At 43.0% G+C, this 57,671-nt stretch carries 50 protein-coding genes (1 of these 50 running past the window's edge); 25 read left to right on the forward strand and 25 right to left on the reverse strand.

Translation table 11 applies throughout. The annotated features are described in order from the left end of the window. Positions 1–107 precede the first annotated feature (107 nt). The 4 genes from H6F44_RS23945 to argJ all read left to right on the forward strand — a co-directional run bounded on the left by H6F44_RS23945 (position 108) and on the right by argJ (position 2,193). Complete coding sequence (locus tag H6F44_RS23945) at positions 108–218, forward strand: WD40 repeat domain-containing protein (RefSeq protein ID WP_407681863.1); 111 nt, start codon at positions 108–110, stop codon at positions 216–218. Positions 219–234: 16 nt separating this feature from the next. Continuing rightward, on the forward strand, positions 235–546 hold the full coding sequence (locus tag H6F44_RS06015; RefSeq protein WP_190350053.1) for a DUF433 domain-containing protein: 312 nt from the start codon (positions 235–237) through the stop codon (positions 544–546). Next, entirely contained in the window at positions 547–897 is a 351-nt protein-coding gene (locus H6F44_RS06020) for a DUF5615 family PIN-like protein (protein ID WP_190350054.1), read from the forward strand. 84 nt (positions 898–981) lie between these two features. After that, positions 982–2,193: a bifunctional ornithine acetyltransferase/N-acetylglutamate synthase gene (gene argJ, locus H6F44_RS06025; protein ID WP_190350055.1), complete on the forward strand. Its 1,212-nt coding sequence runs from the start codon at positions 982–984 to the stop codon at positions 2,191–2,193. A 51-nt stretch (positions 2,194–2,244) separates the two neighbouring features. Here argJ and speA read toward each other — a convergent pair whose 3' ends face one another. Continuing rightward, positions 2,245–4,170: a biosynthetic arginine decarboxylase gene (gene speA, locus H6F44_RS06030; RefSeq protein ID WP_190350056.1), complete on the reverse strand. Its 1,926-nt coding sequence runs from the start codon at positions 4,168–4,170 to the stop codon at positions 2,245–2,247. A 325-nt stretch (positions 4,171–4,495) separates the two neighbouring features. On the opposite strand from speA, the gene H6F44_RS06035 reads away from it, so the two are divergent. After that, positions 4,496–5,035, forward strand: a complete 540-nt coding sequence (locus tag H6F44_RS06035; protein WP_190350057.1) for a hypothetical protein — start codon at positions 4,496–4,498, stop codon at positions 5,033–5,035. A gap of 217 nt (positions 5,036–5,252) precedes the next feature. Here the strand turns inward: H6F44_RS06035 and gnd are convergent, their stop codons facing one another. Then, positions 5,253–6,677: a decarboxylating NADP(+)-dependent phosphogluconate dehydrogenase gene (gnd, locus tag H6F44_RS06040; protein ID WP_190350058.1), complete on the reverse strand. Its 1,425-nt coding sequence runs from the start codon at positions 6,675–6,677 to the stop codon at positions 5,253–5,255. 537 nt (positions 6,678–7,214) lie between these two features. On the opposite strand from gnd, the gene H6F44_RS06045 reads away from it, so the two are divergent. Next, a complete protein-coding gene (locus H6F44_RS06045; protein ID WP_190350059.1) occupies positions 7,215–8,459 on the forward strand; it encodes a hypothetical protein in 1,245 nt (414 codons plus the stop codon). A gap of 77 nt (positions 8,460–8,536) precedes the next feature. Here the strand turns inward: H6F44_RS06045 and H6F44_RS06050 are convergent, their stop codons facing one another. Continuing rightward, positions 8,537–9,043 (reverse strand): hypothetical protein, encoded by a 507-nt coding sequence (locus H6F44_RS06050; protein ID WP_190350060.1) that lies wholly within the window; start codon positions 9,041–9,043, stop codon positions 8,537–8,539. A gap of 31 nt (positions 9,044–9,074) precedes the next feature. Continuing rightward, positions 9,075–9,728, reverse strand: coding sequence for a deoxyribose-phosphate aldolase (gene deoC / locus H6F44_RS06055; protein WP_190350115.1), 654 nt, complete (start codon positions 9,726–9,728; stop codon positions 9,075–9,077). A gap of 198 nt (positions 9,729–9,926) precedes the next feature. Here deoC and H6F44_RS06060 point away from each other — a divergent pair, with 198 nt between their 5' ends. Both H6F44_RS06060 and larB read left to right on the forward strand, forming a co-directional pair. Beyond that, the gene (locus tag H6F44_RS06060) at positions 9,927–10,952 is read left to right on the forward strand and encodes a DUF2325 domain-containing protein (protein ID WP_190350061.1); all 1,026 of its coding nucleotides are present in this window, start codon (positions 9,927–9,929) and stop codon (positions 10,950–10,952) included. Positions 10,953–11,161: 209 nt separating this feature from the next. After that, positions 11,162–11,911 carry a nickel pincer cofactor biosynthesis protein LarB gene (gene larB / locus H6F44_RS06065; RefSeq protein ID WP_190350062.1) on the forward strand — a complete coding sequence of 250 codons (750 nt, stop codon included), beginning with the start codon at positions 11,162–11,164 and terminating at the stop codon, positions 11,909–11,911. 90 nt (positions 11,912–12,001) lie between these two features. Here larB and H6F44_RS06070 read toward each other — a convergent pair whose 3' ends face one another. Next, positions 12,002–12,571 (reverse strand): LexA family protein, encoded by a 570-nt coding sequence (locus H6F44_RS06070; protein WP_190350063.1) that lies wholly within the window; start codon positions 12,569–12,571, stop codon positions 12,002–12,004. Positions 12,572–12,799: 228 nt separating this feature from the next. On the opposite strand from H6F44_RS06070, the gene lipA reads away from it, so the two are divergent. After that, positions 12,800–13,678, forward strand: a complete 879-nt coding sequence (gene lipA / locus H6F44_RS06075; RefSeq protein WP_190350064.1) for a lipoyl synthase — start codon at positions 12,800–12,802, stop codon at positions 13,676–13,678. Between the two features lie 243 nt (positions 13,679–13,921). Here lipA and H6F44_RS06080 read toward each other — a convergent pair whose 3' ends face one another. After that, entirely contained in the window at positions 13,922–14,725 is an 804-nt protein-coding gene (locus H6F44_RS06080) for a lipase family protein (RefSeq protein ID WP_190350065.1), read from the reverse strand. Between the two features lie 159 nt (positions 14,726–14,884). Then, the gene (locus tag H6F44_RS06085; RefSeq protein WP_199302016.1) at positions 14,885–16,882 is read right to left on the reverse strand and encodes a lipoxygenase family protein; all 1,998 of its coding nucleotides are present in this window, start codon (positions 16,880–16,882) and stop codon (positions 14,885–14,887) included. 588 nt (positions 16,883–17,470) lie between these two features. Here H6F44_RS06085 and H6F44_RS06090 point away from each other — a divergent pair. From H6F44_RS06090 to H6F44_RS06120, 7 genes are all read left to right on the forward strand, one after another. Next, positions 17,471–18,484, forward strand: coding sequence for an acetylserotonin O-methyltransferase (locus tag H6F44_RS06090; RefSeq protein WP_242016461.1), 1,014 nt, complete (start codon positions 17,471–17,473; stop codon positions 18,482–18,484). A 153-nt stretch (positions 18,485–18,637) separates the two neighbouring features. Then, complete coding sequence (locus tag H6F44_RS06095; RefSeq protein WP_190350066.1) at positions 18,638–22,072, forward strand: helicase-related protein; 3,435 nt, start codon at positions 18,638–18,640, stop codon at positions 22,070–22,072. A 278-nt stretch (positions 22,073–22,350) separates the two neighbouring features. Continuing rightward, a complete protein-coding gene (locus H6F44_RS06100; RefSeq protein ID WP_190350067.1) occupies positions 22,351–22,551 on the forward strand; it encodes a DUF2283 domain-containing protein in 201 nt (66 codons plus the stop codon). A 33-nt stretch (positions 22,552–22,584) separates the two neighbouring features. Beyond that, entirely contained in the window at positions 22,585–23,193 is a 609-nt protein-coding gene (locus H6F44_RS06105) for a type I restriction enzyme HsdR N-terminal domain-containing protein (RefSeq protein WP_190350068.1), read from the forward strand. 90 nt (positions 23,194–23,283) lie between these two features. Continuing rightward, a complete protein-coding gene (locus H6F44_RS06110) occupies positions 23,284–23,487 on the forward strand; it encodes a DUF2283 domain-containing protein (protein WP_190350069.1) in 204 nt (67 codons plus the stop codon). Between the two features lie 154 nt (positions 23,488–23,641). Then, positions 23,642–27,568 (forward strand): Eco57I restriction-modification methylase domain-containing protein, encoded by a 3,927-nt coding sequence (locus tag H6F44_RS06115; RefSeq protein WP_199302017.1) that lies wholly within the window; start codon positions 23,642–23,644, stop codon positions 27,566–27,568. Continuing rightward, positions 27,565–29,004 (forward strand): AAA family ATPase, encoded by a 1,440-nt coding sequence (locus tag H6F44_RS06120; RefSeq protein WP_190350070.1) that lies wholly within the window; start codon positions 27,565–27,567, stop codon positions 29,002–29,004. The genes H6F44_RS06115 and H6F44_RS06120 overlap by 4 nt, the downstream gene beginning before the upstream one ends. A gap of 221 nt (positions 29,005–29,225) precedes the next feature. On the opposite strand, the gene H6F44_RS06125 is transcribed toward H6F44_RS06120, so the two are convergent. Beyond that, positions 29,226–29,570, reverse strand: coding sequence for a DUF5615 family PIN-like protein (locus H6F44_RS06125; RefSeq protein WP_190350071.1), 345 nt, complete (start codon positions 29,568–29,570; stop codon positions 29,226–29,228). After that, entirely contained in the window at positions 29,567–29,869 is a 303-nt protein-coding gene (locus tag H6F44_RS06130) for a DUF433 domain-containing protein (RefSeq protein ID WP_190350072.1), read from the reverse strand. The genes H6F44_RS06125 and H6F44_RS06130 overlap by 4 nt, the downstream gene beginning before the upstream one ends. A 61-nt stretch (positions 29,870–29,930) precedes the next feature. Here H6F44_RS06130 and H6F44_RS06135 point away from each other — a divergent pair, with 61 nt between their 5' ends. Together H6F44_RS06135 and H6F44_RS06140 are read left to right on the forward strand one after the other, a co-directional pair. Further along, the gene (locus H6F44_RS06135) at positions 29,931–30,338 is read left to right on the forward strand and encodes an EVE domain-containing protein (protein ID WP_190350073.1); all 408 of its coding nucleotides are present in this window, start codon (positions 29,931–29,933) and stop codon (positions 30,336–30,338) included. Positions 30,339–30,417: 79 nt separating this feature from the next. Continuing rightward, positions 30,418–31,185 (forward strand): DUF1828 domain-containing protein, encoded by a 768-nt coding sequence (locus H6F44_RS06140; protein ID WP_190350074.1) that lies wholly within the window; start codon positions 30,418–30,420, stop codon positions 31,183–31,185. Between the two features lie 186 nt (positions 31,186–31,371). Here the strand turns inward: H6F44_RS06140 and atpA are convergent, their stop codons facing one another. The 7 genes from atpA to H6F44_RS06175 all read right to left on the reverse strand — a co-directional run bounded on the left by atpA (position 31,372) and on the right by H6F44_RS06175 (position 36,381). After that, on the reverse strand, positions 31,372–32,889 hold the full coding sequence (gene atpA / locus H6F44_RS06145) for a F0F1 ATP synthase subunit alpha (RefSeq protein WP_190350075.1): 1,518 nt from the start codon (positions 32,887–32,889) through the stop codon (positions 31,372–31,374). Between the two features lie 159 nt (positions 32,890–33,048). Beyond that, complete coding sequence (atpH, locus tag H6F44_RS06150; RefSeq protein ID WP_190350076.1) at positions 33,049–33,606, reverse strand: ATP synthase F1 subunit delta; 558 nt, start codon at positions 33,604–33,606, stop codon at positions 33,049–33,051. Positions 33,607–33,614: 8 nt separating this feature from the next. Next, on the reverse strand, positions 33,615–34,148 hold the full coding sequence (locus H6F44_RS06155) for a F0F1 ATP synthase subunit B (protein WP_190350077.1): 534 nt from the start codon (positions 34,146–34,148) through the stop codon (positions 33,615–33,617). A gap of 66 nt (positions 34,149–34,214) precedes the next feature. Next, positions 34,215–34,712, reverse strand: coding sequence for a F0F1 ATP synthase subunit B' (locus tag H6F44_RS06160; RefSeq protein ID WP_190350078.1), 498 nt, complete (start codon positions 34,710–34,712; stop codon positions 34,215–34,217). An 84-nt stretch (positions 34,713–34,796) separates the two neighbouring features. Further along, positions 34,797–35,042, reverse strand: a complete 246-nt coding sequence (atpE, locus tag H6F44_RS06165) for an ATP synthase F0 subunit C (RefSeq protein WP_190350119.1) — start codon at positions 35,040–35,042, stop codon at positions 34,797–34,799. Between the two features lie 86 nt (positions 35,043–35,128). Next, positions 35,129–35,902, reverse strand: a complete 774-nt coding sequence (gene atpB, locus H6F44_RS06170) for a F0F1 ATP synthase subunit A (protein WP_190350079.1) — start codon at positions 35,900–35,902, stop codon at positions 35,129–35,131. Between the two features lie 32 nt (positions 35,903–35,934). After that, positions 35,935–36,381, reverse strand: a complete 447-nt coding sequence (locus H6F44_RS06175) for an ATP synthase subunit I (protein WP_190350080.1) — start codon at positions 36,379–36,381, stop codon at positions 35,935–35,937. Between the two features lie 556 nt (positions 36,382–36,937). Between H6F44_RS06175 and H6F44_RS06180 the strand changes: the two genes are divergently transcribed. Together H6F44_RS06180 and H6F44_RS06185 are read left to right on the forward strand one after the other, a co-directional pair. Further along, positions 36,938–37,549 carry a hypothetical protein gene (locus H6F44_RS06180; protein ID WP_190350081.1) on the forward strand — a complete coding sequence of 204 codons (612 nt, stop codon included), beginning with the start codon at positions 36,938–36,940 and terminating at the stop codon, positions 37,547–37,549. 28 nt (positions 37,550–37,577) lie between these two features. Beyond that, positions 37,578–38,033: a DUF1036 domain-containing protein gene (locus tag H6F44_RS06185; protein ID WP_190350082.1), complete on the forward strand. Its 456-nt coding sequence runs from the start codon at positions 37,578–37,580 to the stop codon at positions 38,031–38,033. Between the two features lie 131 nt (positions 38,034–38,164). On the opposite strand, the gene H6F44_RS06190 is transcribed toward H6F44_RS06185, so the two are convergent. The 4 genes from H6F44_RS06190 to H6F44_RS06205 form a co-directional block, all read right to left on the reverse strand. Continuing rightward, on the reverse strand, positions 38,165–39,853 hold the full coding sequence (locus tag H6F44_RS06190) for a S8 family serine peptidase (RefSeq protein ID WP_190350083.1): 1,689 nt from the start codon (positions 39,851–39,853) through the stop codon (positions 38,165–38,167). A gap of 107 nt (positions 39,854–39,960) precedes the next feature. Beyond that, a complete protein-coding gene (locus H6F44_RS06195; protein WP_190350084.1) occupies positions 39,961–41,391 on the reverse strand; it encodes an aminotransferase class I/II-fold pyridoxal phosphate-dependent enzyme in 1,431 nt (476 codons plus the stop codon). A 63-nt stretch (positions 41,392–41,454) separates the two neighbouring features. Continuing rightward, positions 41,455–43,383 (reverse strand): sulfite reductase, ferredoxin dependent, encoded by a 1,929-nt coding sequence (sir, locus tag H6F44_RS06200; protein WP_190350085.1) that lies wholly within the window; start codon positions 43,381–43,383, stop codon positions 41,455–41,457. A 360-nt stretch (positions 43,384–43,743) separates the two neighbouring features. Continuing rightward, positions 43,744–45,270 (reverse strand): ammonium transporter, encoded by a 1,527-nt coding sequence (locus H6F44_RS06205; RefSeq protein WP_190350086.1) that lies wholly within the window; start codon positions 45,268–45,270, stop codon positions 43,744–43,746. Positions 45,271–45,737: 467 nt separating this feature from the next. Between H6F44_RS06205 and ctpC the strand changes: the two genes are divergently transcribed. Both ctpC and H6F44_RS06215 read left to right on the forward strand, forming a co-directional pair. Beyond that, a complete protein-coding gene (gene ctpC, locus H6F44_RS06210; protein WP_190350087.1) occupies positions 45,738–47,003 on the forward strand; it encodes a carboxyl-terminal processing protease CtpC in 1,266 nt (421 codons plus the stop codon). Positions 47,004–47,258: 255 nt separating this feature from the next. Further along, positions 47,259–48,302 carry a sterol desaturase family protein gene (locus H6F44_RS06215; RefSeq protein ID WP_242016462.1) on the forward strand — a complete coding sequence of 348 codons (1,044 nt, stop codon included), beginning with the start codon at positions 47,259–47,261 and terminating at the stop codon, positions 48,300–48,302. Between the two features lie 221 nt (positions 48,303–48,523). Here H6F44_RS06215 and H6F44_RS06220 read toward each other — a convergent pair whose 3' ends face one another. From H6F44_RS06220 to H6F44_RS06230, 3 genes are all read right to left on the reverse strand, one after another. Further along, positions 48,524–50,023 carry an MFS transporter gene (locus H6F44_RS06220; RefSeq protein WP_190350088.1) on the reverse strand — a complete coding sequence of 500 codons (1,500 nt, stop codon included), beginning with the start codon at positions 50,021–50,023 and terminating at the stop codon, positions 48,524–48,526. A gap of 177 nt (positions 50,024–50,200) precedes the next feature. Continuing rightward, on the reverse strand, positions 50,201–51,406 hold the full coding sequence (locus tag H6F44_RS06225; protein WP_190350089.1) for a LeuA family protein: 1,206 nt from the start codon (positions 51,404–51,406) through the stop codon (positions 50,201–50,203). 555 nt (positions 51,407–51,961) lie between these two features. Further along, positions 51,962–52,411: a hypothetical protein gene (locus H6F44_RS06230; RefSeq protein ID WP_190350090.1), complete on the reverse strand. Its 450-nt coding sequence runs from the start codon at positions 52,409–52,411 to the stop codon at positions 51,962–51,964. A 224-nt stretch (positions 52,412–52,635) separates the two neighbouring features. Between H6F44_RS06230 and H6F44_RS06235 the strand changes: the two genes are divergently transcribed. After that, positions 52,636–53,097, forward strand: coding sequence for a pentapeptide repeat-containing protein (locus H6F44_RS06235; RefSeq protein WP_190350121.1), 462 nt, complete (start codon positions 52,636–52,638; stop codon positions 53,095–53,097). A gap of 30 nt (positions 53,098–53,127) precedes the next feature. Here H6F44_RS06235 and mraY read toward each other — a convergent pair whose 3' ends face one another. Next, on the reverse strand, positions 53,128–54,228 hold the full coding sequence (gene mraY, locus H6F44_RS06240; RefSeq protein ID WP_190350091.1) for a phospho-N-acetylmuramoyl-pentapeptide-transferase: 1,101 nt from the start codon (positions 54,226–54,228) through the stop codon (positions 53,128–53,130). Positions 54,229–54,429: 201 nt separating this feature from the next. Between mraY and H6F44_RS06245 the strand changes: the two genes are divergently transcribed. Beyond that, positions 54,430–55,791, forward strand: coding sequence for a 16S rRNA (cytosine(967)-C(5))-methyltransferase (locus H6F44_RS06245; RefSeq protein WP_190350092.1), 1,362 nt, complete (start codon positions 54,430–54,432; stop codon positions 55,789–55,791). A 138-nt stretch (positions 55,792–55,929) separates the two neighbouring features. On the opposite strand, the gene H6F44_RS06250 is transcribed toward H6F44_RS06245, so the two are convergent. Further along, complete coding sequence (locus H6F44_RS06250) at positions 55,930–57,156, reverse strand: S-layer homology domain-containing protein (RefSeq protein ID WP_190350093.1); 1,227 nt, start codon at positions 57,154–57,156, stop codon at positions 55,930–55,932. A gap of 295 nt (positions 57,157–57,451) precedes the next feature. Here H6F44_RS06250 and H6F44_RS06255 point away from each other — a divergent pair, with 295 nt between their 5' ends. Next, positions 57,452–57,671: the 5' portion of an MgPME-cyclase complex family protein gene (locus H6F44_RS06255; protein WP_190350094.1), read on the forward strand. The gene runs 119 nt beyond the window's last position; the window shows 220 of its 339 coding nt (coding positions 1–220); it begins with the start codon at positions 57,452–57,454; the stop codon falls past the right edge of the window.

Consider the following 57,671-nt stretch of genomic DNA (forward strand, 5'->3'; position numbering starts at 1 on the left):
GTTGGATAACATCATAGATATTATTTTTTTAATTTATGGCTTCTAGTTTAACAAATTAGGAGCGCTTTTTTCTGATTATTTTCTATCGTTCAACACTTCTGAGTGAAATACTCTCTGGACATAATAAGCCTGTAATGTCTATCAGTTTTAGCCCTAACAGAAAACTACTGGCTAGTGGCAGCAGAGATAAGACTGTTAGAATATGGCAACTTAGCTAGGTGAAAACAAAATATTATGTTAACCCTCAGTTATCCGCATATCGAAAAAAGCGAGCTTCAGCCCGCACGTTTGCAACGCTTGCCGCGCATTAGGATTGCCCAAATTGTCATGGACTATATTGCTTATGGTTGGTCGGTAGAAGAGATCTGTCGTCAACACCTTTACTTAACCCTATCCGAAGCCCATGCTGCAATGGGTTATTACTTTGATCATCAAGAAGAAATCGATCAAGAAATCAGGCTGGAATGGCAGCAAGTACAAGAAAATATTACTCAAAGTGCTAAGTCACCTTTCTACATTCGTATGAAAGCGAAAGGACTGCTTTAAATGGCTATTGCGTTATACATGGATGTCCATGTTCCTCAAGCGATTACCGAGCAGTTACGTCGCCGAGGCATAGACGTATTAACCGCATTTGAGGATGGAGCTAAAGAACTGCCTGATGATCAGCTTTTAGAAAGAGTGACTGAGCTTAGACGTGTTCTTTTTACCCAAGATATTCGCTTTAGAGTTTTAGCCGAAACTTGGTGCAGAGAAAACAAAAAGTTTTCGGGCTTAATTTTTGGGCATCAACTTGGAGGCACGATTGGTCAGTTTGTTAAAGATCTAGAATTAATTGCTAAGGCTTCTGAGCCTGACGAATGGATCAATACAACTGAGTATATTCCCTTCAAGTGACTCACAAAGCACATAACATTGAGGCAGATACTGATACAAAAATAGCAATATATCCAAAAATATTCAGAGGAAATTTTAAAAATCATGGCTGATTGGCAAATAATCGCAGGTGGTGTCACGGCTGCCAAAGGATATCAAGCGGCGGGGATGACCGCAGGGCTGAAGCCATCGGGCGCTCCTGACTTGACCTTAATTGTTTCCGATGTACCAGCGATCGCCGCAGGGGTATTCACCAAATCCTGTGTCAGAGCCGCCTGTGTGGATTTCAATCGGGAAGTATTGGCAAAGGGTGGTCAGGTTAAGGCGATCCTTTGTAATGCGGGACAGGCGAATGCTAGTACGGGCGCTGAGGGTTGGCAGAATGCGGTGGAATGTGCGGCATTGGTGCAGCAGGCACTCAATACTGAGGATGGGGTACTAGTTGCCTCCACAGGCGTAATCGGTAAACAATTATTGATGGACAAAATGCGATCGGGCATTGCCAAAATCGCCACGATTTTAGCTCCCGATGCGGGGGAGGATGCCGCTAGATCCATCATGACCACAGACACCGTACCCAAGAGCATTGCCCTAGAAACGGCGATCGATGGTCAGACGGTGCGGGTGGGTGGTATTTGCAAGGGTTCGGGCATGATCCATCCCAACATGGCAACGATGCTAGGTTTCATCACCTGTGATGCAGGTGTGGAGCCGCAGCTATGGCAACAGATGTTGTCGAGTTCCATTGATGCTAGTTTCAATCAGGTGACAGTGGATGGCGATACCAGTACCAATGACATGGTATTGGCGCTATGCAATGGTCAATCGGGGTTATTGATTAGCGATCGCAATTCGGCGGCGGCGCAAAAGCTTCAGGCGATGTTGCAGGAAGTCTGTATGAGCTTGGCTAAGGCGATCGCCCGTGATGGCGAGGGAGCCACCTGCATGATCGAGGTGAATGTATCAGGGGCAAGCAGTGTAGAAGGGGCGCGGCAAATTGCCAAAACCATCGTTGGCTCTTCCTTGGTCAAATCCGCAGTTTTCGGCAATGATCCCAACTGGGGACGCATTGCGGCGGCGGCGGGGCGATCGGGCGTTGATTTCGATCAAAATGTCTTGAATATTCAATTGGGCGATTTTGTAATGATGCAGGATGGCACGCCGCAGGAATACGATCGCCAAGCTGCCAGTGATTATCTCAAAACCGATACCGTGATCATCAATGTGGGCGTGGGTAATGGCAATGGTTGCGGCACGGCTTGGGGTTGCGATCTCAGTTACGATTATGTCAAGATCAATGCCGAATATACAACTTAGGGATTAATAAAAAATAAAGAAATGGCTACGCCATTTCTTTATTTGAAAACCCTAACTCAGATAGGTGTAACCATTGAGGCAATGCTCATATTTCTGCAAAAATAATCTAGCTTCTTCAAGGGTGATTTGCTTCTCAAGGAGCGCACGTTCCGTTTCTTGTCGAATATTCTCTAGCATGGCATCACGGTTGTACTGCACATAGGCGAGAACTTCGGTCATCGAGTCGCCCTTGATTACGTGTTCCACTTTATAGCCAGAAGATGCAGCATGGATATGTACAGCATCTGTATCGCCAAAGAGATTATGCAAGTCTCCCAAAATCTCTTGGTATGCACCACCTAGAAATAGCGCCAGATAATAAGGCTCATTGTGGACAAATGGATGTAGTTCTAAAGTGGATTTCACATCGCGCAGATCGATAAAGCGATCAATTTTGCCATCACTATCACAGGTGAGATCGGCGATCGTGCCACGACAGACTGGCTCCTCATGGAGACGATGGATCGGCATGATCGGAAATAGTTGATCGATCGCCCAGCTATCGGGTGCGGATTGAAATACAGAAAAGTTGCAATAGTAAGTAAGCGCCATCATCCGTTCCAGATCTTCGAGATCGTCAGGCACATAGTTGAGTTTGCGCGTAACTTTGAGAATGCGATCGCAACATTCCCAAAATAAACGCTCAATTCTGGCTCTCTCCTTCAATGAGAGATAACCAAAGGAGAAGAGACTAATTGCCTCTTGATTGAACTGCACCGCATCGTGATAGATCTCTTGATAATTATTTTCATTGATATTTTCTAAAGCCTCAAAGAAATTCCGCACAAGTTGATGCTCATGCCCTTGCAGTGGCTCGATTGTATTAGTGGGTGTGCCACTGATACCCACAACATCAAAGATCAGAACCGATTGATGGGAAGCGATCGCCCTACCACTTTCGCTCGTGAGGGTGGGAACGGGAATATTTTTGTTAGCACAGGCTTCTTTAATAGCGGCAACAATATCGTAGGCGTAGTTTTGCATACTATAGTTTTTGGAAGCATAGAAATTGGTTTTGGAACCGTCATAATCCACGCCTAAGCCACCACCAACATCCAAATGCCCCATCGGTGCGCCTAGCCCCACAAGCTGCACATAGATTTGTCCCGCTTCGCGCAGGGCATCTTTGATCGTGCTGATATTACTAATTTGGGAACCGACATGGAAATGCAGCAGTTTTAGGCAATGGAGCATATTTGCCGCCGCCAACTGTTCAGATGCTTCGATGATTTCCCACATACTTAGCCCAAATTTAGCGCGATCGCCTGTGGAATCTTCCCAATGTCCAATGCCTTTGGTATTGAGCTTGGCACGGACTCCCACCACAGGGCTAATCCCCAATTTTGTGGCAGCGCGGATGATCATTTCCACCTCTTCCAACTGCTCAATGACGATGATCGTGTTCTGCCCCAACTTCCGCGCTAAGATCGCCGTCTCGATATATTCGGCATCTTTGTAGCCATTGCAAATTAACAAGGCTTCAGGAGTCCGCAGGGTGGCAAGGGCAATCAATAGTTCAGGTTTAGAACCTGCCTCTAGTCCAAACTGAAAGGGCTTGCCATACTTGGCAATCTCTTCTACTAGCTGCCGTTGCTGATTCACCTTGACTGGAAATACGCCACGATAGGAGCCATTGTAGTTATAACGAGCGATCGCCTTGGCAAAGGTGGCATTCAAACGTTCGATGCGATCAGCCAAAATGTCAGAGAAGCGCACCAAGATCGGCGATCGCAATCCCCTCTGCTTCAGATCATTTACCAAATCAAATAGATCAATACAACCACCGCGATCGCCTTTGGGCGAAACCGTCACATGACCCGCTTCGTTGATACTAAAGTATGGCTCTCCCCATCCTTCGATGCGATATAGTGTCTCGCTATCTTGAATCGTCCACTTCTTAGTATCGCTAATCACAGGCAACTGAATCTCTTGCAACATTTGATAAACCCTACAGATCTTGCTCTTCGTAACAATATTGGGACGAACTGAAGAAAATATGCCTTTAGTCGCCAACTATTCAAACTTTAACACCACTGAACAATCTAGGCATTAACCGAGGCAACAGTCTAGATCTTTTTGAACATCTAACGCTTCTAGCGCTTTGCCAGTCTTGTTACAACGCTTTGCGCTCAAACCCAAAGCCGAGATCTCAATCAATGTCAATATTTTGAGCAAAAGCTTCCCTAAGTGGCTAGAATGAAAGCATAGTATAAAGTTTTGTAAATAAAATCAAATAATAATAATAAGAAATAATTGAAAACCTATGACCAGTAACCAATGGCGATCGCTGTTAAAAATTCTGTTTGTTTGCCTAATCTGTATTGGCATTACCTTTGCTAATACTTTAATCCCTAGCTTTGCCGCTAATGTTGCCGCCGATGAGCCTGAATCTAGCCAGATTATCAGCCGCTTTGAGGCAATTAAAGACAAAATGGCGAAACTCAGGTTTTGTTACAACGAAAGCTGTTTTTATCGCAATGTCACCAGCAAAGTCATTCCCCCCAGTGATCGCAATCCCCATTACACTGCCGAAATCTCTGCCGCCGTGGAGCGTCCCTCTTCGAGTCCCGACTTGGCAGATTACCATTTTGTCTATGTCAACGATCGCTGGCAGTTGATCAAGGGTGAAGAGTTTACCGATGTTGCTGACTATGTATTTATCGGCGATCGCTATGAGATTTACAGCGTTCATAATAGCCACACCCTGCGCGGCAACCTCGAAAAAGCCCGACAGGATGGCGGCATTAAATCAGGCTATTTATCCTTGTATTTTGATGTCCTCGATCAAGGCGTTGAAAAATAGGGTAGCAACTAGGGTCGCAGCTAAGGGCGCAACTTAAAGGGAAAAAAAATTAGGTAAGTGCAGCATCAAAACCAAACCCAGTCAAGCCATGTATCGTGGTCATCCTATCTGCTTTTGGGCAGATCTATTCAGTCAATTAGCTATCACAGAGAAACTTTTGAAAGCATTGCTGAGCAATCCTTCCAAAAATTTCCCTAGTTTCATATTAGGGTTGAGATTACTTCATCCACTCAGTATGGAAGAACTCACCCCTAGGCTTATCGGTGCGCTCGTAAGTGTGAGCACCAAAATAATCGCGTTGCGCTTGGGTCAAGTTTTGGGGCAGGCGATCGCGTCTGTAACTGTCGAAATAGTCGAGGGACGCGCTAAAGGCTGGCACAGGAATACCCAACTGGGCGGCAGCGATTACCACCTTGCGCCAAGCCAACTCTTTGGTGAGAATGGTTTGTTTGAAGTCGGGATCAACTAGCAGGTTAGGCAAGTTGGGATTGCGTTGAAAAGCAGACTTGATCTTGTCAAGGAATACGGCACGAATAATGCAGCCGCCTTTCCAGATGCGGGCGATTTCACCGAGATTTAGCTCATAGCCAAACTCATTGGAAGCTGCCCCCAAAAGCGCCATCCCTTGAGCATAGGAGCAGATTTTAGAGCAGTACAGTGCATCCCGCACCGCATCAATAAATTCTTGGCGATCGCCTTCATACTTGCCAGATATGGCAGTGGTCAAGACCTTTGCTGCTTCCACGCGCTCAGACTTGAACGAAGACATCACCCTTGCTGTCACCGCCGCGATCATCGTAGGAATCGGCACACCAAGATCAAAGGCACTTTGGACAGTCCATTTGCCAGTTCCCTTTTGTCCCGCCGCGTCCATGATCTTGTTGACAAGGGCATCGCCAGTTTCATCATCGATCTTCGAGAAAATATCGGCGGTGATATCGATCAAATAGGAATCAAGCTCTGAACTTTGCCATGCGGTAAAGACTTCATGGAGTTCGGCGGCGGTCAAGCCCAAGCCATTGCTTAGCAAATCATAGGCTTCAGCGATCAACTGCATATCGCCATACTCAATGCCGTTATGCACCATCTTCACATAATGCCCCGCACCGCCCTTGCCGATATAAGTCACGCAAGCGCCATCATCCACTTGAGCCGCGATCTTGGTGACGATTGGCTCAATTTCGGCATAGGCAGACTTTTGACCGCCAGGCATCATACTTGGACCATTGAGAGCGCCCTCTTCGCCGCCACTCACACCCATACCGATAAACTTGAGTCCGATCGCTTCAAGTGCCACGGTACGGCGTTCAGTGTCGCCATATAGCGAGTTACCACCATCGATGACGATATCCCCTTCTTCTAAGTAAGGCTTCAGTTCTTCGATCACCGCATCCACGGGGCCGCCAGCTTTAACCATGATCAAAATTTTACGGGGACGCTCTAGGGAAGCCACAAAATCAGCGATCGTAAATGCGCCCTTAAAGTTTTTACCAGCCGCACGGGTCGCCAAAAATTTATCAGTCTTATCGCGACTGCGGTTATACACACTCATTGAAAAACCATTGCGCTCAATATTCAGAGCGAGGTTTTCACCCATTACCGCTAAGCCGATCAGTCCAAAATTTTGCTTATCAGATGTCATACAATCCTCTATCTCCGTTTAAACACCAGCAAAGGTCATGCTGCGATACAAGCAATGCTTGTACTTGGGAACAATGCTTGGGAACAAAGGTATGGTAAGGGCTGATTTAGTGGGGATCGGTAATCCTTTGTAAATCCTTAACGAATTACCTATAAATTGCTAGGTTTGCTGATTTACTGCAAGTCAATACCTTGTAAAGTTATATATAGGTTATATTTGCTGTAGGTACAAAAATGCCGCAGCAATAAAAATAGCCATTTAGGGGATTAGTTAGGCTACCTAATGTTTCATAATTTTTTGCGGAATTTATTTTAGGTAGGTTATTCAATAGTTCCAAGAAACTATGGTGAATTCACATCATGTTTTTTTACTGTATCCTTACTGATTTTCTATTGAATTTGCATAGCAACAAAAGCTATGTAAATCAGTAAAAATCCTTATGTAGGAATGGAATTGTTGGTAATAGAAATATTTCTCTTGACATTTCCCCCATAAGGTCTACTCCGCATTAGACACCTTAATTTTCTGGAGATCTATATGAGTAAAGCCAAAAAGACTGATTCATCCGACGACTCTAAGAGTAAATCCTCATCAAAGTCAGCATCCTCTAAGTTATCAGCCAAGGAGTCATCTAAAGAGTCACCGAAATTAGAGGTACTCAAGGTGATTGCCCCTAAATCTCCAGAAGTTTTAGAGGAGCATTCGACAATGCCCCATCAAGACAAAACTGAGAATTTAGCCAGCTTCAATGCTCCAAAATCTGATGCTATCCCAGCCAAAGAGATTTTGCCTAGGTCAGATATAGCGCCTCTAAAATCTGCTCCTAAAAGCGAGTCAGCTTTAACTAGTCAATCCTTGAGTGGTTTATCAGCGAGCGCCCCTATGGGCATTCCGATCAAAAAGTTGGATCGGTCTTTTGAGCGAGGTGCTGTTAAGCGGGTGGGGAAAGATATAGATTATAGCGATCGCCACGAAGTCAATATTGATGAACAAAAAACTCAAGAGCCGAAGGTTTGTCTACAACCGATTCCTGTGGCAACGGAGCCATTTCAATATCGGGCGATCGGGGTGATTAGTGGTCGTTATGTTGGTAACGAAGACAACTTTGCTAAGGGACATATTTTGACGAGCGATGGCGCTGAAGTTGATGCGGTATTGCTTGGGAAGGTGATTTCAGTCGCTAAAAAGCGCTTACAAAACGATCGCGATTATTTATGGGTGGTCTATCCCCGCACCAACGATAAAAGCGGCAAGCTTCATGTGCAGATTGCGGGAGTCTGGGCTCCCGAAGACTTGGGCAAGGCAGACATTCAAAATGACCCTGGTGTGGCTGATGGTTATTTCTCGATTAGGGGTGAAGTGTCTAGTCAATCTATAGAAGATAACCTAGTAATTGTCAAGATTCGGCGAATTGAGCAGAAATTTGACAAGCAGAAGGGTAAGCCCACCAAAACCTACAGCAAGTTTAAGGTGAGGCTTACAGGACTATTGCCCACCGATGCTGTGGGGCAGTTTTGGTCGGTCAATGTGCAGCGCCAAGGCAATGTGCTTTCGGTGATTGATGGTGAGTTTGTGGGGATTGTGCCTGTTAAGGGCAAACGTAACCAGTATAAAGGTCGCCCTAGTGGTGGTAAGTTTGCTCCTCGCAAATTTGGCGATCGCCCCTATAAGCCCTTGGGCGGTGCTGGTGATGATTTTAGCTATCCCCCGCGCTCCCGCTCTACCGAAGATCGCCCTCCTGTGCCGCGTCCAATTATCAAGCGCCGCGAACCAACGGAATAACCTAAAAGCATCAAAGCCCCATTGCAATTTTGATGTTCATGATTTACAGCAGGTTGCAATGCAACCTGTTTTTGGTTTTATGGCTGTAAGACCATGCTCCATTCTTTATTTTTGCTATCCCAAAAAGGGGCATCGGTTTCGCCGACAATATTGGGTCCCCAGTAAGAACGCGAACCATCGGTGGCGAAGGCAAAAATCACATCCCCTTTACCGATCGCAATTTTATAATTGGGCAATGACAAAATTAGTCCCTCCTTACCACCTTCAAAGGGCGCAAAGTCCCAGTTGAGTGGCTCGATCGCTTGCCAGACATTTTGAGAAGTAACTCGTGAAAACAGCACTACCCGCACCGATCGCTCGGTACGATTGCCAACACGAAGACTGCCAATATTTTCGCCATCATTGAGATTAGGGCGAGCAAGTGTCGAGGGAAAAGGAGAGACAATAATTTTGGGCGTGGGGTCTTCGGTGATGGCTTCTCGTTGTGGGGGATAAAACTTTTGCCAGACAGAAACCCCTGTCAGGGCGATGATCATGCCCAGACCGATGGAATATGCGTATTTGAGGTCGAGAGTGGGTATCACGAGCTAGGCAACGGTACTTGTTATGTTTATTTTATCGCGATTTCGCGATCGTTGCCCCCTGCGATGTGCCGATGCGGGTTGCCCCTGCATTGATCAAAGCGATCGCCTGTTCCCTTGTTTTAATGCCCCCTGAAGCCTTTACGCCCACCCTGCCCCGAGAAAATTCCTTGAGAAATTTCACCATCTCCACAGTCGCGCCACCAGCCCAACCCGTCCCTGTTTTTAAAAAACTTACCCCTGCATCCATACAGATCTCAGCCGCCAATGCTTGCTCTTCGGGGCTAAGTTTACTGAGTTCCAAAATCGCTTTTACGGGAACCCCTGATTCTTGGCAAATCTGAGCAATATCTTGGTGCAGTAAGTTAGTTTGCCCACTTTTGAGCCAACCAAAATTAATCACCACATCTAACTCCATTGCACCATTTTCTACCGCCTCCATCGCTTCATAAAGCTTAACATTGCTAGTGGATGCACCACTAGGAAACCCAATCACAGTGCCAACCGCCACCTGTGATTTCAATAAATAATCTCTGGCGAGTTGCACATGACAGGGATAGACACAGACGCTAGCAAAACCAAAGCGATCAGCCTCTGCACATAGGCGCTCAACCTCTTGAGGGTGGGCTTGAGGATCTAACAGAGCGTGGTCAATGTAAGGGCATGGATCGAGATCTTGTTCAGGCATGGGGCTTGGCAAATTAGAGTAACGGCAATCAGTCATCATAGTCCCATACAGATGATTCAAAATCTTGCCCCCTTAACTTTTATCGCCCCTAATGTCCTAATAAGACTAGCGACAGCTATATAATTACTTATTCATAGACATTAAGCCTGTCTTATTCTTGGCTTATCCAAAATATAGGCAAATATTAAGCAAACATATATGCATATTTCTGAATTAGATGAACTAGAGGCTTCGGTTAGCGATCTGTTGACCATGGCAAAGGTGGAATTAGAGCAGAATCGGCTACAACAACAACGCGATCGCCAAATTCAAGAAGCTGTGTCACAAATTGAGGGTCGGTTAAAACCGTTACTTGCCAAGGTGGAACAGATGCTGGAGGAGTACACTCGCGAAGGTGGTAGTCCAGACAGTGAGACGAAACTAAAACTAGAAAAGAAAGCGGCGGACATTCGCCAAGAGATAGCTGAAGCGCCAGCCCTAGCATCCCAACTTGCCGATCGCCAGTTGATTCTCAGCGAAGAAAGATTGCTAGATGAAAGAATAACTGAACAAACAACACAATGGCGCTATGAACTCAAAGCTGACCTATTGGAGATGATTGAAGAACAAAGTGATTTCTTTAGCGCCACCGATGCCGCGATCGCTGTGCGTGGTTACAGCAATGATCTCAAAGCGATCGGCGCTCTGGAGGAAGTGGTGGAGGCATTGATCAATCAAATAAACTCCCACAGTGAAGAGGGACCCGTTGCTAGGCTGCGTGGCAGTCATGAGCAAACTCTCACTTTCATTTATAACAAGGCTCTCGAAAATCGTTCTCGCGTCGATCGCGCCCCTGATGTCCAACCCAATACTCGCCACCGCAAGTCCGAAAAACGCCCCGCTTTATACACCGATCTCAGTGGCAAGGTATTGGTATTTGGCGGTCATGATCGCTTACAAACAGCCGTCAAAAATCGTCTGCGTGACTCGATCATCAATTTAATTTGGTACACAGAGCAGGACGGCTTGCAGTTGGCGGCGCAGGGGGAAACCCAAATTGCAGGATCAGATCTGATTATCATTGTGACGGGATATGCCAGCCATTCTCTTACAGAAAGGGCGATCGAAGCCTGTCGCCGAGCCAATAAGAGCTATGAAATTGTCAATACTACGGGTATGACCAGATTGTTAGAGGTGATCGAGTCAGGACTCAAGGCAAAACAACTAGCTAGGCATTGGAAATAAGATATTCCCTTTCCACTCTAAGGATTAGTGGTGCGGCACAAAGCGCCGCACCGCTAATCCTTGGGCTTTAATGTCTATGTTTAGGCTGGGAAAGGAGTAAGAAACTGGATACCCGTATTTGGTATTTTGTATAGTAAGTAAGTTAAGAAATGACGCGATCGCTATAAAATCTAAGCAATCCTTCAAAAAACTGCCACCCTAAAACCTTGATGTATGCCAACTTAAAGCAACTTTTAGAAACAGTTGCTATGGGTGAGCTTAGCCCTGATCAAGCCCTAGAATCCTTAAAATATCTGCACTACGAGTCAGTGGGGGACTTTGCGAAAATTGACCATCATCGCGCTCTGCGTACTGGTTTTCCTGAAGTCGTGTTTGGGCTTGGCAAAACCCCATGCCAAATTGCTCAAATCATGCAGGTGATGGTATCCAAAAACCCTGTAGTCATGGCGACCAAGATTGTCCCAGAGGTTTATACGCAGATACAGCCATCCCTGCGCGGGTTGCAATATTTCCCGATCGCACAGATCTGTTACTTGGGAGAATCAGCACCGCCAAAGCATGGCTGCATCACGATTATTACCGCAGGTACTGCCGATTTGCCCATCGCTGAGGAAGCGGCGGTTACGGGTGAGTTGTGCGGATTTCAAGTAAAAAGACTATGGGATCTAGGAGTGGCAGGAATTCATCGGTTATTAAGCCATCAGGAGGCGATCGCTAATGCGGAAGTAATTATTGTGGTGGCAGGGATGGAAGGAGCCTTAGCTAGTGTTGTGGCGGGTTTGGCTGCCTGTCCGATTGTGGCAGTGCCAACTAGCATCGGTTATGGAGCCAGTTTTCAAGGTTTAGCACCTCTCCTGACGATGCTCAATTCCTGTGCGACAGGGGTAGGGGTTGTCAATATTGATAATGGTTTCGGAGCCGCGATGTTAGCCGCCAAGATTCTCAATCGCGGTCAATAGTTGGACTACCAAAAGATAGCAGCACACAGCAAATTTGCATACCGCTATTTCTCTGTTTACCTGCGAGGAAACGCTTTCAGTTTTTTGGAGTTACAACGCATGGATGACATTTGTAACTACGCCCCAAATATGTAGCTCCATATTTTCACCAATCTCTATGGGCGGGTAATCAGGATTCTCAGGCATTAACCAGAGGCGATCGCGATGTTTTCGTAGGCGTTTTACCGTCAGTTCACCATCCACAACCGCAATCACCACCTTGCCACTAATAGGCTCGATCGCCCGATCAACCACGAGTAAGTCATTGGGGTGAATCCCCGCATTTCGCATAGATTCCCCCGTCACGCGCACCAAAAAAGTTGACTCAGGATGCTTAACTAGATGTCGATTTAGATCAATCTTGCCCTCTACATAATCTTCTGTGACCGCAGGAAAACCTGCGGCGATCGGACTTAGGTATAAAGGAATGCGGTACTTTGTTTGAGCATCAGGCTTAAAAATGCTATTCACAACAATCTCTAGCTTTTCTGGAGATTGTTGGAGGCTTATTAATATTTCATCAGCAATGCTGATAGGCAACCTAACCGCTTTGGTCTTTTCTCCATACTTACCCGTTCCCACAGGGCGACCTGCCCCCTCGCGTTTTCCTCCTCTCGGCATGACAAAACTCTCCTACCTTAAAAGCTAATTACTAAATCAAGAATATTGTACGCTTATCATTCTCTATTTCACAAGACTTGGCAATAGTTTTATATCGCCAAGGAGTTTGTGATCATCTGAGCATCGTGCCGAAGATCAAAAACTCTCTTGTAAAGCAAGGTGGGTATGGCTGCAAGGTCTATACTAGAGTGAAATCTAACAACTTTGTTAAAGACTGAATAAAAAACTATGGCAGTAAAACCAGATTGGCTGCGGGTCAAAGCCCCACAATGGGAGCGAGTTGGCAATGTGAAAGAAGTCCTGCGCGATCTGGGACTAAATACTGTGTGTGAAGAGGCTTCTTGTCCGAATATTGGCGAATGTTTTCATCAAGGCACAGCCACATTCCTAATTATGGGACCAGCCTGTACCAGAGCCTGTCCCTATTGCGATATTGACTTTGAGAAAAAACCGCAAGCCCTTGATCCCATGGAACCCATTAACCTTGGGGAAGCAGTGCGAAGGATGAATCTCAAGCACGTTGTCATTACTTCCGTGAATCGTGATGACCTGCCCGATGGTGGTGCATCGCAATTTCGGCGTTGCATTGAAGAAGTTCGTAAATTAATGCCGCAAACAACCATCGAACTGCTAATTCCCGACCTCTGTGCTAATTGGGAAGCCCTAGCATCGATTCTCGAATCCCGTCCCCATGTGCTAAATCACAACACAGAAACAGTGCCAAGCCTCTATCGCCGAGTCCGTCCGCAAGGAGATTATCAGCGTAGCTTAGAACTATTGCGCCGTACCCGTGAAATTGCGCCTTGGGTCTATACCAAGTCAGGAATTATGGTGGGCATGGGTGAAACGGATGCGGAGGTGCGGGAAGTGATGCAGGACTTACGCTCTGTGGATTGCGATATTCTGACCATTGGGCAGTATCTTCAACCTTCTGCTAAACATTTAACATTGCAAGAATTTGTCACTCCTGAGCAGTTTGAGTCTTGGCGAGTAGCGGGTGAAGGTATGGGCTTTTTGCAAGTAGTTGCTTCGCCGTTAACGCGCAGTTCTTATCATGCTGAACAGGTACAAGCATTAATGAAGCTTTATCCTAAGTCGAAACCATAGAGGGCTATTAACAATTAGGACTCACGCAAGAGATATTGGAATCCTTATTCTAGAGTAGATGCAATTCATAAACTGCATCTACTCTTGGTCTTTTTGCGTAAGTCCTATGATTGACTGACACATCTCACGCAAGGTAGGCAGGATGCCCGCGCTACAGTGATTCTAAATTTGTGGGTCAGGTATCATGGCTGAACAAGGATTTCCAACTCTTTTGTCAGTTAATCAGGGCTAATTAGGGGCTGGTTAGTTAAACAACTTATTCATATTTTTCGCAACCCCAGCTATGTAATCATCCATATTGTGGTCATTGATACCGTCTGTTCCCTTTTCCCCTAGGGCTTCGAGCCTGCCATGAGCCCCATCAAGTAAGCGTCTCCAAATTGACAAATCGTCATGGAGGACTTGGTTTTTGTCAAGATACAGGAAATAACCACAGTCAACATAGCCCATCGCTCGCAAAGGCACACGGGGAACAGCATCATTGTTGTTGACAAAACGGAAATATTGTTTTGCCATGACTGTATTCATGGCATCGGCAAACTTTTTGTCACCAACACGTGGTTGACCGAAGGTATACAGCCCAGCTACGGGATAGGCAAATTCTAGCATTTTCGCTACGCCAAGGGTGGCTAAGGCTGCGCCCAGACTATGGCCTGTAAACCAGATTGATTGATTGTTGTCTTGAAACTGGCGGATCGTGGAAATGACTTCTCGCCAAGCCGAGTCGAGTGAGCGAATGAAGCCAAAATGGACATTGCCAAGGGCATGGTAAGTGCGATCTAGTCTTATGTCTGACAGAATATCCTGTAATTTGCTGGGTTCAGTGCCACGAAAGGAAACAATGATTTTGTGGCGATCGCCAGTTACAAATGCTTCTGTACTGCTTGATGTAATCTCAATAAATCGAAATCTATCTGTTTGCAATTGATTAGTAACTTTAGCTTCTACAGAGGCTGCATCTAGGTAAGCCCACTTTGCACAATAGGCCAGGGTCAGTGCATTGTTGGGGCTGTAATTGGTCGTGTCATGATCGAAGGATAATGCCATTGTTTTCTATTCCAAACTAATGTTTTTGTCTATCGTTCCTATGGTAACTAGGAAAAGTAAGGTAACGATTTTTGCTATGGATCTACAGGCAGATGGCTTAAACTGTCTGTAGATCGCTTGAGCGAAAATCGCTACAAATAGAGTCTGAATGGTGAAAAGCTAAACATTAATCAAGGCTCTAATATTACCGACATCATAGTTGAGGTCTGCAAATTCTTTTTTATAGCGTGCCAAAGCCGTTCTCAATTCAAGAACCACATCATCATCTTCATTCTTGAGAATGTAACCGTACTTGATTGCTGTTAGTACATTAACCATGTAGATCAGATTGGTGGATTCCAAAGTGTTAGGCGCGATCGCTGGATCATCTTCGCTACCGAAACTACCGCCACGCAAAGCCAAGGAGTTGTAGAAAATCTCACCGCCTTCATCGGCTTGGGCATCATTGACCCAAGAATGCCAGAAAGTGATATGGAAGATCACATAGCGCACCAATTCTTTTAAATTATCAAGATCAGAAGCGCTAGGTTGATCAGTTGTAGTAATGGGGCGCGTTGCTTTGACTGTGCCATTAACCGTTACCCTAGGAATCCCTGGTTTATCAAGCTCATGGCGATCGTACCATTCATACTCATCATCCTTGAGTTCTGGTAGGGGTTGATAAGCCACGCTATGCTCAATGATGTCATCGGATAAACGATGGATTTCTGCCCATTCCGCAATGATATCTTCCTGATTACTTTGAAAGAAGTTGTCAATCGCTTCAGTCAAGACCTGCCAATAAAGATTTGCGATCTTCGCAAACGTATGAGCTTCGCATAGGGGCTGACGAGGCTGCCAACCCTTCCAATCAAAGCTTGCCATCTGCTCCTTACAAACCTGCACTACCGACGCTGGTGTCAAAGGTCCATTAGTTGTTACCAGTCCCACAGTTGGCGATACCAAAACCTCATCGGCGCGTTGATTGATATTCACCAAGCTCTTTACATGGGGATACAACAGCAATCGCACTGGATTTTTGCGTAAATTACGGAAAGTGGCGATCGTGTACTGCTCCATCTGCAAATGGGCTTTGATGTAATGCTCAGTCATTTCCGCCGCAAAAAAGCTGTTAGTGCGGAAAATGCGCTTGGCTTGTAGCCACTTATCGCCATCGGTAGGCTTGTAGGTGACAGGATCTTTGAGTGCAGAATAGGGAGCAAAGGAATCAGGGTAACGGCTCTGCACAGTAATTGCAGTAACCACTAGCTTGCCTTCTTTCAATTCAAAGAAAGCCTCCACATTATGAAGATCGTGATCGTCATCCTTTTCGTAGGCATCCCAATTAAATGTCACTTTCAACTGATTGGGATTATTCTTGTTGCGCTTAAACAAAGCAGGATTCATTCCATTCAGAACACGGGCAACAAAGTATTCATCACTTCTAGTGTAGCCAGGATTTTGACGATCTAAATTAATCGTCAGATTGGGAGGATAATCGGCTTGGATTTCCTTGAGAGTTGGCTCATTAGGATTGAGGGTATTGGTAATAACGTGCTTAGCTTTAATTGGTACAAGGCTACTAGCAGCATCATAACCATTTAGAGTGCGACCGACAGAATAATCGTCAGGAGTGCCTTCTAATTCACTAAAGAACAAGCGGGCAAAATGGCTATCTGGCTTGTAGAGCCAATAGGGAACTGTACGAGTGCCAAAATCATATTCCTTTTGAGTTACATTGTCTCCACCCTTGATTGTATAAGCAATGCGATAGGTGGAAACAATCTCATTGTCATTGTCAAAGCTAATCCGATTATCCAAAAGTCGCAGTTCCAAATCAGGGGCATCTAAAAAGCCAGCCTTGGAAGGGTCATAGTAAATTGTAAATTCGCCATTGTAATCTGTCGTACCCACCCCCAAGTAGTCTCCAGGTGAACCGATATCACGATCCCAGAGTTCCAATTCAATGTTATGCAATGGCTTTTGCGTATCACCAAAAACCAACTTCCCCGTCACCTTAGATAGCTGTTCAAGAGGCTTGTCGAACTTCTGTTCATGGAGCCTCACAATGCTTTTCTTGGCTTTTTTTTCAGTCTTGCGCTTTCCTAAAGTGCTGTCGGCTAATTTAATGCCAAAGACTTGTTTGATTTCATCGACAATGGTTTTCAACTTAGACATGATAATTTCCAATAATGTTTATAGAAATGCCCTAGGAAATCTTTACTAAATAATCGTAAACCTCAAATCATGATCAGTGGACGAACACAATACCAAGTATATGTAAAATGTTGGTTCACAAGGTTGGGGGGTAATTAACAAAAGCGCAGTCACACTTTTGTTAACTGAGATCAAATGTAATGAACCCCAATAACATAAAGGTTAACTTGTAAGGATACGATAGTCAAGGAACTTTCTCGGTCTGTGATTTATTCAATTTACTACCTTCTGAAATTCTTTTCAGTTCACAATTCCTGAATTTACACTTTTGAGATAGAACTCTCTAAATAATTTTATGACTTACGCAAAACATACTCAAAGTAGCCAAAAGCAGAGGAGATTTACGAATTGCCTCTGCTCTGCCTTTGCCACAACTCAACTGAAAAACTCAATACTTATCGCGGTTTACACCTTGGTACGAACAAGGTGCAAACAGAAGACAAAAAATATGGATTTGATGGTTTGCAAGTTGTCAAGGACAACTTGCAAACCGCGATAACCAAAATCTGCGTTGATATACAATAAGCTGTCCCATAAGTTATTTGTTTTATGCCTCCTCAATTGCCTCTCCATATCCAAATGATGCAGATGATTACTGGGTACTGGGTATCCCAGTGTATTTATGTAGCTGCAAAATTAGCGATCGCTGATCATCTCACAACACCACAAACTTATGAGGTTCTCGCTCTCAATACAGGAGCAAATCCTAAGGCTCTATATCGAGTTCTCCGCGCTCTAGCCAGTGTGGGCATCTTTACGGAAACCGAGGCGGGAACCTTTGCGATGACACCCCTTGCCGAGCTTTTACGCAGTGATAGTCCCCAAACACTTTGTCCCACGGCAATTATGATGGGTGAGCCAGAACATTATCAGTCATGGGGAAATCTACTCCATAGCGTGAAAACAGGTGAACCAGCTTTTGATCAGTACTTTGGTAAAGGCGTGTTTGAACATTTCGGAACTAATCCTGAAGCCGCTAAGATTTTTGAGCGCTGTATGGATAACTTCTCACAGGTCGAGTTGCGTGCGATCGCCCCAACCTATGATTTTTCTGAGTTCAAAGTATTAGTTGATGTGGGTGGAGGTTATGGCGAATTATTAGCCACGATCTTGCAGAAACATCCTGATAGCCAAGGGATTTTGTTTGATGAGAAATATGTGATTGATAATGCAACTACGACTTTAGACAAACATGGTATTAGCGATCGCTGTCAACTTGTGAGTGGTAGCTTTTTTGAATCTGTTCCCAGTGGTGGTGATGTCTATTTGCTCAAGCATATTGTCCATGATTGGGATGATGAGAGGGCGATCGCCATTTTGCGAAATTGTCAGCAAGCAATGAATGCCGATAGCAAAATTCTGGTCATAGAGCAGGTTGTGCCTGCGGGAAATAATCCTGCGGCGGCGAAGCTGTTGGACATCAATATGCTGGTCATGTGTCCTGGTGGGAAAGAGCGTACTGCTTCAGAATATGAATACATCTTTGAGCAAGCTGGTCTAAAGATCCTGCGTATCATTCCCACTGCTGAAGATATTCATCTCATTGAGGGATGTAAAGCCTGATTTGCTTTGTAGGTAGGCTATTTCTAAAAATTCCAATAAAAAAGAGGGGTTAGCCCCTCTTTTTTATTCACTTATTTATGATGGTGTCAACGGCAATGTTAGAAACTTGTAGATCTTGATTACAATTAGCAATTATCTAGCAACAAGCAAGTAATGATATTAGACAATAGTAAAGATCGCAAAGTATACGAATGGATTGAGAATTATATAGAGCAAGGCGCGATCGATGTCGTTACAGGCTATTTTACGATCGCCACTTTAGCTTATATATCTAACAAAATTAATCAGCAAACCTCAAAGTTTCGGCTAGTGCTTGGGGATATTGTCAATTTTGATCAAGAAGAAAATCGACCGCTAGATTTGCTTAATGAAAATATTACGATTGAGTCGGCTTTGAAGCTGAATCGTTTAGCACAGCAAGCTGTGGAATTTTTGAAGCAAGATAAAGTTTTAGCAAAGACTTTAGAGCCGAACTTTTGTCATGCCAAGTGTTATATTTTCCAGCCGACAAATAATGACGATCGCAATAAGTATTTTATTACGGGTAGCTCGAATCTGACTGAAGCAGGGATTGGACTCAAAAAAACAAGTAATTTGGAACTAAATATTGCGGAAACAGGAAATAATAACCAATATAAGGAGATTTTAGCGTGGTTTGAGGATCTCTGGCAGAAACCGCAGGCTCATAGTCAGAAAACGATTTTGGCTAAGGATGGCACGCGCAAAAAGGTTGATTTTAAGCAATATCTGATTGAGGCGATCGCGAAAATATTTATTGAATATTCGCCACGGGATATTTACTACAAGATTTTATTTGAGCTATTTGGCAATCAGATTCTGGAAATTGAGAATGATCCAGAATTTAATCGTCAAGTGGGAAGATTAGAAAATACGGCGATTTTTAATGCTCTGTATGACTTTCAGAAAAAAGGTGTTTTGAGTTTAATCAGGATGCTTCAGAAATATGATGGGGCTATCTTAGCGGATGCGGTGGGTTTGGGTAAAACTTGGAGTGCTTTGGCGGTAATGAAGTTTTTCCAGATGCAGGGGCGAGAGGTGATCTTGCTTTGCCCTAAGAAGCTAGAAGACAACTGGAGACGCTATAAAGAGGATCAAGAATCTAAGTTTGAATCCGACAAGCTCAAGTTTTTTATGCGTTTTCATACGGATATGAATAGTGGGCGTTTAGAGTCCTATAGCGATCGCGCTGATAAGTTTTTTAGAGATGATAAACCTAAGCTCTTTGTGATTGACGAAAGCCATAACTTGCGGAATGACAAGGCAAATCGCTATAAGTTTCTGGTGGAGCAGATTTTGCAGAAAAACCAAGATGTCAAGGTTTTATTGATATCGGCAACGCCGATCAATAACTCTCTGAATGATGCTAGAAACCAGTTTAAGTTGATGGTGCAGGGGGATGTGCATGGCTATGATGCAAAATTGGGTGTCAGAAATATTGATTATTCGTTTAAGCAAGCCCAGACAATGTTTAATGAATGGCGCAAAGATGACAATCCAAAAATTGGAGACTTTATAAAAAAACTTTCAGGTAATGATTTCTTTCGATTGACTGACTCTTTGCTCGTGGCAAGAACTCGCAAGATGGTTGAGAGTCAGGAGACGGATTTAATATTTCCTGTCAAAAATAAGCCCGTCAACTTGTTTGTAACCCCACATCAGCTTGGTAATTTTGAAACCTTTGAGGAGTTGTTTGAGCATTTCCCACCGATGCTGTCAGGCTATCAACCAGCCTTTTATTTGGATGATGGTTTAGATAATAAATCTGGCGTAAAAAAAGATGTATTGCGGGATGAAAAATTGCGCGATCGCTTTCTAGTCAAGATGATTTATATCCTGATGGTGAAGCGGTTAGAGTCTTCTTGGTTCTCATTTTATTCAACAGTTGAGAAAATTAGAGATCATCATCAAAATGCTCTAGAGAAAATTAAGGCATATCAAGCAAATAAGGCGAAACCTGTAATCTTAGAAAATGATATGGATAATTTAGATGATGATCAAAATGACGATGAATTTACGGAAGCGGTTGAGCAATATATGTTGCAATTTACGTTAGGCAAAAAACGCCCGATTAGTATTGCAGAAATTGATCGAGTTGGTAACTTAGATAAATTTAAAGAGGATCTGAAACAAGATTTAGATGCGCTAGATAAGCTTGCGGTTAACTTACAAAAGTTTGCTGTAAAACTTGACAAAGAAATTGCGCCAACTTCCAAGAAGTCGGATCGGCTGAAATCCTGTGATGACAAGTTGAAGGCTCTGATTGCAGAGATTGTCAAAAAGCGAAAATCAGGCATAAATAACCATAATCCCAAGGTGGTGATCTTCACGGTCTATCGAGATACGGCAATATATTTGTATGAGCAGCTACGCGCTAGAGGCTTTGAGAAGATGGCGATCGCATCGGGGACAGGCTCATACTCAGATGATAGCGATAGCAAACAGTCTATGGAGGCGATTCTTGAAAGATTTGCGCCTTACACAAAGTTGTTTTCTGAAAAGGAATGGAATTTTAATTCAGAGAAACAAGGGTTAGAAGCTTTTGCGGAATGGAAGGATTGGATCGCAGAAAACCATCCTGATACGCACCTGAAGCTAACTAAGCCTATTGATATCTTGATTGCCACCGATGCTCTAAGTGAGGGACAAAACTTACAGGATGCAGATATGGTAATTAATTACGACATTCACTGGAATCCTGTGCGAATTATTCAGCGTATGGGACGGATCGATCGCCTTGGTAGCCCTAATTCCCAAATCTTCGGGATTAACTTCTGGCCGTCGGACAATATTAATTCTTACCTCAATCTACAAGGACGGATCGAGCAACGGATGGCGGCGATGAAGTTGGCTGGGTCAGAGGTCGATCCGCAGTTTTCGGATAGCTTTGCCAAGATGTCTCATGATGAAGATTTTGACCGCAAGATGAACGATCGCATGATGGAGCAGATGCAAATTACTTGGGATGACATTGAGGTAAGCGATCAAGGGTTAGGCTTTGATAGTTTGTCTTTGGAGCGCTATCGACAGGATTTACTCGCTGAGTTTAATCGCGACAAGGACAAATATCGGCAGATGCCCAAGGGTGTCTATTCGGGATTTATCGGAGATATGGCGACAGGCGATCGCAATGGCATTGTCGCTTTACTTGGCTATCCTGCGAAGCCATCGAAGAAACTTGAGCATCAATATCAGGTTTTTGATTTGATCTATATCGATAAATCGGGCAAGTTAGTTTTAAACAATCAAAAGGAAGTTTTAGATTTTCTGACTGTAAATAAAGACAAAGAGCGATTTGTACCTTCTGCTGTGGATCGGGGTGAACCGTTAGCGATCGCTGAGTTAGTAACTGCGTTGAAAACTTGGCTGAGTAGTCAGGCGGTGCAAACTGAGGTGATGGAGGATGGCACGACTAAGCAGACGATGGGAACGGCGGCGCGGGATCTGTTAGGGAAAATTAAAAAAGGTAATCAATTAGCGTTGGATGTGATCAAGCAAGATGGTAATGTTGATCAGAAATTTCAGGTTGATAAGTTTGACTTAGTGGCTTGGGTGTTGGTGAGTAAATAGTCTGAATCATAGATTAGACGGATTACGCAGATTTCACAGATTTTTTGGATTAGAATTAAGTTAAAATCCGTGAAATCTTTTAATCTGTATAATCCGTGATTCAGATGCTTTTTTGAAGAGGAGACAAAAATTATAGAAAGCTTTAATCTGACTGAACACGCTCGTTATTAAATTCAAAAGCGCATACAGGATTTTGGCGATCGCTGGTTGCGGGTAGTTGTAAATCCTAATGTTGAGCCTAACCGAGTTATGACCATCTTTTTTGATAGGAGAGTAAAATGAAACTGATTGTACATAAAGAAGATGATGCGTTGTATTTGAGCTTGGATGATTCAGATGTGATTGAGTCTGAAGAGGTGAGTGATGGCATTATTTTGGATTACAACGCTGAGGGAAAAATTATTGGGATTGAGATGCTGTATATCAGTAAGCGTAGTCCTAATTCTTTACAGAAAATTTTGTTGGAAACGAGTGCTTAAAATAAAAAAGTTAATTAAATTGAGTAAGTAACTATGACTATTGCAGTTACAGAAAATATCCGATCGCTTCATGATGTGGAGACAAAGTTGGGTTTATGCCGATCGCCTGATCCAGATTTTTTTAAGGAGTGGCAAGGCGAGTTTGCGGAATTAGTTGATATTGAAAAAACAACTTTGGATCGGATTAAGCAGTCATATTTGTATCATGTTAATGAAGGCTTTTTGTCTGAGGGAACAGTAAATTTGTTGATGGTTTCACCATTACTATTTTTGGCGGGTTTTCTGGAGTCTCCTTTTAGTTTGCGAAGTGAAGAGTCGGTTGAAATTAGCGATCGCGGTGATAATGTTACTTATCACGGCAGGATTGATGCGTTAGTTTTGAATAACAATTTATGGATCGTTTTAATTGAGGCAAAGCGTTCTAGCTTTTCGTTTTTAGTTGCCCTACCACAGGCTCTCGCTTATATGATGGCAAGTCCAAATGGAGATAAGCCAACCTATGCAATGGTTACTAATGGTGATCATTTTATGTTTGTTAAGTTGCAAGATTCGCAATATGATCTTTCTGATGATTTTTCACTGTTTAAGCGATCGCATAATGAACTTTATTCTGTTTTGCAAATTCTAAAATCATTTAAGTAAGTAGATTGTTGGAATTAAACGTAGGATGTGTTAGCGATAGCGTAACGCATCTCCTTAGATTTTGTTAGAAACGAGTGCTTAAACTAACTGATGAAAATCAAGTTTGATAAAGAGAGTGATACGCTGATGATTATTTTCCGAGAGGTACGAATTAGGGAGTCAGATGAGATCCGTCCAAATGTGATTGCGGATTTTGGGTATGACGGGAAGCTGGTGAGGTTGGAGATTTTGGATGCTCAGAGTGTTGTGGAAAATACCCATGAGTTTTTATATTCGTTTGAGGAGGCAAAATAGTCTGAATCTCGGATCATATGGATTACGCAGATTTTTAGGATTTTAAGACTAATTAAAGGATTTTCTTGATTGCAAGCTGTATGATAAAAATAAGCAAAACTTATGAAATCCGTGAAATCCTTTAATCCGTATAATCCGCGATTCTGACCTTGATATGAATTTAACCATCTTTAATCAATTAGATTTTTTGCCTGCTTTGCGCGAGTTTTTTAAGGCGTTGCAAGTGCCGATCGCCTCTGTGACGGATGCGCCGATCGCTGCTGAAAATATTCTAGAAAGCAATTATAAGGATAATGAGTCTTTTCGGTTGATTGATGAGGTTTATTTTTTGGGGATGGTGGATGATGCGGCGTTTCGAGGTGGTAAGAGTTTAGATATTTCGCAGATTAAGTCGGATTATGATGGGATTGTTATTTTTGGGGTGACGCTCAAAGTTCGAGAAGGGGGGCGCGATGGTGGTTTGTTGCCAACGCGATCGCAGCTTGCGGAAATATCCCGTGCTTTTAATCGAGAGTTTTGTTATACGCCTGTGGTGGTGGTGTTTAAGTATGCAGGTGCTGATGGGGAATATCTAGCGTTTGCGAATACGGAGCGGTCTAAGTTTAAGCGAAATCAGGAAGGAGAAAAGGCTGGCAAAGTAACGCTGTTACGGGATATTGATATTAACAATACCCATTCGGGACATAAGAAAATTTTGGCGGATCTCAAGATTCCTAATGCTGGTAAGGATCGGGTGGATTCCTTTGACAAGTTATATAAATATTGGCAAAAGGTACTTGATGTCAGTCTGTTAAATAAGCAGTTTTACAAAGAGGTTTCGACTTGGTATTTTCATGCTTGTAAGCAGGTGTTTTTTCCGAAGGATGCAAAGCCAGACAATCAGGAGAGCTTAATTCGGTTAATTACGCGATTGATGTTTGTGTGGTTCCTTAAGGAGAAGGGATTAGTGCCTGATGCTTTGTTTGATAAAGAAGATATTCAGTCTATTCTCAAGAGTTTAGAGCCACAGGAAAGCACCTATTACAAGGCGATTTTGCAGAATTTGTTTTTTGCGACTTTGAATACAGAGGGTAAGCGCGAGTTTATTAAGGAGAGTTCGGGCGGACGTAACTCGCAGCACATGGTACATAATGTGTTTCGCTATAAAGACTATTTTCAGGAGTCTGATCAGATCATCAAAAAATATTTTGCTGATATTCCTTTTTTAAATGGTGGTTTGTTTGAGTGTTTGGATGTCCCTTCAGAAAAAGACAAACCTGATACGGCAAAACGTATTGATGGGTTTAGCAATCACCCCTCTAATGTATTATCTGTCCCCAACGAGTTGTTTTTTGGTGAGTTGCAAGATGTAGATCTCAATGCCGATTTTGGGACGAGTCGCAAGAAGTATCAGGTACGCGGCTTAATCGAAATCTTTAAGAGTTATAAGTTCACCATCGCTGAAAATACGCCTTTTGAGGAAGATGTGGCGCTCGATCCTGAGTTGTTAGGTCAGGTGTTTGAGAACTTATTGGCGGCTTACAATCCTGAAACACAGACGACAGCTAGGAAGCAGACGGGGTCTTTTTATACGCCTCGTGAAATTGTTAATTACATGGTGGATGAGAGTTTGATAGCTTATCTCAAGAATCAGTTGTTAAAGGAAAATGTGGTTTTTCTGGAGGTGGGTAAGAGGCAGACAGATATTTTTGGGAATGAGTATAAGGCTGGTCAGTTAACGATTCAGGAGCAGTTAAATCAAAATCCCTTTAAGGGTAAAGAGGCTGAGTTAGAGCAGAAGTTGCGACAGTTAATTTCCTTTGATGATGTGAATCCTTTTGCGGGTGATGAGGCTGTGCAAGAGCGTTTAATTAAGGCTTTGGATAATTGCAAGATTCTCGATCCTGCTTGTGGGTCGGGAGCTTTTCCGATGGGTGTTTTGCAGAAAATGGTACATATTCTGGCAAAGCTCGATCCGCATAATGAGCGATGGAGAAAACAACAAAAGGAGAAGGCGATCGCGCCTTTATTACAGGATATTCAATTTGCGGAAAAAATTAGTTATGAGGAGGCAAGAGACAAGGCGATCGCTCAACTAAAAGAACGTTTGGCACAGATTGAGTCAAGCTTTGAAAATGAGATGGATTATCCGCGTAAGTTATTTTTAATCCAAAATTGCATTTATGGGGTGGATATTCAGCCTATTGCTTTACAAATTGCGAAATTGCGCTGTTTTATTGCGCTAATCGTTGAGCAGAAGGTGGATGATACTAAGCCTAATACAAATCGAGGTATTTTGCCTTTGCCAAATTTGGAAACAAAGTTTGTGGCGGCGAATACGCTGATTGGCATTGAGAAAAATCAGCAGTTGTCGATTTTTGATACACAGGAAATCCAAGCGAAACAGGTGCATTTAGAGAAGTTGCGGCGAGAACATTTCTTTGCGAGGTCTTTGGCAACGAAGCGCAAAAAACGCGATGAGGATGAGCAGTTATGTCGGGAGATTGCCGAGATTTTGTTACGGAACAAGTTCCCAAACGTGGATCTGTTGCAAAATTGGAAGCCCTATGATCAAAATGCGTCTGCAAATTTCTTCGATCCTGAGTGGATGTTTGGAGTTGCCGATGGTTTTGATATTGTGATTGGGAATCCGCCTTATGTGAGACAGGAGCAAATTAAGGAACTCAAACCAACTTTACAAAAGCAATTTTCTTGTTATACGGGTGTTGCTGACTTATTTGTTTATTTCTTTGAGCGTGGTTATCAGTTGCTAAATACTGGCGGCGTTTTGAGTTATATCTGCTCGAATAAATATTTCCGTTCTGGTTATGGTGAAAAGTTGCGCGATTTTCTGGGTAAAAATACGACAATTCAGCAGCTTGTTGATTTTGGGGATACGGATGTTTTTACAGCTATTGCCTATCCTAGCATTATTTTATTTAGTAAGGAAAAGGCTAGTAAGGACGCAAGGTTAAAGGCGCTTTCTTGGAAGCAAACGGAAACATTAAACGAGTTTCCAACAGTGTTTGATGCTCAAAATTTCTTGATGCCACAATCTGCACTAAAAGCTGATGGTTGGCGATTAGAAAACACACAGGTTTTAGATTTATTGACTAAGTTACGAAATGCTGGCAAACCTTTGGGTGAATATGTAAACGGTAAATTTTATCGTGGTATTTTGACAGGGTTTAATGAGGCTTTTGTGATCGATCAAGCAACAAGAGATAAATTAATCTCTGAACATCCATCATCTGCTGAAGTTATTAAACCTTTACTTCGTGGTCGTGATGTCAAACGATGGAGCTTAGATTATCAGGATCTATGGCTGATTTTTACAAGGCGTGGCACTGACATTAAAAAATATCCAGCGATTGAAAAACATCTCGGTCAATATAAGCAACAACTTACACCAAGTGTAGGAAGAAAAGCTGGTAACTATAAATGGCATGACATTCAAGACAATGTTGCTTACTGGGAAGAGTTTGAAAAACCTAAAATTATCTATCCAAATATTTGTAAACGCAATGAATTTGCTTGGGATGAATCGGGCTATTACACAAATCAAAAAGCATTTATTATTCCTTGCAACGATAAAACTTTACTCGCAATTCTTAACTCTAGTGTAATGACATTTTTGTTCGATAAGCTATTACCAAAATTGCAAGGTGATTTTTATGAGCCAAGTTCAATCTTCATGAAAGATTTCCCCATCCCCACCGCTACCGAAGCAGAACAAAAAGCAATAGAAACCCTTGTAGGCTATGTCCTCCACCTCACCGCCGCCCTCAAAGACATTCCTAGTAATCCCACAACCTTAGATCAATCCGTCTCCGATAAACGGATGAATAGGTACTTCGAGGAAATTATTGATGCCTTAGTCATGGAGCTATATTTACCCGAAGAGCTTCACACGCATGATAAATATTTTATGCGTTATATCTTGTCAGAAAATCTACCAAACTTAGAAATAATTCAAGGTGATAAAACACAAGAACTGCGTCAAATATTTGGGCGACTATTTGACAAAGAGCATCCAATACGGCATAACCTATTTTTGCTAAATACTATTCCCGTTGTTCATATCATTGAGGGCAAATCATGAGAATTCAAGAGATTGAAATTAAGAACTTTCGTGGTTTTAATAAAGTGCATCCGATTAATCTACATAATGTTGGTAAAAATGCCATTATTTACGGCGAAAATGGTAGTGGAAAATCATCGCTATTTCTTGCGCTTAAATATTTCCTAAGTTCCGCTAGAAAACAACTCAGCATTGGAGATAAGCCTAATCGCAACCTATTTGCCGCGCAAACAGACGATATTTATATCAAACTCACTCTCAACAATGGAATACCCTATGAATGGACAAAAACTAATATTCCTCAATCGCCTGAAATATTAGCTGGCTACAAATATAGTGGATTCCTAGAATATCGAGACATTTTAGCAACCCATTATCTCAAACCTACCGAAACACAAGTAAACCTATTTGAGCTTTTAGTCTTTACACTTCTCGCAGATATTGAAAATCCTGCTACAAGTCCTCGTAAGACATTTCAAGAGCATTGGAAGAATCTAAAAGAAGGACTACCAATTGATAATCGGTATAAAACAAAAATCAAAGAACTAGAATCTAATATTCTAAATTTTAACGAAGGATTAAACGATATTTTGGATCAACTACAAAGTGAACTGACATCAATTTTTGCAGAATTTAAATACGATAAAGTAACACTTAAATTCGATCCAGTTCAGATATTTTATGATCAATCAACAAAATCTATTAAAGGACAAAAAATTATCCTAAATATAGAATTTGCTAGTCAAAAATTAGAAGGTAAACACCCCGATTATCTCAATGAAGCTAAACTTTCTGCTATTGGGATCTCAATATATCTCGCGGCACTAAAACTCAATCCAGTACAAGAAGGAGACTTAGCAATTCTAGTTTTAGATGATGTTCTAATTGGTTTAGATATGTCCAATCGACTGCCAATCATAGACATTATTGACGAGCATTTTATAGACAAGTATCAAATTTTTCTTATGACCTACGATTTAGAATGGTTTGAAACTTTATGTGAACATTTTGTTGAACCAAACAAAGCCAAGTGGAAAGCTTTTGAATTTTACTGTGCTGATGATACTGAATTAGAATTACCAATTTTTGCCGAGCGAACAAAAGGTAGAGAAGAATATATCAGACGTGCTGAGGAGTATTATGCAGCGCACGATTACAAAGCCGCAGCCCTATATACTCGGAGTGCTTATGAAGCAATTTTAAAATTCTTTTGTGATAAATACCATGCTCCAGTCCCGTATTTCTCTAAACCTAAAAATTTAAAGGCTGATAAGTTATGGGAAGTTGTGAAAGTACATCCAAAAAGTAATTTGGATACAAAAATAATAAGTCATGTTGAAAAAGCTAATCAGAGAATCCTAAATCCTCTCAGCCATTCTCGCCCAGTGCCAACATATCGCCGAGAGATTAAGCTTGCGATCGCGGTTATTAAGCAACTACATGATCGTCTCCAGTGATTTACATACAATGGGAACAGGAAATAGACGAAATAGTAGCGCGTCTGTATGGATTGAGTGACGAAGAGATGGAGATAATCAGAGGGAACACGGATTAAGATTTAAATCCCATGTAGGGGGATAGCATTCCCGCCACAATTTATGATTTTTTAAACCATCTCAAATTGGGAATGCTTTGCCCAAAACCTCACAACGCAGCCACAATTTATCTGTTTGCTTGCTTAAACATAAAGCAACTGATTGGCAATTTCATCAGCAGTCATTGAGTCCAACAAAATCATGACCCGATTGACAATTTCATAGGGACTTTTTTGAGGAACTACGATAATTCCTGAATGAGTGAGATTGGCTTGCCCGTACTGCAAATGTAAATCTTCGTAATCAACTCGGTTGTGTGTCAAAATGCAACGGTCATTAGCAGCAGCATAGGCTAATTGCTCTTGGTCGGATTTACCCAACATCTCGCTCTTTTGAACTGTGACAGCATCAATACCACGCGATCGCAGTAGAGTTGCAACCATGTTATTCATATCTTCATCAAGATATAAGCTGGCAAATATTTTCACAGATTTTGCATTGCCGCTTTTACGGCTGGATGAATTAAATGCTCTGGGACGCGATTGCGATCGATATATTCATTTATTTCTGCTTGATTATCTTGATAGAAGCTCAGGGCATCGAATACTTGAGCCAATGTTAGATGTGGTAAGCAGTTAGGAATTTCTTCGGGAGATGTGCCTAATCTCCACAAGCCAACGATCGCTCTGACAGAGGTATTTGTACCAATGATGATTGGTTCGCCTGTGGATTTGCGAGTTACATAGCGAGTTATTGTTGTGGGTTGTTTTGGTGCGACAAGTGTCATAGCTATCTTTATACTTAGCTTCTAAACAATTCTATCACTGACAATCTAGGACACGATAACCATGAACTACTGGCTAGTAAAATTCGCACCCTTCCGCTACAGTTGGCAAAAAATCTTATTACATGGCAAATTTGAAATCTATTCCGTCCGCAATCCCCAAGCACGGAACAACCTCAAAGCCATGCAACTAAACGATGAAGTCTTGTTTTACCATAGCCAAGAAGGAAACAGCATCATGGGTAAAATGAAAGTAATCGTCACCGCCCATCAAGACCCAACCACCGATGATCCCAAATGGTTAAGCGTCACCTTTGAGCCAGTAGAAACTTTTGAGAAAGCAATAACCTTAAGCCAGATCAAAGAAACCCCAGAATTAGCAAATATTGGCTTAGTCAAACAGCCAAGACTCGCAGTAATGCCATTAACTAAAGATGAGTTTGAGATAATAAACAGTCTGACAACAGATTAGACAGATTTTTAGAGTCTAAAATCATTCATAATGGGAGCTTACATCAGCCCCCACATTTACAACTAGACCTATTCCTGTAATGACTAGCATCTGTGAAAAAATAACCAACCAGATGAACGAGCTATACGAATGCTCGCTAGTCAACGATGCTGTCCGAATTCGCACACCATATCTATATCCCGATGGCGACTATATAGATATTTTCCTCAAGGAACGTCAAGACACCTACACCCTTACAGATTTTGGTGAAACCCTGCGTTGGCTAAAAATGCAAACAACATCGCAGTATCGATCCAATAGACAAGATGCAATCCTTCAAGATATTTGCCAAACTCACAATATTGAGCTTTATCGCGGAATGCTACTAACCCGAACATCAGTTAACAGTAGCCTTGCCGCAGATATAACACGCATTGCTCAGGCAGCATTACGAGTTTCTGATATTTGGTTTACTCAAAAAACTAGAGCTTTTGAATCAATTCAAAGCGAAGTCTCCGAACTCCTCGAAACAAACAAAATCCCCTTCGATCAAGGTGAAAAATATATTGGCAGATCGGGGCGATCGCGCAAAGTAGACTTTCATGCTAGACACCCAAAACGCAGTTCACTCATCTACGTTTTAAGTACAGGTAGTCGCGCAAGCGCAAACAGTCGCGTTAACAACGTTCTCGCATCTTGGTATGACCTCAATCATCTTAAAACTGGCATTGAACCTCTGCGATTTATTTCATTATTCGATGACACAGTAGATGTCTGGACTCCTGACAACATGAGTATCCTTGAAGACTTGTCGGACATCGCCTACTGGTCACAACCTGAAGAGTTAATAGAGCTTCTTGCTGCCTAAACATAAAAAACAATCACCGCCTCCTACACAACATAGGGAACGGCGAAAGATCTCCTTCTACACATGGCAGATGAGGCTAATTTAGGTTTTTAATGCTGATACCGTCCATGTGGCTATACATTCAACGGTATTTTCACAAATAAAAAAGAGGGCAGATGCCCTCTTTTTTTTAGATTAATTTATGAGTTACACAGAAGCCAAGAAGGTTTTCTTATATTCCACGAGAGCTTCTTTTAAGATGGTTTCCGCTTCATCAGAGAGCTTCTTCTCAGCATTGATGATTTCACCGTACTTAGGCTTGCTAGTTGCCAAGTAGTTACGCAGACCCTTGTTAAAAGCACCAACTTGAGAAACTTCCAGTTCATCAAGGTAGCCATTAATGGCGGTGTAAATAATCGCTACTTGATCGCCAACAGGCAATGGTGAATATTGAGGTTGCTTGAGAATTTCGCGGAGACGTTGACCACGAGCTAGTTGAGCTTGAGTGGTTTTATCCAAATCAGATGCAAACTGAGCGAATGCTACGAGGTCATCGTACTGCGCTAATTCGAGCTTGATCTTACCTGCAACCTGTTTCATCGCCTTAATTTGTGCTGCCGAACCAACACGGGATACCGAGATACCAGGGTTGATCGCAGGACGAATACCCGCGTTGAACAAGTCCGAAGACAAGAAGATTTGACCGTCGGTAATCGAAATTACATTGGTAGGAATGTATGCCGATACGTCACCCGCTTGGGTTTCGATGATGGGCAGTGCGGTCATGGAGCCACCACCAAGTTCATCACTCAACTTCGCCGCCCGTTCGAGCAAGCGAGAGTGTAAGTAGAATACGTCTCCAGGATAGGCTTCACGACCTGGTGGACGACGGAGCAGCAGCGCCATTTGGCGATAAGCCTGAGCTTGCTTGGACAAGTCATCATATACAATCAAAGTGCCTTTGCCCTTGTACATGAAGTACTCAGCCAAAGCTGCGCCTGTGTAAGGAGCGAGGTATTGCAAGGTGGCAGGATCGTTGGCACTTGCCATAACCACGATCGTATATTCCATTGCGCCGCTTTCACGGAGCTTGTTAACCACGTTGGCAACTGTGGAAGCCTTCTGACCGATCGCCACGTATACGCAGATACAATCTAAACCTTTTTGGTTAATGATAGTGTCAACGGCAACGGAGGTTTTACCTGTTTGGCGATCGCCAATGATCAACTCGCGCTGACCACGACCAACAGGAATCATCGCATCGATCGCGGTAATCCCAGTTTGCAGGGGTTCAAATACGGATTTACGAGCAATAATGCCTGGGGCTGGAGACTCGATCAAACGAGTTTCGGTTGCCTTGATTTCGCCCTTACCATCAATAGGCTGAGCCAAACCATCAACAACGCGACCGATAAATGCCTCACCCACAGGGATCTGAGCAATTCTACCAGTTGCTTTAACCGAGCTACCTTCAGCGATTTTGCGACCTTCACCCATCAACACAACACCAACGTTGTCTTCTTCAAGGTTCAGCGCAATGCCGACAGTACCATCTTCAAATTCCAGCAACTCGCCAGCCATGCACTGTTCCAAGCCATAGACACGAGCGATACCATCTCCGACTTGCAGGACAGTACCAACGTTGGAAACTTGCAGCTCTTGGTTATAATTAGCAATTTGCTGCTTGATAATATTGCTTATTTCGTCAGGTCTGATGCTAACCATAGTTGTGTTTTACCAGTTATCAGCGATCGATTTTGTTTTTAATGTTTTTGGGGTTAGCTATTAGCGATTAGCTATTAGCTTTTTGATAATTCGTAATTGGTAATTGGTAATTCGTAATTACTTTTACTTTTTACTTTTACCTTTTTACTTGACTTCAGCCTAAACGCCTACAGTAAGACTGCTTTTTAGACGGCGAAGTTGTCCGCGAATGCTAGCATCAACGACTTGAGAGCCAACTTTGATGATCACACCGCCGATTAAGTCGGGGTTGATGGTCACGGCCAGTTCAACACTCTTCGATTTGGTCATTGCTTTGACGCGATCGCGCAGACTATCTTCCTGAGATCTGCTTAACTTCAAAGCAGTGGTGACTTCAGCAAGGGCAACTTGCTCAATCACGCGCAATAAAGCTTGAAACTCATTGATAATTTCGCGCAAGAAAGCGATACGTTTACGATCAACTAACAGTAATAAAAAGCTTTTGGTAATAGCATTAATCTGAGAACCAAATACCCCTTCAATTACGCCTTTTTTTACATCGGCTCCAATTAGAGGACTCGCAAACAATCCACTTAATTCAACTGAATCAGACAGAGTGTCACTAAGCAAACGCACATCTTTAGCGATCGCATCCAAATTATTCTGCTCTTGAGCCAATGCCATCAAAGCTTCGGCGTAAGGAGCAACAACTGCTTGACTAACAGAACTAGATTTCATGTTTTCTCCTAGTCAGAACTCAAAAGGGCTATGCTACGGTCAATCAACTCAATTTGAGTAGATTCACTCAAACCACGATCAAAATAGGACTGAACGCTGGCAAGAGCTTTCTCGGCAACTTGCTGACGCAATTGCACAATAACGCGCTCTTGATCTGTGGCAATCTCTTGATCAGCAGCATCGCGTAGTCTGTTGATATCAGCATCTACAGTTGCCAAAATTGCATCAGCCGCTTTCTTGGCATCAGCCTCCGCTTGACTACGCAACCTATCAGACTCAGTTTTGGCTTGAGCCAGCTTGCCTTGCTGCACTGCAAGCTTATCGGCAGCATCTTTCTGGCGCTTTTCTGCATCAGCGATCGCCGACTGGATTGACTCCAAGCGTGCCGAGAGAATTTTGCCTAAAAATCCACGACCTGCATAGATCAAAAGACCAATAACGATCACTAAGTTAATCAGATTAGTTTCCAGAATATCGGAATTAATGCCGATCCCAGAATGTTCAACCGACTCACTTGCAATTAAAACGAAATTTTTAATCATAAAGGTTACTTTTATTACTCAATACCAGCCAGAATGCTAGATAGCAACTATCTAGAATGAGCAAAACTAAGATTTGACTAAGTTACCTAGTAATTTCTCTAGAACTTGGCGGCTGAGTGATTCTACTTCCGCATCTAGAGATGCGGTAGCATTTTGCTTTTGCTTTTCGATTTCAGCTTTCGCACTAGCAACTTTAGATTGTGCTTCCGCCATAGCTGCATCAATACGCTCTTTACGAATCTTGTTTGCTTCAGATTGAGCAGTCGTCAAGACATTTTGAGTCGCCTTGCGAGCAGATGCCAATTCTTGCTCATATTGCTTAACCACCAATTCAGCCTTTTCAAGGCGTTCCTTAGCAGCAATGATCTGCTCCCTAACATAGTCATCACGATCATCAATCGCTTTAGTTAAGGGCTTGAAGAAAACAACGTTCAGAAGCGCTACAAAAACAACAAACTGCACCGCCATAATTGGAAGGGTGGCATTGATATCAAACAAGCCACCTTTATGTTCCACAGCTTCAGCAGCCACGAGAACAGTTGAAAAAAGGTTCCAAATAGTCATAAGTATGTTTGTTGACAAGGGGCTTAAGCCCCTTGTTTACTGCTTGTTTATTGCTTAGAGAATTGCTTAAAAATTCAAAATTGCTTAGGCGAAAGGGTTAGCGAATAGCAATACGAGGGCAACAACTAGACCGTAAATGGTAAGAGCTTCCATGAAAGCCAAGCTCAATAGCAATGTGCCACGGATTTTGCCTTCAGCTTCAGGCTGACGAGCAATACCTTCAACAGCACGGCTAGCAGCAGTACCTTGACCAATACCAGGTCCAATTGCACCAAGACCAACTGCTACGCTAGCGGCGATTACGGATGCTGAGGCTACTAATGGATCGATCACGTTCTTTTTCCTTCTTTGATTATTTTAAGTGTTTACGTATATGGGAAATAGATTCCCCGAATCATTTGAACGAAGTAATGAGCTTAATGCTCATGTCCCTCATCACCATGTCCTTCCATCGCTTCGCCAATATATGACGCTGCCAAGGTTGAAAAGATTAATGCTTGGATCGCACTGGTAAACAAACCAAGAATCATCAATGGCAGAGGCACAAATAAGGGTACAAGCAGAACCATCACCCCTACAACTAACTCATCCGCAAGAATGTTCCCAAACAGACGGAAGCTCAGCGAGAGGGGCTTTGTGAAGTCTTCAAGAACCCATAAAGGCAAGAGAAAGGGAGAAGCTTGGATGTACCTTGTGAAGTATTCCAAACCACGCTTGCTCAATCCAGCATAGAAATAGGCTAAGGAGACTAATAATGCTAGAGCGACTGTGGTATTGATGTCACTAGTTGGGGCAGTAAGCTCGCCCTCTGGCAGTTCGATCAACTTCCAAGGAACTAGCGCTCCTAACCAGTTAGAAGCAAAGATAAACAAGAATAGACTACCAACAAATGGTACCCATTCTCTATAATGCTTTTCGCCAATTTGATCTTTGGCGATGCCCTGAACATATTCCAGAGCATATTCCATAAAATTTTGAAAACCTGCGGGAACACGCTGGTCAGCTTTGGCGGTGCTAGAGCCAATGAGTGCAGCAATGAGTACCGCGCCCATGACTATCCAGCTTACGATTAATACTTGACCATGTACCGCTAGGTTGCCGAATTGCCAATAAAAGTGTTTACCCACTTCTAAGGCGGCAAGACTAGTTTGGTGGCTGATTGAATAGCCAAGAGTTAATGAATCGCTCATGTTCGATATGTTACAACCTGTAGGAGGTTAAATCAGCGAGAATGTAACCCGCTACTCAAGTTTTGGCTCAAGTCTTGGGCAATAATTACTAATACAGCTAGCTTATAGGTCATAAAGCCTAAAAACGTAGGTAGGATTTCCAGTTGCTTAGATTTGGCAGCAATCACTATCAGTACAATGAATAACCCAAGTCGGGAAAATCCGAGACTTTTAGACTCACCGCCTAAGCGATCAACACTCTTAGCGAGCATTCTAAAGTACACTGTGCCAACTAATGCGCCCACAGCGTAACTGAGGGCAATCGTCCGCCCGAAAAATATCCATACAGCCAGATCAATTACTATTCCAGCAATTATGGTAATCACAATTAACTTTACTTTAAGGCTACTATATGCTTCTAGATCGTCGGATCTTAGGTCTGACGACATTTGCACTGCCTTGGGTGAAGTGTTACTAGATTTTGCGGGAATAATCTTCACTGTTAACTTTTAGGACTAACCTTTAGGACAATTAGCTGAACAATTTAGCAGTTTTTGCAAGGACTTTGCAAAGACATAGCGCTGGGATTATCGCCCCAAACATTTGTCCGAAAACTTGGATATAGCTGCCTACACCGTTGCTAAGCATATCACGCAATATGTCACATTTTTTTACAAGTCTCTAACTACGGATTGAAAATGAGGTTTTTATCATTGTCAAAACAAAATACAACCCTTGATGACGCATAGTTAGGAGTGCATAGCAAATCCGCGCAAGTCTAATTATTTGCTTTATAATGCCTGTGTTTTGGGCGGCAAGGCAGTATGATCTTAGTTGAGAGGAATTTTATTGATAGTTATTTGAGCTATGTTAGGGTGATAACATAACCGAGAGCTATTGCAAGAATATATTGCTAAAAAATATTGCGAATATTACGAAAAGTATTGTCAAAATATTTTTAGTTGATTGTAGCTTTTATTAGCAAAAAAACACGAAAATTGTAAATATATTGCATTAAATCATTCATATATTGTGAGCATCCCGAATCTGTAACCTATGTCCACATCATTTGCTAAGCTTCGCTCGTTCCAGTTTGCATTTTCCACTGTGATGTTGTCGTTTACGTCAGCTACGATGTTGACATTGTTCAGTGCGATCGCGCCAATTGCTACCTTTGCTCAACAGTCTCAACCAACGACTAGTCCCAATGGTGCTGTGACGGAAATGCCCCGTCCTAATTCACTTGAGAGCAGTGTGTTTAGTATCACGGGTGGTCAGCGCCTCATGTCTGAGTCGATGGCAGCAGTTAGTCAACAAAACTATGATCAAGCTGTAACGAAGTTACAGGATGCGCGTCAGGTATTTAACCAGTTGTCTAATTTTTACCAAGAACTAAATACCAGTTTTACAGGTATTGATAATCGGTTGGCTGATGGTCATCGTCGCAAAGCTCTACAGACTGCTCAATTGCGGGATGAAGCCACTTATCAGCTTGCGGTAGTATATCGTGCCAAAAATCAACCTGAACTGGCTGTGCCTTTGTTGGTTCAGCTAATTCGCAGTCAAGCACCTACCCGCGACTTGGGGCAGCAGGCTTATCAGCAACTATATGAGCTTGGTTTTGTGGATGCTCAATATGTGCGTCCTGGGGCTGCAACAACTAAGTAACTAATGAGTAACTAAATTTGCAAAAAACATGAAATTATTAACAACCAATTTTTCGCCACTAAATGTGGCTGTTTTTATAGGTGCTGTGGTTTCGGCTTTGATTGGTACATCTTGGGCTGAGTCTGCTCAGGCAGAATTGAAGGTATGTAATCGCTCTAACAGGACGGCGTATATTGCTGTTGGTTATGGTGTTGGAGATGATCGTTGGCGGTCTGAGGGGTGGTATGAGATTAATCCCCAAAAATGTGCAGTGGTGATTGATTCGGATCTCACCCCAGGTGACTACTACTATCTCTATGGTGGCGATCGCGGCGACAGTTGGGTATGGGAGGGCAATACTAACCAAAATTTTTGTGTCCATCCCACCGACGAATTTAAATATGTTGCAAAGGGTGATGGTTGTGGGCGCAACGGCTCAGAATTACGTCCATTTTTTGAGATAAGGGTTGATAGTAGTAGCTACACAATGAATTTGACTAACTAATTACTCACTTCCCACGCAAGGATTAGCGATACAACGCACCGCTAATCTTTGGTTTTATTTTTACTCTAGTAAGAGCGCACTTTCTGTCGTTCTTTGCATGACAAGCCTAGCTGTACTTGGTATAGCTGGGCTTATCTTTTTGTTTTTGCCCACCAAGCTATGGCATAGCGCTGACCTAATGAGTTGGTATCTGTGGATTTTGATAAGACTCTGAGTTTATACTTGCCTGTGGTGGGAATTTTGATAAATATATGCTGCAAATTATCTACTTGACTAGTCGATGACCAAACACTTTGGCTAATGTCATTATCCTGCGATCGCATTAAATATAATGAGATTTTATTAAATCCCTCATTGGTAAAGTCTTCGCCAATGTCATAGATGCCATTGTTGTTTTTATCGTTGAGTTTAACTTGGCGATCCCAAGTTAAGGTGGCAGTAATAAAACTATCGGCGGCTAGGGGTTCGGCAAAACTATAGTCTTGGTATTGATTGTGGGTGACAAAGTTGCTATCCCAGCCGATCGCTTTGATGTTGGCTGCGCCATTGTTTGGGGATGGCATACCTGCTTGATATTGTTGAAAGGCGCGAAAGGCGTTGAGTTGTCCAGCACCAAGGTATAGGCTCAGAGGGATCTTTTGGCTGGTATATGCCTCAGTGTCGAGCCAAGTTTTACCAAAGGGATCAAGGATGGTTTTAGACATTTCTAGATTTTTGCCGTTACCTTGATCTTGGATTTTATCCGCCGAATTGATCAATACGGCTTTGATCACTTCATGTCGACGGGCTTCTATGTTCCAATTACCGCTCCTGATTTGGCGATCGGCATATTCATGGAGTAGGGCGATCGCTGCCGTTACGTGGGGGGCTGCGAAGCTTGAGCCATTGACATCTTTAAGTTTTGCCTGCAAGTTAGGAAGTTTAAGATTATTGCCTGGGGCAAGTAATGCCAGCGATCGCCGTCCATCAATAGGACTTTCTACGCCCGATGTCCATTTACCGTCTTGATTGAAATCGGTGAAAAATTCCCCTTGATCGTATTTATGATTGCCATTGCGATCAAGAAATGGCTCATGGATTAGGTTGCCTCGATCTAGTTGGCGATAGATGCCGTTAATTTCGCGGGTAAAGCCAACGGTAAAGCCGTTATAGAGATCCGTGGGAATGGGGATACCTCCCTTGCCTTGGTTGCCCGCAATAATTGGCAAGGTGTTGTGCTTGGTGGCTAACCAATCAATGCAGAGGGTGAGTAATGCTTCCCCATCGAGCTTGGCATTGGGGCGCGGATCTTCCTTGAGCAATTCGCCAAAACTAAAATTAATGGCGCGGACGGTGCTGTTGTACTGACGTGCTACGTGTTGTGCTGCGAGACAGGCTTCGGGCTGCCCATCCTGTCGGCGCTGCGAATAGGCAGAAGATAGCAATCTGGCATTGGGGGCAATACCCCGTTGAATTTTGTGCTGACTGATGATTACGGCGGCGACTTGGGCGGAGTGATCGTCAATATTACGGTTGGGAATGGCTTGGCGATCACGAAAAAAGACTTCGTAGGGTTGCACGATCACCCGATCAATTTGCAAGAGCTTGTTAGAAAGCTTGTCAACGGCAAAGCGCAGGGGACGACTGAGTTCGATCTGCCCAATGAATACATTTCTACCCGTGAGGTTGTAGGGCGGCTGTTGTAGGATTCGGGCGTTGACACCTTGGCGATCGGCGGACTTGACAAGACTCCATACGGGTTGGCTCGGCGTGAGACTTATGAAAATATTTGTGAAAATATTGAATGCGATCGCGCTAAGCAGCCAGCCACGTTTGATCATTACGGTTTAATCCTGAGGTTGCGAAACTTCCCACACTTATTATTTTATAACCCCAGAAGTGAGCATCGGTGTGAAGCGCCGCTACTTAATTTTATTTTTTTGATTTTCTATGCCACAACAAGGATGGTCTCAAGGCTGGGATCGCTTGCGCCATTGACGATTCCGCCCGATCGCCCAATTAATTGTAATAGCTCCACAACTGCCACCGTAATTTCTTCACCTATAAAAATTAGCGGCACACCAGGGGGATAGGGACAGAGGGTTTCGCCACTAATTCGCCCGATCGCCTGCGTAATAGGAACAGATTTTTTAAGGGCAAAATAGGCTCTGCGGGGATTGGTGATTGGTAATTGGTGATTGGTAATTGGTAATTGGTAATTAATTTCTAGTCCTTTTTCCTTTTTCCTTTTTCCTTTTTCCTTACTTGCCGTTTCTAGTCCCTGCACCAATCTATCTAAATTCTGTTGGCTGTTGCCAAGGCTAAGGGCAAATACTAGTTGAGTTAACGTGGGCATTTCGGCGATCACTGACCATTGATGGCATAGATATTCATCGATCTCAAAGCCTGTGCTGCCTAATTGCTCGATCATCACGGTGAGGCGGGTGGGGTCGAGGCTGGGGATTTGCTGATGGTGAAAGGTGTGTAAATGGGGGATTTGATCAATTTGCGATCGCGCTGAGTTAGCTAGTTGCAGGGTTTGGGTTAATAGCTCTTGTCCTTGTAGGACAATTTGTCTCCTTGCCACATCTAGGGATAGTAGTAGCAAGAAATTGGGACTGGTGGATTGCAGGAGGGTGAGGGCTTGCTCAATTCTTAGAGGATCGAGGCGATCGCTTTGTAAATGCAGCATTGATGATTGGGTAAGGCTGCCCGCCATTTTGTGGGTGGAATGCACCACAAGGTCGGCTCCCGCTTGCAATGCAGAAATTGGTAAGTCTGGGTGAAATCCTAAATGTGCTCCATGGGCGGCATCAATTAATAGCGGCAGATGATAGCGATGGGCGATCGCTGCCATTTGGGATATATCGCCACAAACCCCAAAATAATTGGGGCTAACTAACATCACCGCCTTAACATCTGGATGTTTTTGCAAAAAAAATTCTAAGGTGGCGGGACTTACCCCCAAATCCAAATCAAATTCTGGCAAATAATCGGTGGGTAGATAAATTGGATCTGCCCCACTTAAAATTAGCCCTGCGATCGCTGCTTTGTGGCAGTTACGCCCAATTAAAATCTTGTCACCATCCCCACAGGTTGCCATAATCATTGCCTGTACGCCACAGGTCGAGCCATTGGTGAGAAACCAAGTGCGATCGCTGCCATAGGCATGGGCGGCTAATGCTTGGGCTTGGGCAATCGGCTCTTCCAGATCGGGCAGTTCAGGCAGATCGAGACGGAATATTGTCTTACCAAGGAGATCGGCAAAATCGCGATCAATACCCTGACCACGCTTATGCCCAGGCATATAAAAGGGCGCATCATCGATATCTAGGTAACGTTGGGCAATTTCTAACAATGGCGCGGTTTGTTGATCCATAGCTAGGCCTTTCTATCAAAAAACTAGGTTTACACAGCAAAGCCGCGCAAACCTAGTTTTTGCTTATTTGAGGTACTGCTCCAAGGCTGCTTCAACAATATCCTTCATCGAAGTTCCCTTCTGACCTACGGCATTCTTGAGCAGATCGTAGGAACGTTTCGATAGGGTCACGCGATGGCGGATATCCTTGCGCCCAGAATCCTGCTCAGAATTTTGATGATCGCCAGCAACATAATTCTCAACGTATCTAGTGAGATCTTCAATGCCTTTACGATCGCAGAAATCACCAAAACCCTCGCCTGATAAACGCTGATTGCGGAAATAGACAAATAGCGGCTCTAGTCCCTTTTCTAAATCGTTGATATGCAGGCGTTGGATGTAAGGCTTGGCTAGGCGGGTAGAGTCAAAGTTGCCGCCTAACCAAATTTGATATTCATCGGCAGCACTGCCTACAAAGGCTAGTTCTGCCATGTAAGGACGGGCGCAACCATTGGGGCATCCTGTCATGCGGGTGACAAAGGTTTCATTTTCTAGCCCAAGGCTAACCAAAAGTTGACGGATTCTGGCTAATACGCTCGGTAAAGCCCGTTCGGATTCGGCGATCGCCAAGCCACAGGTGGGAAAGGCAGGGCAAGCCATGGAATAACGCACGAGGGTATCGATTTTGTCAGGTGCGAGTACCCCACAGCGATCGAGAATTGCCTGAATTGTCTCCTTTTCATCGGCAGTGATTTCTGTGACCAACAAATTATGATTTGGGGTTAATACAAAATCATGGTGAAAAGTCTCACAGATTTCACGCAAAGCCGTTTTCAGTTGTAAACCTTCGCGATCGCTGACCCTGCCATTTTCAATGGCAATGCCCACAAAATATTTGCCATCGCCCTGCTCATGCCAACCCAAATAATCTTGATATTTGAAAGGAGGCAGTTCACGGGGCGCTGCGAGTTTTGTGGGAAAGTATTCCAACAAAACTTCCTTAAATTTCTCCACGCCCCATTCTTCGAGGATGTACTTGAAGCGGGAATGACGACGGTTGTGTCGATCGCCATAGTCGCGCTGCACTGCCACAATCGCTTTAATTACATCATAGATTTTGGCAACTGGCACAAAGCCAATGCTTTCGGCAAGGCGGACAATAGTGGCATCATTGTGATGGGCGCGTCCTAGTCCACCCCCCACATAGACATTAAATCCCTCCAGTTCGTGATTAGCATTGGTAATAACCACCAAGGCTAAATCATTGGTGTAAAGATCAACGGAGTTATCCCCTGGTACAGCGATCGCAATTTTAAATTTGCGTGGCAAATACTGCGTACCATAGATTGGCTCAATGCTGTTGATATTAGTCTTGGCAGTTCCATCACCTTGACGATTTCTCGCCTCTGTCACCTCTGGCGCTTCCGTAGCCGTCACCGCTACTTCACCATCTAGCCAAATGTCATAATAAGCCCCTGCTTGAGGGGCAAGCAGGTCAGCGATTTTGATCGCATATTCCCTTGCATAGTTATATTCAGGCTTATCCTTAAATGGGACTGCTGGAGCCATCACATTACGGTTAATGTCGCCACAAGCACCCACGGTCGATCCCATATTGCGGGTGATGTCCGCAATTACTGTCTTGAGATTCTGCTTGAGGATGCCATGAATCTGAAAACCCTGTCTGGTGGTAGTCCTTAGCGTATGATTGCCGTATTTATCACATAGCTTATCTAGTGCCAAATATAATTGCCAAGGAATTAATCCACCTGGGCTACGGGTACGCAACATCATGCTGTATTGAGCGTCCTCGCCTTTTTCCTTAGCCTTGTCAAAATCACGGTCTTTTTGCTGATAAGAGCCATGAAATTTAAGGATTTGAATACCATCCTGACTAAAAAATGGGTTGTTGTCCTTTAGCTCTGTGTTGATCGGACCTCTTAAAAAATTACTCTTTTGCTTGAGGACTTCAACCTTCGATATTTTGACAGGATTAAGTAGATTGTTGGTCATGGTTTGACTATGAAAATGTGTGGGCGAAACAAATTTACTCGCAGTTGTCTGCCCCACCATTATACCCCGATAACCCTATCGGAATTAAGATGAACTTAATAAAAATATAGCGATCGCTATATTTCTCGCAAAAATGCTTGTAAAAAAAAGAAAGGCAACCACTAAAGCTACCCTTCTTTTTAGATGTTATGCCAACTCATGAAAATGAGATGATATTTTTTTGTGGATTAAAAATCAAATCCAGTAGAGAGGTAAATAAATAAATGGCTGTGCCATCTCTTTATTTGGTATTAAGGGTAGTGGCAAGAAGTACCGCTACCCGCCGTTTCTATCAAAACCAACAATAGCTAGCTATAAAAACTACTCGCTTTCTTTAGAAAAGCCTGAGTAAGCTTCCATGCCATGCTCAGAGATATCGAGTCCCTTGAACTCTTCTTCAGGCTCAACCCGAATACCACTTGTAATTAGAGAAATTACGTACCAAGCAATGAAGCTAAAAGCAACGGTAAAACCACCAACAGAAGCAACACCAATCAATTGAGCTAAAAGTTGCTCAAAGCCGCCACCAAAGAACAGGCCAGCCTTAGGACCAGCCCCAGCTTGTAAAATGTAACCACCGCCAATATCTGCTGTCTGTCCAACTGCAAATAAACCAACAGCTAGGGAACCCCAGACACCACAAACAAGGTGAACTGAAGTAGCACCTACAGGATCATCAATTTTTAGCTTGTCAAAGAAGCCAACGGCAAACACAACAATTGTGCCACCGATCGCCCCAATAATAACAGCACTAGGTAAAGTAATCCAAGCACAGGGCGCAGTCACAGAGACCAACCCAGCCAAGATGCCGTTAACAATCATCGATAGATCGGGCTTACCAAGGTACAGCCAAGCCACAACAGTTGCGGCAATACCACCTGCGGAAGCACCCATGTTGGTCGTCAAGGCAATGTGAGAGATCAAGCGACCATCTGCCGCCATGGTGGAACCAGGATTAAAGCCAAACCAACCTAACCATAGAATTAAACACCCAAGAGTTGCTAAGCTCATGCTGTGACCGGGAATAGCACGGTTTTTACCATCTTCGCCATACCTACCCGCTCTAGCTCCTAGGATTGCTGCACCAATCAGCGCACCCCAACCACCAACCGAGTGAACTACGGTAGAGCCAGCAAAGTCATAGAATCCAACCTTGGATAGCCAGCCACCACCCCATATCCAATGTCCAGTGATTGGATAAGAGACAGCAACCAACACAAAGCTGAATAGTAAGAAGGCAAGAAACTTAATGCGTTCAGCTACTGCCCCTGAAACAATCGTTGCTGCGGTTGCTGCGAACACCAATTGGAAGAAGAACTTAGCTTCTAGCGGCACACCTGTCCAGCTTAATCCAGGGAAATCTCCTTTGTAAGCATCAAGGGTTGCAGGACTATTGTCAGCGCCACTTAAGAAGAATCCTTTCAAGCCAATAAAAGAATTACCGCCACTATCGCCATACATAAAGCCAAAGCCAACCATCCAGTAAGCAATGGTGGCGATCGCAAATACGATTAAGTTTTTGGTAAGAATATTAACCGTATTTTTACGGCGACAAAAGCCAGACTCAACTAGAGCAAAACCAGCGTTCATAAAAAACACTAGAAAAGCAGCAACTACTACCCAAAGCGTATCTAAACCAACTTTGAGCGCAGCAACATTTTCCTGAACCTTTTCTGGGGTTAAGGGCTCAGGCGTAGGCGCAGGTGTTTCTGTTTGAGCCGTGGCTGCATACACCCAAAAGACACCGATTATTGCTGCTAGAGGTATGCAAGCAGTCCAGTTCACTGACCCCTTGATCTTCCTCTTTTGATTTGACTTATAAACCAACACCTTAATATTTCTCCTCATCTAAGTAATATATCGATGCAGCCACTAAGGAATGCAAAGATTAATTAACTTCATAACAACAGATTTGAGTACATCAATTTTGTATAAAGAATCACATTTTTTAGTGTGATCTTATTTGTAACAACAAAGGTAGTCGAAAGGTTTGTGAATATATGTTTTGTAAATATATGTAAATATATGCAAATGTATATTTCTATCGTTAATTTTTAGAATTTATCGCGGCAAGTTTTTTTAAGGCAAGATTTACATTTTGTGTCCTCAACTCACAAACTAATGCGATAGGGTGAAATTTGTGTATAAGAACGAAATTGCGCTAAATTACAGACGCTATTACCTCCCAGATCTAATTCTCCTGTGCTAAGGTTAATCTAGATTCTGAAGCGATCGCTAAGAAATAGGCAAGCTTTATGTGAGCTAATGCCCAATATCTTGCATTCTTCACACACATCACCTTTCAGGAAGTTGACATGGCAAAAGGCGGACTTGTACTTGGTACAACAGCAGCAATGGCTGCGGCTGTGGCGATCGTTGGTTTTCAACTAGCAAATCCCAGCATCGCGGCGTTTCGTGATAGCCCCAAAGAAGTCGTTGACGAGGCTTGGCAATTAATCAATCGCGAATATGTCGATGGTGCTTTTAACAAAGTAGATTGGCGACAAGTTAGAAGGCAATATGTTGAAAATCGAGATTATTCATCTAAGGCGGAAGCCTATCGCTCAGTTCGAGAAATGTTGAAGTTGTTGGATGATCCATATACTCGGTTTATGGACCCAGAGCAGTTCAAGAGTATGCAGATTGATACTTCGGGGGAACTGACAGGTGTCGGCATTCAACTAGGCATGGATGAAGAAACAAAACAACTAACAGTTGTCGCCCCCATCGAAGACTCACCTGCTGCCCGTGCAGGTATCCAAACCAAGGACATCATCACTTCGATCGCTAATAAATCCACTGACGGTATGGACATCAACCAAGCAGTGGCGCTAATTCGTGGTCCTGCTGGCACTAAGGTCAAATTGGGGATCAAGCGTGGTGACAAGCAACTCACCATTGAGCTAGAACGCGCCAAAATTGAGATCCATCCTGTAAAAGCAGATTTGCGGGATACCAAGGCAGGCAAGGTCAGTTACATTAGCTTGCGTCAATTTAACGCCAATGCCGCCAGTGATATGCGGAAAACGATCAAGGATCACGTTGACAAGGGGGCGGTCGGCTTCATTCTCGATCTGCGTTCTAACCCAGGCGGGCTGCTTTATTCAAGCGCCGAAATTGCCAGAATGTGGCTAGACAATGCGCCCATTGTCTCCACAATTGATCGCAAGGGTGAAAGCGAGCGTTTAACAGCCAACCGTCAATCCTTAACTAATAAGCCCTTGGTGGTATTAGTAGATGGTGGCTCTGCCAGTGCTAGTGAAATTCTGTCGGGAGCATTGCAGGATAACAAACGCGCCATCATTGTTGGTACAAAAACCTTCGGCAAGGGGTTGGTACAGTCAGTACATTCCCTGAGTGATGGTTCGGGTATGGCGGTCACGATCGCCAAGTATTACACTCCCAGTGGTCGTGACATCAATAAGAAGGGCATCGAACCTGATCGCATTGTGGAATTGACTAAGGAAGACCTAGAGAGGCTCAATAAAAACCGCGATCTTGTCGGTACTAGCGCTGATCCTCAATTTGCCAAGGCGGTTGATGTTTTGGCGAACGAGCTGAAAAGTGCGAATTCGCGCTAACTAAAAAAATATCATTACCAAAAAAGAGATTTGCTTCGCAAATCTCTTTTTTATGACACTGAATTGCAGCGTTTTACATCTACAAAAATACTGCTGTAGTGATTAATACCAAATAGAGAAATAGTAAAACCATTGCTTTATTTTATAGGCGATCGCATTTAATTCTGAGGGGTTTATCGTACTTTTATGAATTAAAAGCCAAAACCAGTAAAAGTTTTCAAATTAGGATCTTTCCACTTTAATTTGCCATACAATTTGGACTTAAATCTAGTTTACAAGGGGATGATTGGTGTGGAAATATTAAAATGGACAGGAGATGCACTTCTTTATCCAATCAAGCAAGTATTGATGCCTGAATCACAGATCTATTGGCTATATTTACTTTGCTCTTTATTGATCGCAATCATAGTTTATATTGTGAGATTTAACCAAACAAAGGTGCAGGGTAGTTTTCTCCAATATTGCTTTCCCAAGGAAGTATTCCTCCATGAATCAGCAATTCTTGACTATAAGAACTACTTGCCAATCATGCTATTTAAAAGCTTGCTGATTGCACCGATCGCCACGGTGATATCAGCAAAATTTATTGCTAATTTGGTCAGTATCTCACTAATTCAAGTATCTGGCATAGTGACTATTTTTCCAGTCAAAGAAGTCCATTTATGGCATCACTTTGTCTTTAGTATTTTTCTGATATTAAGCATTGATTTTGGCTACTATTACAATCATTACATAAGACATAAAATTTCTGTCTTATGGGAATTTCATAAAATCCATCATACAGCCGAAGTTCTCACCCCCTTTACCCTATTTCGCCATCACCCCCTTGATTACCTGATCCAAACTTTGACAGTATCTCTTTTTTCTGGTCTAGCCATAGGAATATGGACATATCTATTTGGGGATCAAATGGAGGTTTTGTATCTTAACGGTATTCCCTTTGTATTGTTCATTTTTTACATTACAGGGAATTTCCGTCACGCGCATATCTGGCTATCCTTCCCCTATTGGATTAGCCATATTTTTATTAGTCCTGCTCAACATTACATTCATCATGCTAACGAATCTAAATATTATGATGCAAATTATGGCAAGATTTTTGCTATTTGGGATTGGATGTTTGGCACTTTATATGTACCAAAAACCTTTGAAGAATTGCCATTAGGATTGCCAAATGATGAGGCAAAAAACTTTAACACTGTAGGAAAATTTTATTGGCAACCGTTTAGATCTGTATTTAATTCTCTAAAAAGGCGAAACTCTGTCTTTTCTATATCTGGCGCATTCAAAGATAAATAATATAGAATATATAAAAAGTATAAATTATGCTAAGTTAAGAAATGGCTTAGCCATTTCCTAACTTCTCCCCCCTCTGCTAGGTTTGATTATCAATTAATGAACTACACCTTCATTAATTAGTATTACAGTATATTAGTTTCTAAGGTCTCTAAATAAGTGCAGAGCGCTGTATTTACTTTTCTATTAGTTTATATTTTTGTTTAAGGCTTTTTATCTGCTAATTACTGATTTTTCGAGCCGCGATCTAGGCACCAAGCACAATTAGTGATTATCGTAGCAATGATTAGAAATGCAGCAATTGATTGAAAGGTAATATGTATACTGACAACCAATGAGTCTATAGGAGCATTGGTAACATCAATATCAAAGGGAAGTTTAGCTGTAGCGATTGTTACTAATGCAAAAATCGAACCAACAATTGGCACGCCCACAGTTTGCCCTAAAATTCTCGATAATGACAGTAATCCAGAGGCGATCCCCAATTGATTTGATGGAGCTGCTCCCATAATAATGCTATTATTTGGCGATTGAAAGATGCCAACGCCTAGACCATAGGGTACGATCGCCATGACATAGCTAAGTATGGAAGAATCTGCATCAAATATACTAAACAATATACAGCCGATCCCCATTAAGCATAAGCCGATTAAGCTAATCAGACGACCACCAAAGCGATCGGCAAGAGTCCCTGAAATTGGCGCTGTAATTGAAATAATGACAGGTGGAATCGCAAGTAATAATCCTGCTTTATCGGTTGGATATTGCTTAATTAATTGTAGAAAAAAGGGAAGAATGAAGATTACTCCTGCCATAACAAGATTACCGATAAACCTTAAGGTTAGTCCAATACTAAATTCTAGGGATTTAAAAATACTTAGATCAAGCATTGGTTGATCTTGATTTTTTTCCACAATTAAGAAGCTAATAAATCCAATCAAAGCTATAGCGAATAAACCAGCAATATTGTTGGAGTTAAGCGTATTATTTTGAGATAGGGTGATACCCACGGTAAAACAAGTCAAGGTGATTGTGAGCAGCAATGTCCCTAAAATATCAAAACTCTGAGATGTTGTATTAACAGTTGATGGCGGGACAAAGCGAGCCACAATAAAAATGCCAATTAGACCTATTGGCACATTAATCAAAAAGATCAAATTCCAATCACCCCAAGCCATTAGGATGCCGCCGATGGTCGGACCTAGGGTAATACCTAAACCATATACTCCAGCCCGAATCCCTAGGCTCAATCCGCGTTGTTCTGGCGGAAAGGCTTCAACAATTATGGCTGTCCCTAGTCCAGACAAAAATGCGGCTCCTAGTCCTTGCAGCGCTCGCAAAATGATCAGTATTTCCACTGTTGGGGATATCCCACAGCCGAGGGAACTGACCGTAAAAATTGCCAACCCAATCAGGTAAAGTTTTTTCTTGCTCCATATATCGCCTAACTTGGAGATGCTCAAAACGGTAATAGCGATCGCTAAGAGATAACTGAGTACCACCCATTGAATCACCGCAAAGCTGGTGTGCAGTGACTCAATCATCGAAGGCAGAGCAAGATTGACGATATAGACATCTAAAGCAAAAATGAATACGCCAATACCGACACCTGTGATTGTCCACCACTTGTTGGCAATTTGAAGGTTAGTTGTTTTTTGATCTTGATTATGAATATTTGACCTTGGATCTTTCGTATTTAAATTTTGTGTTTCGTCTGATGTCATACTAGATTTTATATTTAATTTGTATTTACAACGATTTGTACTGAATTAAAATCCAGAAAAACCTTTGAAAGCGCGGCAGAGCCATCCTTTCAAAGGTTTTTCTGTACTACTTCAAGCCTCAATAGGCTTTATTCATTTAAAAACAAAATTAAGGCTAATCTTACTTTAATCGTAAAATTAATACAAAATGCCGACCATCTCATTAATCGAGCGATTGATTGAGCGACTGATTGAAGAGCAAGATTCGACAATAGAAGGTAGTTCTCTTTCAATATTGATAGGAGTTCCCCGCTTTGATATCTCTTTAATTTCCTTCAGAATTTTGGACACTAAATCATGATCATCAATTAATTCTTCACGGTTAATCTGTTTGAGCGCAAGTAAGACCGCACTAATTCCAGACTGCATCCCCAAAGCAATATCACTTTTAACTCCTAGATTTTTAGGGTCAATGCTTTGATAAAGACTTTCATCTTTAGCGATCGCGCTAACATGAACCCCTGCATAGTGAGTAAAAGCGTTCTTACCCACTAGAGGATGATGGGGGGGGATCGGAATATGGGAGTAATGACTTACTAGGGAATATAAATCTTTTAGATATTCTAGTCTCCATTGATTCTGCTCTGGACTGATCTCAATTAAATTTGCCAGAATTGTACCGATATCGATAATCCCTGCACGCTCTCCAATACCCATGACACTGACATCAATAATATCGGCTCCAGCATAATAGGCATCTAGCCCATTGGCTAAAGCTAAGCCCCGATCATTGTGGCAATGCACTTCAATTTTGGGATAGAGATGATGTTCGGCGAGAGCTTCTTTAATCGTTGTGACATAGTGGGAGATGCGTCTTTGGGGATGAAATGGTTTGGCATAGCCTGTGGTGTCAGCAATACTGATAATACTTGCCCCTGCCTGGACTGCGGCAATGGCGGCGGCGATCACATTTTCTATGGGCGATCGCACGGTATCTTCGGGTGTATAGCGAATAATTAAATCTGGTTGCTGGCTATGTGCATAGGTAATTACTTGAACAATGCGATCAATTGCTGTGCCTAAGCTGATGTCATAATCTTGCTGTAAACGCTTTTGGGAAACACTATAAAATATTCCCAAGAAATCAATGCCGCAGTCCAAAGCCTTGTCAACATCCTTTAGCCGACATAGGGAATGCGCTCCGATCTTAGATTTTAACCCCGCTTTAGCAATGTTCGTGACTGCTAGGGCAATTTCAGGATCTACAGCAGGATTCCCGACTTCAATAATATCAACGCCAATTTGATCTAAAAGCTGTGCGATCGCTAGTTTTATAGAAGGAGAGAAATAAACCCCTGGCGATTGTTCTCCTTCCCTGAGTGTCGAATCAAGAATTTGGATCATTCTAATAACTTAGTAATTATGATGTAGTAACTTACTGTGGTTTTCTAATGGTTGTAAAAAAAGCTAAAACCTCTAACGTTTATACTTTATAGTAATCATAAATTACCTATAGATATTTGAGTTTACCGAGTTGAAACCTTTTGGGATTATATTTCCATACAGCCTATTGAAGCTTTAAATATTCTTTAAATATTATAGAAAGATTTTGGAAATTGCCGATCAAACAATTTTCTGGGTATTAAGTCATTGCAAAGCGCTGTAATAGTAAATTTACTAGCTATCAACCCTCCCGTAATATTGTGATACAGCTACTAAATATTTTTTTACAGCTCAGCTTTTTATAGCTGAAAAATGCGCTGACAAATGCTAAATCTTGACTAAGTTTAGTTCTCTTTTAGAATTATCTCAAATCAATAATGGCTATGCCGTTTCCTGACTTGAAAACCTTTATCTAGCTTGGTATTTAATTGGTGAAAGTATTGTTATAGCCTCGCCAATCGGTATTAGATTCTAATAGGAGCATCTTGATTAGACAATGAGTAAAAACACTCAATACTAGTCCATGTGACGGGTCAAGATCGCCTCCATAGTGCTTTCTAGATTTTGTCCTGAAACGATCGCGCTTGCTAGAGAATAGACATTTTGATCACGACGGTATAGGGTTTGAAATCCTGTCCGCATTTTCTTGTCACCCATCACCCAATAACGTTGAGTGATCGAATCGGGACCAATGATCCCTTCACCTTCAATTTTACCGAGGTCGCTATGCTCAACAACAAAGGTAAAGCGGCGATCGTCCGAATCAATCCGCCCCTTGTAAGCCATCGTTATTTCAGGGCGATCGCTATTGGGAAAGGTCAATTTTGTGACCATCGTAAACCAAAAATTATCCTTTGACCAACCCACTAAGGTTTTGCCCTTAATCCCAATTGGCATCGCATCGCGCTCAATCCAGTTGCCTTCAAGAGACCACTTTCCAGGTTGTACCAAAAAGGTATGTGACACAGCTTTGTATGATTTGGTGTTGCTTGCTTGATTTCTAATATTCTACAGCTTGGCAGCGATCGCCGACATAGTTAGCATAATTAGTACAGCATCAGTACAGTATTAGTACAGCGCTTTTTATAACGCGATAGGATAGAGACGCGAATATTTGGTTTATCTCTATGATTTCTAAAAAAGATTTTCAGCCGCATTATTGGGTGATCATACTTTTCCTCTGTGTTGCGATGTTTTTTACTAGCTTATGGGACAGCATCGGCGAACGAGATCGCGCCTATGCTGAGATGCTGTCCTTTAGTCATGCCCAACTTAAGGGGCGAGATTTTGCAAATAGAATGCTGGCGGGATCAGGATTTGCCAATGCCAATATGGAGGGTGCAAATTTTGAGAATGCAGATTTGCGTGGCTCAGTGATTAGCGCTGCTGTATTAAGAAGGGCAAATCTCAGGGGCGCAAATTTGACGGGAGCCTTGATGGATCAAACGGATTTTGCCAAAGCCGATCTTAGCGATGCCAATATGTCAGAGACTTTGCTATTACGCAGTACCTTCGACTTTGTGAATATTGATGGCGCTGATTTTACCGATGCAGTTATGGATGGCGCACAACGCAAGTGGCTATGCTCTAAGGCAAGGGGAATCAATTCGCACACTGGCGTAGCCACTAGAGATTCTTTAGAATGCCCATAAAAAAGTCGGTGCTTTGCACCGACTTTGGGTTTACAGTTTGCTAGCTAAGATGGCGAGTGACACCAGTAAACCGCCAGTAATGTAAAAAACGCCCACCACTTGCAGCTCATGCCAACCGATTAGCTCCAGATGGTGATGAAAAGGAGCCATCTTAAATAAACGCTTGCCCTTGCCATTTTCGTCCTTGGTGGCTTTGAAATAGGATACTTGGGCAATCACCGATATCGATTCCCAAATAAAGATTGCGCCAATGATCGCAAATGCCCATAGCAAGTTGCCGAGAATTGCTGTCGATGCCAATGCCCCGCCCAAGGCGAGGGAGCCTGTATCACCCATAAATACCCGCGCAGGGTGGCGGTTATGCCATAGGAACCCCAGATAGCCTCCACCTAGACACATACAAAAAATTGCTAGCTCTGGGTTCTTGGGAAATAGCAGCAACGCCATGCCAAACAGAGCGATCGCACCAGTGCCACCTGCTAGACCATCTAGCCCATCGGTGAGGTTGGTCGCGTTGCTGCTGCCAAGAAATACAAAAAGAGCAAAGGGGAAAAAGGCGATGCCAAGGGGGATTGCTAATTTAAATGGCAAATTGATCGTGGTGAAAGCTTGCCAGTCTTGGCTCAAACCTAGCCAGCCACAAAAAATAATAGCAAATAAAGCTTGGAGTAACAGCTTTGACCTTGGCGATAGTCCTTTATTGGAGTGGCGGCGCAAGATTTTCCAGTCATCTAGCCAACCGATAAAAGCAAAAGATAGGGTGAGGAGGCTGCAAGCAATTACTTTGTCGTTAAACCCCGTCCAAAGGACTCCTAGAATGAGAGCTAATGGCACAATGAAAATACCACCCATAGTTGGCGTGCCTTGCTTCTTGAGGTGTCCTTGAGGACCATCTTCACGAATAATCTGCCCCGCTTTGAGACGGCGCAGTATTGGAACTGCCAGACTACCTAGGGCGGCGACACCGATGCTGCTCACGGTGAAGGGCATTAATAAATTTGAACTTATATTAGGATGCAGAAAAAGATCGACACCAACTATTAAACTAATGAGACTGATCGCTAAACCAAGTGCTAGGCTGCTGCCAGACGGAAATTTCGCTTTCCTTACTCTCACACCAGTATCAACCATTGTTACTCCTCACGGTTACTCCTCAAACCAACAGCGATCGCAGGCTAAAAAAATCCTAATTTCAAAATTTCAAAACTATTTAAGCTAATTTTTATAGCTTTGTAACAGATTATTAATTGTTTTTTGAACCTAGGCTTTTAAATACCAAATAATGTCCCTACTTGTCTATAGGGCAATTATCTATTTTATTATTAATTTCAAATGACCAATCCCAGCCCTAACGCTCGACAAACCGCCTTAGAAGCCCTACGACTCATTCAACGGCGCAATGCCTATGCTGATGTGGCTTTAGACTGCACGCTTTCACGATCGCGCCAAGACAATGCCACTCTCCTAGAAAGCGATCGCCGTCTAATTACGGAGTTAGTCTATGGATGCACGCGCCGTCAAAAAACCTTACTTGCGATTTTGCAAAAATTTTCACAAAAACCGATTGCAAAATTACCATCGGATTTACTAATCATCCTCCAAATTGGCATCTATCAGCTATTTTTTCTAGATCGAATTAAACCATCGGCGATCGTACATACGACGGTGGAACTGGCTAAGCAAAATAGCTTGACGGGCTTAGCGGGATTTACCAATGGCGTGATGAGATCTATACTCAGAGCCAAAGATAAGGAAGATGTTCTCGCTCAAATTAGTGATCCTGCCAGTTTTTATAGTTTTCCTGAATGGCTGATTGAGCTATGGCAAAAGGAATTTGGTCAGGCGGCGATCGCAAACATTTGTAATTGGTTTAATCAAACGCCGCATCTTGATTTGCGGGTGAATTTATTTCATGCCAATCGCGAGCAAGTTTTAGAAGCCTTTGCTGCCGCCGCCATTGACGCGCAGCCGATCGCCAATCTGCCTGATGGCATTCGTGTGGGGCATGGAGCAGGTGATGTGAGTCAATTGCCAAAATTTAAAGAGGGTTGGTGGTCTGTCCAAGATGCCAGCGCTCAGCTAGTCACTTATTTATTAGATCCACAGCCAAACGAAATCATTATTGATGCCTGTGCTGCTCCTGGGGGCAAAACCACCCATATTAGCGATCGCCTCAAAAATACAGGCAAAGTATATGCTCTCGATCGCCTGAGTAATCGCCTCAAAAAAGTGGAGCAAAATTGCATCAGACTTGGTTTTACTAATGTGCAAACCATTGAGGTCGATTGCCGTGAGTTTGATGCAGACAAAGTATTAAAGGGAAAATGCGATCGCGTTTTGCTAGATGTGCCATGCTCTGGACTAGGCACGCTCCACCGCCATGCCGATGCCCGTTGGCGACAAACCCCAGAGGAGCCTTATAAATTAGCCAAGACCCAAGGCGAGATCCTCGATCAAGCGGTGCAATGGGTAAAGCCCAATGGCGTAATCGTTTACAGTACCTGTACGCTGCACCCTGCGGAAAATGAATTGGTAATTAATCAGTTTCTCGAAAAGCATCCCCATTGGCAGATCGTGCCGCCCAGTGCTGATAATCCTGCGGCAAAATTTACTAGCGATCGCGGTTGGGTGAAGGTGCTGCCCCACGAACATGATATGGATGGATTTTTTATGGTGAAGTTACAGCAGTTATAGAAAAAAGACTGCACGAAGCGCAGCTTCAAGTAGGGTATGTTAGCGATAGCGTAACGCATCAACTGAAGTTGATGGGTCACGTTTGATGCGTTACGTTGCTAACGCATTCTACTTATGATTGCGCTGTATGGGCGCAACCTATAGCAATAAATCCGAGTTTAAAGTAATCACTAGGTCAGTATTGGGATTGACCGAGGCAAGGGTCACACTGTCACGACCTAAAAATAGACCGAGCAATGTGCCGATACCAGCACCACCGAGAATTTCTTCGGTGGCTAGGGCGCGATCGCCTGTGACGGCAGAAATAGCGGCGGCGGCGGCGGCTCCAAGAGCAGCGTTTCTTATCAAGCCGCCAACACTAACGCCTTTGTCGACCCTTTCAGTGGTGGTAACAACTTTAGATGTAGCGTTAATCGCTCTCCTTTGACCATCGGCAAATACAAGTTCACTGGCAAAAAACTGAGCGCCACCTGATACAGTTCGCAACTCGCCAACTACTTGAGTACCCGCAGGGATCAAAACTGCCCCTTGAGAGTTAGTAATGTTCTGAGGCACGGCTAAAGAAAGGGGAACCTTTTCATCGGGACCTAATAAAATTTTATCTTTGGCATACTGTACGGCGATCGTATTGCCTGCGGGAATCCTGACTTGGTTTTGGACAGGGGGTGTATTGACTTGACCAACTAAATAAGGAGAGGCGATCGCATTTGCCTGACCAGAGCGGACTAAAGCTTGATAGATAAATGCCGCAACTTCGGCTCTGGTGGCAGTTTGGTTAGGATTTAGGAACTGCACATTGGGATAGTTCACTACTAGACGATTTTCAGTTGCCGATGCCACACTGTTTCTCGCATAGTTAGGAATACCCGATGCATCCGCATAGGTTTGTAAAATTGTTTCAGGGGCTTGGCTGACCGAATAATTCAGACCATTGGCTAGGGAAACTAAGACCTGTACGCGGGGAATATTTTGGTTTGGCTCAAAAACATTGCCAGGATAACCAGATAGAAAACCTGTTGTATAAGAAGTTTGAATTGCGGTCGCTGCCCAATAATTTGAGGCGACATCAACAAAGCTAACCCCACCACGCACAGGAGCTTTATTGATGGCTTTGCTGACCATGGCTGCAAATTGCGCTCGCGTTACTGGTTCATTTGGACGAAATCCGCCATCGGGAAAGCCTTTGATAATGTCTCGTGATGCTAACTCTTGGATAAAAGTTTGCGCCCAATAGCCAGTAGGCACATCATTAAATGTAGTTTGGGCAAAAGCGGAGTTAGCACTGAGCAAAGGAATTGCTGAACTCCCCATGAAGCTAATTGCTACTAGTAGGGCGGTGCTAGAACTTTTAGTTTGATTTGTCATTATGAGTTACTTTCACCTATATTTTACTCATGACTATACATATAGACTAAATGTTCCCGAAAAATCACGAATATTTTATACACTTAAATCAACAAATAAGACATAAAAATAAAACGTAAAGATAATATACAATTCACACACAGTTCTTATACAGTGCTGGAATCAATTAACATGAAATTAATAGTTTATAGACATCTATTGAGACTTTCTAGCGCGTAGCATTGTAACTTTGACGATAAAATTAGATAAAGAGCAAATTTTAAAATTTTAAAGTTAAAAAATTAACTAAAGCTTTATGTCAGCATCTCAGCATTATTATTTTGTAGCCGCCAGTCGCAAATATCTGTGTGAGGACGAGGGCAAACCCTTGGGGGAAACCTTGTCAGAACGCCGCCGCAGTTTTGAGGCTCGTGGTAAAGAACTGAATTTCTGGTTGATTGAAAAGCCAGCTTTTTTAGAGTCTCCTGAACTTGTGGATATCAAAAAGCAAATTCCTCAACCTGCGGCAGCGATCG

The sequence above is a fragment of the Pseudanabaena cinerea FACHB-1277 genome (assembly GCF_014696345.1).
Classification (GTDB): Bacteria; Cyanobacteriota; Cyanobacteriia; order Pseudanabaenales; family Pseudanabaenaceae; genus Pseudanabaena; species Pseudanabaena cinerea.

Bases quoted from the DNA above. Each gene is read 5' to 3' on its own strand.
- H6F44_RS06015 (WP_190350053.1), top strand. From the start codon at position 235: ATGTTAACCCTCAGTTATCCGCATATCGAAAAAAGCGAGCTTCAGCCC.
- H6F44_RS06020 (WP_190350054.1), top strand. From the start codon at position 547: ATGGCTATTGCGTTATACATGGATGTCCATGTTCCTCAAGCGATTACC.
- argJ (WP_190350055.1), top strand. From the start codon at position 982: ATGGCTGATTGGCAAATAATCGCAGGTGGTGTCACGGCTGCCAAAGGA.
- speA (WP_190350056.1), bottom strand. From the start codon at position 4,170: ATGTTGCAAGAGATTCAGTTGCCTGTGATTAGCGATACTAAGAAGTGG.
- H6F44_RS06035 (WP_190350057.1), top strand. From the start codon at position 4,496: ATGACCAGTAACCAATGGCGATCGCTGTTAAAAATTCTGTTTGTTTGC.
- gnd (WP_190350058.1), bottom strand. From the start codon at position 6,677: ATGACATCTGATAAGCAAAATTTTGGACTGATCGGCTTAGCGGTAATG.
- H6F44_RS06045 (WP_190350059.1), top strand. From the start codon at position 7,215: ATGAGTAAAGCCAAAAAGACTGATTCATCCGACGACTCTAAGAGTAAA.
- deoC (WP_190350115.1), bottom strand. From the start codon at position 9,728: ATGCCTGAACAAGATCTCGATCCATGCCCTTACATTGACCACGCTCTG.
- H6F44_RS06060 (WP_190350061.1), top strand. From the start codon at position 9,927: ATGCATATTTCTGAATTAGATGAACTAGAGGCTTCGGTTAGCGATCTG.
- larB (WP_190350062.1), top strand. From the start codon at position 11,162: ATGTATGCCAACTTAAAGCAACTTTTAGAAACAGTTGCTATGGGTGAG.
- H6F44_RS06070 (WP_190350063.1), bottom strand. From the start codon at position 12,571: ATGCCGAGAGGAGGAAAACGCGAGGGGGCAGGTCGCCCTGTGGGAACG.
- lipA (WP_190350064.1), top strand. From the start codon at position 12,800: ATGGCAGTAAAACCAGATTGGCTGCGGGTCAAAGCCCCACAATGGGAG.
- H6F44_RS06080 (WP_190350065.1), bottom strand. From the start codon at position 14,725: ATGGCATTATCCTTCGATCATGACACGACCAATTACAGCCCCAACAAT.
- H6F44_RS06085 (WP_199302016.1), bottom strand. From the start codon at position 16,882: ATGTCTAAGTTGAAAACCATTGTCGATGAAATCAAACAAGTCTTTGGC.
- H6F44_RS06090 (WP_242016461.1), top strand. From the start codon at position 17,471: ATGCCTCCTCAATTGCCTCTCCATATCCAAATGATGCAGATGATTACT.
- H6F44_RS06095 (WP_190350066.1), top strand. From the start codon at position 18,638: ATGATATTAGACAATAGTAAAGATCGCAAAGTATACGAATGGATTGAG.
- H6F44_RS06100 (WP_190350067.1), top strand. From the start codon at position 22,351: ATGAAACTGATTGTACATAAAGAAGATGATGCGTTGTATTTGAGCTTG.
- H6F44_RS06105 (WP_190350068.1), top strand. From the start codon at position 22,585: ATGACTATTGCAGTTACAGAAAATATCCGATCGCTTCATGATGTGGAG.
- H6F44_RS06110 (WP_190350069.1), top strand. From the start codon at position 23,284: ATGAAAATCAAGTTTGATAAAGAGAGTGATACGCTGATGATTATTTTC.
- H6F44_RS06115 (WP_199302017.1), top strand. From the start codon at position 23,642: ATGAATTTAACCATCTTTAATCAATTAGATTTTTTGCCTGCTTTGCGC.
- H6F44_RS06120 (WP_190350070.1), top strand. From the start codon at position 27,565: ATGAGAATTCAAGAGATTGAAATTAAGAACTTTCGTGGTTTTAATAAA.
- H6F44_RS06130 (WP_190350072.1), bottom strand. From the start codon at position 29,869: ATGACACTTGTCGCACCAAAACAACCCACAACAATAACTCGCTATGTA.
- H6F44_RS06135 (WP_190350073.1), top strand. From the start codon at position 29,931: ATGAACTACTGGCTAGTAAAATTCGCACCCTTCCGCTACAGTTGGCAA.
- H6F44_RS06140 (WP_190350074.1), top strand. From the start codon at position 30,418: ATGACTAGCATCTGTGAAAAAATAACCAACCAGATGAACGAGCTATAC.
- atpA (WP_190350075.1), bottom strand. From the start codon at position 32,889: ATGGTTAGCATCAGACCTGACGAAATAAGCAATATTATCAAGCAGCAA.
- atpH (WP_190350076.1), bottom strand. From the start codon at position 33,606: ATGAAATCTAGTTCTGTTAGTCAAGCAGTTGTTGCTCCTTACGCCGAA.
- H6F44_RS06155 (WP_190350077.1), bottom strand. From the start codon at position 34,148: ATGATTAAAAATTTCGTTTTAATTGCAAGTGAGTCGGTTGAACATTCT.
- H6F44_RS06160 (WP_190350078.1), bottom strand. From the start codon at position 34,712: ATGACTATTTGGAACCTTTTTTCAACTGTTCTCGTGGCTGCTGAAGCT.
- atpB (WP_190350079.1), bottom strand. From the start codon at position 35,902: ATGAGCGATTCATTAACTCTTGGCTATTCAATCAGCCACCAAACTAGT.
- H6F44_RS06180 (WP_190350081.1), top strand. From the start codon at position 36,938: ATGTCCACATCATTTGCTAAGCTTCGCTCGTTCCAGTTTGCATTTTCC.
- H6F44_RS06185 (WP_190350082.1), top strand. From the start codon at position 37,578: ATGAAATTATTAACAACCAATTTTTCGCCACTAAATGTGGCTGTTTTT.
- H6F44_RS06190 (WP_190350083.1), bottom strand. From the start codon at position 39,853: ATGATCAAACGTGGCTGGCTGCTTAGCGCGATCGCATTCAATATTTTC.
- H6F44_RS06195 (WP_190350084.1), bottom strand. From the start codon at position 41,391: ATGGATCAACAAACCGCGCCATTGTTAGAAATTGCCCAACGTTACCTA.
- sir (WP_190350085.1), bottom strand. From the start codon at position 43,383: ATGACCAACAATCTACTTAATCCTGTCAAAATATCGAAGGTTGAAGTC.
- H6F44_RS06205 (WP_190350086.1), bottom strand. From the start codon at position 45,270: ATGAGGAGAAATATTAAGGTGTTGGTTTATAAGTCAAATCAAAAGAGG.
- ctpC (WP_190350087.1), top strand. From the start codon at position 45,738: ATGGCAAAAGGCGGACTTGTACTTGGTACAACAGCAGCAATGGCTGCG.
- H6F44_RS06220 (WP_190350088.1), bottom strand. From the start codon at position 50,023: ATGACATCAGACGAAACACAAAATTTAAATACGAAAGATCCAAGGTCA.
- H6F44_RS06225 (WP_190350089.1), bottom strand. From the start codon at position 51,406: ATGATCCAAATTCTTGATTCGACACTCAGGGAAGGAGAACAATCGCCA.
- H6F44_RS06235 (WP_190350121.1), top strand. From the start codon at position 52,636: ATGTTTTTTACTAGCTTATGGGACAGCATCGGCGAACGAGATCGCGCC.
- mraY (WP_190350091.1), bottom strand. From the start codon at position 54,228: ATGGTTGATACTGGTGTGAGAGTAAGGAAAGCGAAATTTCCGTCTGGC.
- H6F44_RS06245 (WP_190350092.1), top strand. From the start codon at position 54,430: ATGACCAATCCCAGCCCTAACGCTCGACAAACCGCCTTAGAAGCCCTA.
- H6F44_RS06250 (WP_190350093.1), bottom strand. From the start codon at position 57,156: ATGACAAATCAAACTAAAAGTTCTAGCACCGCCCTACTAGTAGCAATT.